The following is a 56,385-nucleotide window of genomic DNA, read 5'->3' as shown; positions in this document are numbered from 1 at the left end:
GTGTATGATTTGAATGTTAACCTTGAAAGATTCAAATTAGTCAATATCAAAGATGTAAATAGCATCAGAAATAATGGTGATCATTTAAAAAATTATGTTATCGATTTAAATACACAACCTCAAGAAACAGCAGAAAAACCTAATACAAAAAGAATAGTAATTGAAGATGCAATTTTTGAAAACTGTGATTTCAGAGGAAATAATAAAGACCAAAAAATAACATTTAAGAATTGCGAGTTTAAAAAAATATATTTTGGTCACTCTGAATTACATTATGTCAATTTTGATAATTGTATGTTTAATGAAAGTTCATTCTCACTAGCCAAATTCTATACCTGTGCTTTTAATGATTCGTGTAAATTTAGAAAAATATCCATTTCTGGTGGGAAAACTAATTTTGAAAACTGTATAATATCATCTGGAAACTTACTTCTTAACTCTTTCAAATACGCTACTTCAGAATATTGTAAAGAGCATAATTTGAATAAAGAAGACCAAGTCTATAGAATGTATCTATCTCAAGTGAAACTTGCACGGAACATACTTAATTCGGTTTCTATTATTGGAGATGACGATATTTATTACAATGCAACAAAAACATTATTTAAACTACGATTAAAAGAAAGAGAATCAAAGATCAAATTAGCCGCCAGCCATTATTTCGATGCAGCCAAGAAAGGAAATAAAATCAAAAACATTTCTTTCTATTTATATAAAAAAGCACGTTCATTATTATTTCCGATCGAGAAAACAATGCTGAATTGCTTTGGCTTAATTAATGGGTGGGGTAGTAACTTTCTAAGATGTGTCTTTTTCGGCGGGATAATTTTCACAATTTTTACAGCTGTTTACTATTTCCAACTACCAATTATTCCAACATCAGATAGTCCATGGACTCAAAATCTTCTTAAAAGTATGATCCAAAGTCTAGATATTACATTTCTTGCTGGATACACAAAATATTCTCTTGCCACTGACCCACCAAATCAACAGCTTATATTATTATCAAATATGATTCTTGGTTTATTTTGGTATGGTGTCAGCTTGCCCACATTAATCAATAAAATTAGCGTAGCTCGGTTATGATATTTGAAGATGAAAATCTAAAATGCCTAATTCTCTTCGGCAGCCATGCCAGAGGAGATCAGACTATTGAATCCGACATAGATTTATTAGGCATTAACGAATCCAAAAAATTTACCGTAAGAAATATCGATAGTGTGAATTTTTCATTTTACTCCCCAACAAAAGCATTAGATATGTCATGTAATGGTGATTTATTCTTTTTACATATAATAAAAGAGGGGAAATGTTTATTTAATGAAGTATTTTTCACACAACTGAAGTCATCCTTTAGATTTAAAAATAGTTATATAGATGAGGCATCGGTTGCATTTTACTTAGCGCTAAAAATATTTGAAAATAAAGATAAAATTATTAACTGGCCAGTGGCAAATAAAAGAATATCATGGTGTGTAAGGACAATACTTATTGCTTTGAGCGCTGAAAATAAGACCCCATACTTTTCTAAATCACAGTTATCACTAGCATTGATTAATAATGGATTCTCTTTTGAAGACTCTATTTTATTGATAGATGCAAAAAATAAGAAAGAAAAAAGTGATTACATACTAAATTTACTTTTATATTTCACAGTTAAATACAGTTTTTTGAAAAGCAAAATCAAAAAAAAGGATTTCTATTCAAGTAGTATAGTCCACGTTACTCTTGATACTATCATAAACAGTATTCCAGTTAACTACGAATAATAGGATTATTTTTTTTCAAATAATTTAAGGCGTGCCAGGCACGCCTCTTTCACCCACTTACTAAAATTTCCTTTCCCCGCAGCTTTCTCGATTTGTTCCAACAGCTCATCCTCAAAACGGATGTTCTTCATGGTGCTTTTAGTGCGGTCAAAATTTGGTTTCTTTTTTTCTTGCATGGTAGGTACCAGTTAGGTTAATTTACACACATGTGGTACCTACCACATGGAATCTAAAATTAAGCAACGCCCAACAGTGCTGTCACACCAAAGGGCGTCTAACCTCACCAACTATCAAGGAGTTGATTATGGCTGATTCGCATTCTACCCCAGACACCGACCAATCCGGAACCGAACGTTCGGTAATTGTGGGATATCGCCCGAATGTTTTCGACAAATCCACACCCAAAATTATTCTTTCCGGCAAGTGGCTACGCGAAGCGGGGTTTGATACCGGCCAACAGATTACCGTAAAAGTGATGAACGGTTGTATCGTCCTGATGGTCTATGGCGAGCAGGAACAACGGTTGCTGGATGAGTTGAAAGAGGCACATCAAAAGTTGAACAGAATTGAGAGTACGCTGGCGACACTCCAGTGAAGTACGGCTGAACCTGCAAGCGGTACTTACAGGTTCACCTAGTGCCGGATGGCGCTGACGCGTATCCGGCCTACTCTCCTGGAAAATGAAGCCAAAGTGTAACGGAAACCCAAACAAATGAATCACCATGAAAAACCAGACTCAATCTTTTCGATTGACGACGATGAAAAAGTCGAAGAAATAAAAATTCAGTTACTAAAAGCCAAGATTCAATGTGCAAAATGTGACATTTATTCTGACAATATTGTTAATGGAGACAATTTCTTTGATGAATTATTGGCTCCAAATAAATAAAAATTTATTATAAACTCATGGAGAAGAACAATAATTATGATATTTGAAATTTTAGTTTATTATCCATGAATCGGCAACGCATCAGGGATTGTTCAATCACTACACGAAAAACCATAATGATAATACTATCCTGATGGCCTATGCCAAACGATAAACATGACAGCACAATAAACACCATATTATAATCCCGCTAAAAATACACGGGCATTTTTTCTTTAATCAGGAAGGGACAGCCTCATTTCTAATAAATTAATTATTGGGTTACATATGAAAAATTTATTCATGGCAATGGTTATAGCTTTCGTCACAATCACCACCTCATCCGCCGCTTTTGCATGTCCAAAAGGCGAACATCCGCATGGTGGTACAGGTTCACATCATAAGGGTGGTTGGTGCTCGTATGATCAATAAAATTTCCATTCCTGTCGTGTTATTGTTCTGCCTTTCAACATCAGCACTGGCAAAATCGACCTTGAATATCGACGGCAACTCGCTTTATCACGGCTATCAATTGTATGAAAAAGGTTTTGATTATTTGAATGTTCAGGATGAACAGATTGCTGTGATGTATATGTCTTTTGTCGCAGGAGTGGCAGGCACATTATCACAAGAGAATATCATCTGCGGTGAGAGTATAACCATTGGGCAGGAGGCCGATATTGTCGGGAATTACCTCCAAACTCATTCTAAGGAACGAACAAAATACACACCTTCAGCCCTGGCTATGATTGCGTTAGGCAAAGAACTCTCTTGTAGTAAAAAAAGTAATAGTTAGCATAATTTCCAGCTTTTGGTGCCGGATGGCGCTAACGCTTATCCGGCCTACGATTCCCCCAAAAAATAAAGCCGCTGATCGGTTAATCAGCGGCTTTCTGTTACCTGCAGTTACGTCAGAAGTTATATTTCACACCGAGCATACCGCGGGTATCGCTGTAGCCTTTATCGCCGACCTGTTGGGCCACGTTGCTCCATACGTTAAGACGCGGAGTAATTTGACCTTCAACACCGATTTTCAGCTCGCCGATGTTTTTGGTGCCGCGCATGTCGTTGCTTACATCATCCATTTTCACGCTGGTTGTCTGCGTGTTGTGGATCCAGTTGGCTTCAACAAACGGCTGGAACTCGCGAGATTTACCGTCGTCGATGGCGTTGTGACCGTTGATAAAGGCTTTCACACCCAGACGGGTCATCAGGTTGCCATCGGTATTATCCTTCACGCGGGTACCGTTCGCTTCGCGGTGACTGTCGGCTTGCACGTCCATCCATACCACCTGCGCTTTTGGTTGCAGCCAGTAGCTGTTGCGCTCGCTTTCACCCAGTTTAAAACTGTAACCGGCTTCAACCGAAGCGGTTATCCCGCTGGATTTGTATTTCTCTGCTGCCTGCTCCTGGCCCATCACTTTGTTATCAAACCAGTTGTACAGCGCCCAGGTATCCACGTAGGTACCGGTCTTGTCGGCGTCATTGGCATACCATGTGCCGTACAGACCCACGCTGTAACCAGTGACCTGGCCACGTGAATGGTAGCCGGTCAGGCTGGACTGCGTGCGGTTCTGGCTGTTGGCATAACCTGCCATCGCGCCGAGGTGCCAGCGGTCGAGACCGTCGCTACTCCACTGCGCCAGGTCGCCGCCTAACTGCATCACATAACTGTTGCTTTGGGTTTTCAACTGCCCGCTACCGTCTTTGAAGCGGGTATGTGCCCCAACGTTACGCATCCACAGGCTGGTAACTTTCTTCTCACCTGTCAGCATATCGACGTACTGCGTTTCACCCAGACGATCGTGCAGTCGGGTCATAAACAGCGTGTTAGCCGCGTAGTTGTTCGCCAGATAACTGCCTGCTTCCGGACGGTATTGCTGCTCAGTGACAGGAGGCGCAACGGGTTCTTCCGGCTCAGGGATAATCGGGTCTACAGGATCGACCGGGTCTGGATCAATAGGGTCAACCGGGTCCGGATCAACAGGGTCAGGGTCTTCCGGATCCGGCGGAGCAGGAATAAAGCTGGTCAGATACCAGTTGCTGCCCTTCTGCACAACGTTATAGTCGTACGCTCCGGCAACAATACGGCCCGCTTTCTCAAAAGTACCGTCAGAATTACCGGCCACTTCGATGATCTCAATACCTTCAATGGTCTGCGCCCCGGTTCCACCAATGTTATTCACCGCCACGAACGCATTACCCGCGGTGTTGCCGAGCACTTTCAGCTTGTCGGTTTCCGAGGTATCGTCATTCAGGACGGTATTGAAAACCAGTTTGCCGCCGTTCCCGGTAAAATCCTCATTGATGGTAAGCGTCTGCCACGGTTCACCGTCAGCATGCCCAAAGTTCACCACTGACCCGCCGTTCAGCGTCAGGTCGGTGAGCGTTGAGCTGTTGGTCATGTTCCAGGTCGCGTCGCTCATTTGCAGCGAGATAACGCCCGTCCCGGCAGTGGCGCTGGTGATGTATGACGCCCCGCTCCACAACGAGTTGTCGGTCATGTTGAGCTTAATGGTACTGTTTTGCTGCGGCAGACTGCTGGTTGCGGCAGTCGCGCCTGCGGCATGAAGATCGCCATCGATGAGGAAGCGCCCGCCAGTAGAACCGTCTACGATGCCACCCGTTTCGGTGCTGATGGCATAACTTTCGTTGCTGTGATCGCCCGCCATGGTAATGGCGGCCCCACCTGCCAGGTTTATCGCCCCGCGTGAAGTCGCATACAGGGCGCGTGGCGCTTTGCTGTATGATGCCGCTTTCGCCGAACTGTTCACGTTGATCGTTGCGTTTTCACCGAGATTCACGGTTGCGTTGGTGGAGTAAACCGCATGTGCACTGACGCCGTTGACCGTAATCGTCGCGTTGTTGCCTAGTTCCGTTTTGGACGATGAGGCGGCATAAATCCCTGTTGAAGAAGCACCCGAAGTCTCGATGGTGGCGTCATTGCCAAGCAGGATTGAGGAACCGCTCTGCCCGGTGCGAAGACCTTCTGAGCTATCACCGATCGTCACAATGTGTGCCCGGTCGCCGACCACAATTGTATTTTTGGCCTGCGTGGCGTCTTTCATCGCGTTGGCTGTGATACCACGTCCCTGGGAACCGGTGGTTTGAATATACAGATCGTCGCCGACGTAAATGCTGGCCGAGCCCTTCCAACCCTGGCTATAGGAGTTGTAACCGGCGTTAATACCGTCACCATCCTGACCGTCCACATAAATACTGGTGCGATCCCCGGTGATGATAAAGACCGGGTTATCCGGCGTATTGGCCCCGTGCGTGCGGATACCGTCAACATCTTTACCATTATTGGCGGCATTCTTCGACTGCGTGCGAATCGTCAGGTCGTCCCCAAAAATAACGCCCGGACTACCCGTTGTACTGTTCTGAATAACGGTAACAGAGTGCTCAAAGGCTTCAGCACCGGGTCCATTAATCGTTAATCCATTGCCATAAACAGGAATCGTGCCCGCACTCCATTGATAAACATAATTCGGCATGGCGCTGGTTTTAGCGAAACTGGCATTTGCCTGCGCTGGAATTATTGCCTGCAATTCCGGAGGCAGACTGCTAACCAGTCCGCTGGAAGGTAGACTATCAACGTCAACCCATGCCGCATGAGCTGAAAATACCATAGAGGTTAATGCGGCTGAAACCGCTATGGCAATACGAGAATAAGATTTGGGATTTGGCATATTAGCCTCCTGCTTTCAGGCGTAGAGCGTCCACCACATCGCAAGGATGTGAAAATAATAAAACTCAAAAATACGTTATAAAATGTTCGACAATATTTGATGAATACTATGGCCTAACTTATCTTCAAGTCTGAGCTTGTAGACATATATTTTCTTAATATCGATATTATCTATTTTGGTAATTTGCTGAATACTTTTCCCTGACACAAAACGCTTCAGTAATATCATTTCAGTATAGTTAAGTGAGCGTCCACGTTTGCTGTTGGCGAGATGGCCAGTAAAGAGTCGCCTGATTTTCTGATGTTGAACTTCGTCATCATCATCGGAATATATAATCCCTTGTATTTTATTGCTTTTGGACAGCCAGTAGTTGGCTAATGGCGCCAGATTCCTGTCAGCTATCAACACAATATGCATACCGCTGTAGGCCAGCCGGTCAACCCATTGCGGGTCGGAAAACAGGCGTAGATTAGGGAAAGAAAAATCCACAAAAATAAACCCACGCGACAAATGGTTCTGATTATTAAGCAGAAGCTTTTCAATAATTCCTTTTTGCAGAAAGCCATTCCCCTCAGGCCAGATAGCAAAAGCGGCACGGTGACAGTAACTGGCGCGAACCGCAGTATCTGGAAATAATTGACAGGATAATTCACAGCTTATGCAACGAACAGTCTGTGACGGTGATCTCTTCATCAAAAATGACTCCTGTTATTTTTCCATAAATATTTCATTGGTAAATAAATGTGTCAATCCAACACGTAGTACGTTCCTTGTCAGTTAATAACAGTGGCGCTAATAAAATGTAATAAACTCCTGATGCACTAATATGTATGGGCTGTGAGTAATACGATTGCGCTAAGCTTATTTACGCTTTATCTCAGAATAACAACCTATGCTTTAGGAATTTTATGCATAAATTCAGATTCTAAGATAAACAGTAAAAAAGCACTATTTGCTAAAAAATAACCTGCATAAAGGTTGCTTACTAATTACGTAATTCTGATAACTCAATCACCCTTGTCATGTTGTGGACAAATATAAAGATAATTCAGATAAAACTGTAATGAATTCTCATTATTTAACCTTAGGTAATTTTAACCTAAGAAATAAGATTGTTAACATGTTGTATTTAAAGGATTTTTAATAATTAAGCAAAATTCTTATCTTCAATCATGAACAAAGAGTGAGGCGCATTATCGATTTGGATGTAAAATTTAAAGGATGCGTTAGCACACGCTGTGATTCGTTTTGGTTACTGAGGGCTGGGCAATTGTACCTTATCAATCAGTTGGTCGAATTTAATCCTGATAGCAAAAGTCTGGTCAATCGTCAGACCGGGCGAGCAATTCAGCTCCAGCTCCCTGCCTCGCTCTGTTTTCTCTATTTAATTACTCACGCAAGTGACATTGTTTCCCAGAACACGTTGATGACAATTGGTTGGGGTGAAAGAAATAATGTGACCACCACCAACACATTTTACCAGGCTATTCTGACACTACGTAACGCGCTGGCGGACGTGGGGTTGCCTCGTGATACGGTGAAAACTATTTCCCGACGCGGGCTCAGATTAAATGAGAATACGCAAGTAGAGACAATAACGCTTCAACAGAGTGAAGTTTCCCCGCCGCCGGTTATTGAAGAAATCACCCCCGCAAAGATAATTCCTTCGGCACCACAACAAACTACGCAGATACCCTGGTTTGAGGTTTTATTTAGCGCCAGTGTCGTGATTGCCACGTTGATCATCTGGTTGGTGTGGTATCAAACGCGCCCTGTTATGCCGTTTAGTAAATTTGTCCCGGTCTCCATGCAGACCCCATCGCGACAAAATTGCAAAATCTATTACTCACCAAATGAACACGACCAGCAAGGCTATTTCAATCTGATGCAGTTACATCCCTATCTCTGTGAAAACAACAAGCACGTGTTTCTTACCGGTTACAGCAAAGCGGAAAGGATCGTGGCATTTGTCTGTGATAAAGATGCACGGGTGGATGCTAACGCATTTTGTACTACTCATTATTACTGGATGCGCGGGCAATGAAAAAAACACGCCACCTTATAGTGCTCGTGGCCGGGCTGGTTACTGTGCTCGGTTCAGGGGGATGGTTATGGCATTCACGCTATGCCGACAAACCGCTGAATTGCATCGGTAACATGGAATGGAATATTGGCAGCAACCGCTTTACCGGTACGTTATCGTTTCGGATGTACAACAGTGAAGGCCTGGCCACTATTACCGGCAAACTGTACGGGCGTAATACCTCCGACATTAGCAGGAACATCTATTTTAACTACACCCAAAAGCGCGATGCCCGAGTGCTACAGGCGATGCAGGTCGTCAAAACCTTCGCTGACACCGCTGATGAAGCGGATATTAACGACACGTTACCTGGATTTTACCGCCAAAGCGGACGAAGCCTGAGCCTGGTCATGGAGGAGTATAAAGGTGCATGGATATTTGCCAGCTCCAATGTGCCCTCGCTGTATTGCCGCAAAAGGTAACGTCATATCCGGAAACAAAAAGTACGGCCCCTCAATGAAATTCACATTTGTCATCATTAACTTACGCGACATGGGTCACTGAATCCACACATAACCCATTGCTATTCTTCATCGCGAATCAGGAAACATCCTGAATATCATAATATCCGTTGCGTAATAATTAAGCGAAATGGGCGTTATATTTTGCCCAGAAGACTTCAACCTACGGATGGATATTTGGAGAAGACGTGGGCAGGGGCGTTTATCTCTCTCGCGAGCAATGTCTGAGCATTCAGGCGTTATCGCATTTCAGGAAACGGTGTGTTTCCGGTGTATTTTTGGCGTACATATGAGGGATACGTAATGTTTACTTTTAAAAAGTGCCTGATTGCACTTTCTATAAATTTGGCCGTTGTTTCATCAGGTTTTGCTTGTACGACCCTTCTGGTCGGCAACGAAGCATCAGCGGACGGCTCCATGCTTGTCGCCCGTAGCGCAGACAGCGATGCTCTGAAAGCACAGCATTTTGTCATTCATCCGGCAAAGCAAAATCAGACCGGGGTATACAGCACCAAAGCACATAATGGTGCGAATGATTTTACCTGGCCACTGCCGAAAAACTCTCTGCGTTATACCACTGTCCCAAACTGGAAAACCCAACTGCACGGCGCGACCGGGTTTAACGAGCTGGGTGTCGGCGTGAGCGGTACAGAATCCATTTTTGCCTCACCGAAAGCACTGGCCGCCGACCCGTACGTTGAGGATAAAGGGATCACCGAAGACGATATCCCGGATATTCTGCTGTCACAAAGTAAAACCGCACGTGAAGCTGTGGCGCTGTTGGGCCATATCGTTGAGACCGTCGGCGCAGGCGAAGGTTTTGGCGTTGCCGTCGTCGACGATAACGAGATCTGGTACCTGGAAACCGGTAGCGGCCACCAGTGGATGGCGCAGCGTCTGCCGAATAACCAGTATTTTGCCACCGGTAATCAGGGCCGCTTACAGGATTACGATCCTAAAAATCCGGACATGATGGCGTCAAAAAACCTGATTCAATTTGCGACTGAAAAAGGACTGTACGATCCGGCGAAAGACGGTAAATTCAACTTCTCCAAAGCCTATACCCGTGATGACGAGCGTGACCGCACGTATAACGACCCTCGTGTATGGACCATCCAGAAAGAGTTCAATCCTTCCGTAAATCAGGATATGGCCAAAGGGCGCGAATTCCCGGTCTTCATGACGCCAGAGAAGAAAATGACGCTGGACGATGTGAAGGCCGTGTTGCGTAGTCACTATGAAGGGACCAGCCATGACCCGTACACCAACGGTCTGAACGGCAAAGAGCCATGGCGTCCGGTAAGCGTTTTCCGTACCTATGAAGCGCACGTCATGCAGGTCCGTCCGTGGTTGCCAAAAGAGATTGGTGAAACGACCTACATTGGCCTGGGCATGGCTGACCTCACCGCCTTTGTTCCGTACTACAGCGGCCTGAAAGCGTATCCGGCTAACTACACGATGGGTACCGATAAAGCGGACGATCAGTCTATCTACTGGAAATATCGTAAATTACAAACGCTGACGATGACCGATTATCCGAAGCTCGCGCCAATCGTCAAAAAAGCCTACAAAGCGTGGGAAGACAAAGTGGCGAAGGAGCAAAAAGAGGTCGAAGCAGAGTATCTGAAGATGGCGAAAACCGATAAACCCGCCGCGGATAAGATGCTGAATGACTTCAACCTGCGCATCATGGCTGACGCCGAGAAGCTGACGGAAGATCTAACCAATCAGCTATTTACCATCCGCACTAAAGACATTCAGTCTGATATTTTCTTTGCGAATGCAACGAAAAAAGACTGAGTAACGACGCGATAGTATTCTGGCGTAAAGCGCTTATTAGCTTTGCGCCAGCATTTCACACCGCGCCTTCACCGCCTCGTGCAGAAGGCGTACCGCGGTTGAAAGCTGCTTCCGATGCGGGCAAATCATATTCAGCGGGACTTTCTCTCCCTGATAATCCGACATCAGCAGTTGTAATCGACCGTCACGCACATCCTCGCTGACATCCAGCCAAGACTTGTACGCCACACCTTCTCCGGCAATCGCCAGGCGCCGGATCACTTCCGCATCGTCACTCATAATGGTGCCGTTAACCTGCACACTACTGACCTCGCCGTTGCGCGTAAATGTCCAGCGATCGTGCAGGCGGCCGCGTAATACGAAAGTCATGGCGTTGAGCTGTGTTAAATCATCCAGTTTTTGCGGCGCGCCGTTTTGCTCAACCCATTCCGGTGATGCCACCAGCACGCGTCGGTTACCCGGTGCAACCGGCAGCGCAATGTAAGACGCGTCTTCGGTGTTGCCATAGCGAAACGCAACATCGACGGGGTCTTTAAAGACATCCGTTACCTGGTCGGAGAAAAAAATCCGCAGGCGCAGCGCGGGATAGCGGCGTCGAAACGACTGAAAGACCGGTAGCAGCAGGTTACGACCGAGATCGGAAGGCACGGCGATTTGCAGCGTGCCTGATACTTCATCTTCCGGGGTCTGAATTTTTTGCAACCCGGCATGCATTACATCCAGCATCTGGCGGGCATAGGGTAACCAGACTTCACCTTCTGGCGTCAGGCGCAGGCTGCGCGTGGAGCGGGCGAACAAGCGGATAGCCAACGTAGACTCCAGGCGCTTGATAGCTGAACTGACCTGAGCAGGCTGAACGCCGACTTCGCGCGCGGCATCGCTAAAACTATTCAGCGCCGCGGCGCGGACAAACAACGTGAGATCTTCAAGCCGGAACATTTTCACTCCCCGAGTATAAGTCCTGTCGCCATAGGGCTATTTTTCCCGTTCTGTTACCGGTTTACCATCGAATTATTCAACTGATTCCTGTAACCGGAGAGACCATGAAAGCCATCGCCATTACTCGCGCCGCGACCGACGGCAATAACATTGAATTTTTACAAGAGATTGACCTGCCCATGCCAGTCGCTACCGGGCACGATCTGCTGGTTGAAGTGAAAGCCATTTCCGTCAACCCCGTCGATACCAAGGTCCGCGAAGGTTTTAACGCTGATGTGCCGCGCGTACTGGGCTGGGACGCCGTTGGCGTGGTGAAGTCCGTGGGTGAAGCCGTCACCCTATTTTCACCCGGCGATGAAGTCTGGTACGCCGGTGCGCTCGGCCGCGCTGGCAGTAATAGTGAATTTCAGCTGGTTGATGAACGTATTACCGCGCTGAAGCCAAAAACACTGGATAATGCTTCTGCTGCGGCGCTGCCACTAACCGCTATCACAGCCTGGGAAATGCTGTTCGACCGTCTGGGCGTTGAGGAAAATGGCAATGAAGATGATGTGTTATTGATTGTTGGCGCAGCTGGCGGCGTCGGTTCTATTCTGACGCAACTGGCCAGTAAGCTGACCAAAATGATCGTCATCGGTACCGCATCACGTCCGCAGAGCCAGAAATGGGTACGTGAAGCGGGCGCTCATCATGTGATTGACCACAGCAAGCCGTTGACGGAAGAGCTGGCACGGATAGGCATTAAAGAGGTGACGCACGTTGCCAGCCTGAACAATACCGAGCAGCACTATTCGCAAATTATTGCCGCACTGGCGCCGCAGGGCAAACTGGCGCTGATTGACGATCCGCAAACTCTCGATGCGCGCCCGCTGAAGGCCAAAAGCATTTCGCTGCACTGGGAGTTTATGTTTACCCGTTCGATGTTTACCACCCACGACATCATTGCGCAGCATCAGTTACTGACCCGTGTGGCGCAGCTGATCGACAACAGCACCCTCCGTACCACGCTGGGCGAACATTTTGGCGCGATTACCGCGGCAAATCTGCAAAAAGCCCACACACAAATTGAAACCGGTCGCTCGGTCGGCAAGATTGTGCTGGAGGGGTTTTAACATGTCTGATTCTGACGTGATTTCAATTATTGCGGTACTGAAAGCCAAACCGGGGAAAAACGACGCACTGAAACAGGCGCTACAAGCACTGCTGCTGCCCACGCGCCGGGAGCCGGGCAATATTGAATATGCCCTGTTCCAGTTACGCGACACGCCGGATGTGTTCTACGTACGCGAATCCTGGCGCGGTCAGGCCGGTCTGGATGAGCATATCGCTCTGCCACATTTCCAGGCGTTCATTCTACAAATGAACGATCTGCTAGCCGAACCGCTACGGCTGGATTATCTGACGCCGATTGAGGCGTAATATTAATACCGTGCTCCTCTGATGTTCGGGGAGCATAACAAATATCAACATGAGAATTTACCTAACTCAATAATAACTTGGACAATAAAATAGATATGATCATTATCCTCTAGAAAACCGTAGTATTAGTCACAAAATTAACATTGAAGATATATCGTTAATATTCATTATATTTCACAATAATAATAACAATATAAAAATAAGTCAGTCAGAAACATCAACTGAATTTTTACCCCTTACTTCCAGTACATACCATAAAATAATATGAATGCAGAAATATAATTTCATAATAACAGGCATTGTTATTTTAATGCGGTGGGAAGAAACTAAGCTCACTAAGGAAATTCTTATAAGAATAACTTTAGTCTCCCCCTGAAATTAACCATGATGATGTCAATAATGGTTAATTAGCTGTAGCTCAAAAATGGATATCGCCCAAGCGATTATAGACTTTACTGCGGGTTAGATAACCCGCAAAAAGCAACAACAAGGAATGGATCATGTCTACACCCGCTAATTTTAATGGCCAACGCCCAGTGATTGATGTCAATGACGCAGTTATGTTGCTTATCGATCATCAAAGCGGCCTGTTCCAGACCGTTGGCGATATGCCAATGACTGAACTGCGTGCAAGAGCAACAGCGCTGGCAAAAATCGCCACCTTATGCAAAATGCCGGTGATTACCACCGCCTCTGTGCCGCAGGGGCCAAACGGTCCGCTTATCCCGGAAATTCATGAAAATGCCCCTCATGCACATTATGTCGCGCGCAAAGGTGAAATTAACGCCTGGGATAACAAAGAGTTTGTTGCTGCGGTAAAAGCGACAGGCCGTAAGACGCTGATTATTGCTGGTACCATCACCAGTGTATGCATGGCATTCCCGGCCATCAGCGCGGTAGCAGAAGGATTTAAAGTCTTTGCCGTCATCGATGCTTCCGGTACTTACAGCAAAATGGCACAGGAGATCACCATGGCCCGCGTCGTACAGGCTGGTGTCGTGCCGATGGATACTGCCGCGGTTGCGTCTGAACTGCAGAAAACCTGGAATCGGGAAGACGCAGCGGAATGGGCTGAAGTCTATACCAAAATCTTCCCGACTTATCAGTTACTGATTGAAAGCTATACCAAAGCCCAGGATGTTGTGAAAAATAACGAGCAGTTGGACTCTCAGCGCGCTTAACTTTTCCAATCTTTCACAAACGCCTGTTTAGTATAAGCAGGCGTTTTGTAATACGCAGCATCAGCCTCTGTCAGCCATTACGTCCGGCCATTACACCGCCATCCACATCCCAGATGGCGCCAGTTACCCATTGCGCTTTATCTGACAACAGGAACGCGACGGATTCAGCCACATCACACGGCGTACCGACCCGACCAATCGGATGGAAGCTGTCAAAGCTGCTCATCACACCTTGTACGTCTTCTTTCGGGATAAATCCTTCGTAGATAGGTGTATGCACGACTGCTGGCGAAACGGCGTTGACGCGAATCCCATTCGCCCCCAGCTCAATGGCCAGATTTTTAGTTAATGCATGCAGGCCCGCTTTTGCCATTGAGTACGCTGAAGAAGGTGTTGCGCCAATTGCCTGTTGTGCCCACATCGAACCAATATTCACGATGGCACCCTGGATGTTAGCCGCCACCATATTACGCACGACATCGCGAGTGATAAAAAACGTCGCGCGGTTGAGGCTCATGTACAGTTCATAATCTTCAACTTCATGATCAGTGAAAGGTTTTGGGAAGAAAACCCCAGCTGCATTTACTAACAGGTTGATGTCTTTATGCTCAGCATTCACCGTTGCCATCACCTGCTTAACGCCCGCTTCTGACATCAGATCCGCCGCAATGACGGAGACGTCACCCAGCTCCGCCAATGCCTGACGGGCCCGTTCTGCTTTCTCGGCAAGATTGCCAACCAGCACCACTCGACCACCACCCTGGAGGATCAGTTTTGCGGTTTCAAATCCGATACCACTGGTGCCGCCCACCACTAACAGTTTTTTGCCGACAAATAATGTGTTCATCGCTAGCCTCGTTTCACGTATTCGTTAATGTGCTAACAATGCCACTCCCCTGAGGCGCTGACGAATGAGAAGAAATAGCGAACCGAGAAAGAAAATCTATCTCGATGGCATATACTGAAGATATTCACAAAACGGGAAATGACCTGATGCGCTCGCTTAATCGGCTTAAATGGTTACACGCTTTTGAGGCCACAGCCCGCCACGGCAGTTTTACTGGTGCGGCGCAAGAACTGGGGGTCACTCCGGCTGCCGTTGGGCAATTGGTTCGTGCGCTAGAAGACTGGGTTGGCCACCCGCTGCTGCATCGTACCCGTTCAGGCAAAGAGCGTCTCACGCTGGTCAGCGAAGCACAGGACGCGTTGCGCGAGATAACCCAGGGACTGGATAGTCTGGAATCTGGGCTGAACAAGTTACGCGGTCGGCGAGCACGCTCGGTGGTGATTATCACGGCCTCTCAGGTACTGGTGATGAACTGGCTGATGAGCCGCCTCAATCGTTTCTCACAAGCGCATGAAAACATAGAATTACGCCTGAACGTGACGGAAAAGCTGATGGATGTTGCTCATGGCGAAGCGGATTTGGGCGTGCGTTGCGGCAAAGGCGACTGGCCTGGGGTAAATAAAACCTGGCTGATGGATGAAGAAGCGGTTCTGGTTTGTAGCCCACGTATTGTGCCAGTAGATAAAATATCCTGTAGAGAATGGTTGGCCGCACAGAAGCTTATCCATGATGACACTCCCCACCCCGGCGCCAATTTCCCGGACTGGAATGATGTCCTGACCGCCACCCAGGCACCTGTCGTTCGCGACAGTGGATTGCACATCAACTCTACCTCTGCGGTGATTCTGGCGGCGCTCAGTGGTCAAGGTGTCGCCATTGTGCGTAGGGCATTGGTGCAGCAGCTACTGACAGACGGACAACTCGTTCAGCTTCATCCCAACACCCGCTGGCCTCTGGCGTGGTCTTACTACATTGTTACGCCACAGCACGCGGTAATGCGTCCGGAGGTAAAAGTCTTTAATGACTGGCTGATTGCGGATGTGCTGGCAGAAATCACAACCATCTCTGCTATGATGCCTGCACACAAATAAAACAAAACAACATGCCGAGGGAAAGATGAGTTCCACCAGAAGAGGGATGATGAACGTCCTGATTGCCGCCGTATTGTGGGGAAGTTCAGGCGTTTGCGCGCAATACATCATGGAGCAAAGCCAGATGTCGTCGCAGTTTCTGACCATGACGCGCCTGATTTTCGCCGGGCTCATTCTGCTGATGCTCTCTTTCGTTCACGGCGACAAAGTGTTCTCCATTATCAAAAACCGCAAAGACGCCATCAGCCTGCTGATTTTTTCCGTGGTTGGGGCGCTCACCGTACAGCTAACCTTTCTGCTGACTATTGAAAAATCCAACGCCGCCACCGCGACGGTGCTGCAATTTTTGTCACCGACCATAATCGTGGCGTGGTTTTCCGTGGTGCGCAAAGCACGACCGGGGATTTTAGTACTGACTGCGATCTTCACATCGCTTATCGGCACCTTCTTGCTGGTCACCCACGGTAACCCGACGTCGCTGTCTATCTCACCTGCCGCGCTGTTCTGGGGAATTGCCTCGGCGTTTGCCGCCGCGTTCTACACCACCTACCCCTCAACGCTTATCGCGCGCTACGGCACGCTGCCGGTCGTCGGCTGGAGTATGTTGATCGGCGGCATGATCCTGCTGCCGTTTTATGCCGGACAGGGCACTAATTTCGTGGTGAATGGCAGTTTGATTCTGGCGTTTTTCTATCTGGTGGTCATCGGCACATCGCTGACGTTTAGCCTGTACCTGAAAGGCGCGCAGATGATTGGCGGACCGAAAGCGAGCATTTTAAGCTGCGCGGAACCGTTGAGCAGCGCGTTGCTGTCCCTGCTGCTGTTAGGTATTACCTTTACCCTGCCAGACTGGCTGGGCACGCTTTTGATCCTCTCTTCGGTAATACTTATCTCAATGGACTCACGTCGCCGCGCCAGAGCGGTTTAACACCAACCGGCGCGGCAAAAGGTCATCATTACCAGCCCGGAACCGCGCCACCGTTAAAGATAGTTTCGGCCGCCTTCGCCACTTCAGGTGACTGATAAGATTGCAGGAACTCTTTCACATTCTCGGCATCTTTGTTGTCTTCTCGCGCCACCAGAATGTTCACGTACGGTGAGTTTTTGTCTTCAATAAATACGCTGTCATGTACCGGGGAAAGCCCGGTTTGCTGGATGTAGGTGGTACTGATAATCGCCACATCCACTTTCTGATCGTCCAATACGCGCGGCAACTGTGCGCCTTCCAGTTCCATAATTTTCAGATGCCGCGGATTATCAGTGATATCCAACGCTGTTGGCAGCAGGCCGGTATCCGCTTTCAACGTAATTAACTTCTCTTTTTGCAGCAGCAACAGCGCCCGACCCAGGTTGGTCGGGTCGTTAGGTATCGCAATCGTTGCACCGTCTTTTAGTTCAGCAACAGTTTTGATTTTCTTCGAATACCCTGCCATCGGGAACACAAAGGTATTGCCCACCGCAACCAGCTTATAGCCGTGTGCTTTATTATCTTGTTCGAGGAACGGACGATGCTGGAAGACGTTGGCATCCAGCTCACCATGATTGGTGGCATCGTTGGGCAGCAGAGAACCGCTAAAACCCACCAGTTCCACCTCCAGACCATATTTTTCTTTAGCGACTTTCTTCGCGACCTCCGCTACATCCTGCTCAGCACCGTTAATTACACCCACTTTGATATGCTTTGCATCACTGCTCTGTTGATCGCATCCTGCCAGCAATAATCCCGCCAGTAATACCGCCGCCCCGGCCCCGAAATAAGGTATCTTCAGCTTCACGTTTTATCCTTTTGCAATAACCGCCTGATGAGTAATGAAATGACTATAGCGGGAAGGCCGCTGCGGTTTAAAAAACGAAAAAGCATCAGCAAGAAGAAAAAAGCATAATGGGGCTAAGATAAATTAGTCGGAAGATACCGTTAGTTCATCAATTGCAAGCCCGGTAATAATTAGCACCAGTTCACGATCGATCCCCTTCTCAAGCATGGCATGGGCTATCCGCAACGCTTCGTCCTTTTTGCCTTCTAGCAAACCCTTTTGCAGTCCCTCCTGCAGGCCACTGCGATGACCCGACTCACGTAAGCATTCTGCAATCGTCATTAATCTCTCCTTATGTTGGGGAACGCGCAGGGCAACCTGTCGAATAAACGCCTCAAAACGCGGTGCGCTGCCAGACTGCACCAGGTAATTAAATAGCGTTTCTACCTGACTGTCATTAGCGTATCCCTTAATCAACAGGGCAACCAGTTTATCGACCAACACCATCAAATCACGCTCGCGTATATGCTTCTGGACAAGTTCCAGGAGCGCCACTCGCCGGTGCTGCATAATCTCATCATCAGAGACCACCGTGATATCGACCAGCGGGAAGGCAGCGCCATAAAGCTGCCGCGCAGTTTCTGGATCGTCAAATTCATCCAGCCAGCACAGTGAAAAAGGGTACGGGCTGGCGATGCCATGATAAAAAAGTATCGGAACCACCAGTGGCAGTGTTTTGTGGCCGGCATCAAGGTGATTCTGCATCGCGGCAATGGCATAACGCATCATCCGAAATGCCATATGGGCATCCGGTGAACTCTGGTGTTCAATCAACGCGTAGATATAGCCTTTACCGGTTCTCGTTTTTAGCGACCACAGAATATCGGAATAACTGGCACGCAGGTCTTCCTCAATAAAACTCCCTGGCTCCAGCTTCAGTGTGTTCAGATCGCAAAGTTCACGTAATGGTGCGGGGAGATAGCTATCAAGAAAATCTCGTGCCGTTTCTGGGTGGCTTAAGAATTTTTTAAATACCGCATCATGCGGCGTAGAAGTTGTTGGTTTTTTCATGGCGGTCCGTCACCAGAAGAACAAGATGACGGAACCTTACCCGCCAGTCGCACACACAACATCTGGGAACTTTTCTATCTGCGAGGCGGCTTGGCGGATAAATACATACTTTTGCAATGTATTCATTTTCAGGGAATAGCGTTCGCAAAAATGCCCGGTAGGCGCACTCACCTCCGGGCATTTTTTATGGGCCATCCGGCGATAGCAACATCACACCAGGGCTTTGACTATCTCCATCAGCCTGATGACATCTGCAGGCCGGGTTTTGCCGGTCTGTGAGTCGATAATCGAGCTGTAAACATGCGGCATGACGCGCGGTACTCCCGCCTCCAGACAGGATTGCAGGATAACGCCGAAGTTATCGAGATCGATACCGCCGGTCGGCTCAATCAATGTCATGCCGTTTCGTGCCGCTGTCGTCGCCAGTGCGTACAGCTCAGGCAGTGACTGCTCACCGCCCATTGGGAAGAACTTCGCCGCATGGGCTCCTGAATCCAACATCATACGGACCGCTGCATCGCAGGAAACGCGGGCTGGCGTGCCCTGGCTGCTGCTGACGCCGGTCGAGATCAACACGTCCCCCGGCGTGCCAGTGGGACTGACTAACGCGTTGATATGGGTCTGTTCACCGCCCGTTGCCGCCAAGGCGCCTGCCGCAAACCCGCAACCGGTAAAGGTCTGGTTGACGTGTGCTGGATGTACCTGCGAGGCAATCATCGCCGCTTTGTAATACTGCGCCGGGTCACCGGCCCCCAACCCCACAGAAATCGACGGCACGTCGTTCATCCAACGTTTTACTTCCAGAACCCCTTCCTCAACCGAGGAAAACTGCGCAGAAAGAATGCCAATCACCGCGTGGCCTTCGGCAGCATCATAGATTTCCCGCGCATTGGCGATATCCTTCGCCAGCACGTTAATAGCCACTTTATTACGATAAAAATTAATGTGCTGCATGTTCTGCAATCTCCTTTAATCGGGCCACGATCAGCGCCATTTCCCCTTCTGCGACCGTGCGCGGGTCAAGGCTAAAGACACCCTGATGAAGGTTGTAACGGCGAGCATAGATCGCGATATCACCCTCTCGCAGTTGCGCTTCTACGGCGTAGGCATCCATTCCCAGCACCTGCGCATTCACCCGAATTCGAATCCGCCAGATGGCGCGTCCGGCCTCATCCTGCTCGATATCCGCATCCAGTCCGCGAATCTCTGAAATCGCCTGCGCCACGGGGCGGAGCGCTTCGGCAGTGACTACGGTTTGTCCCTGATGGTAGTTTTCCAGGGCATAAACCAACCCAACCATATTCTCTTTGCCGATTTTCATCGCCCGGGCAATGCCGTAGTGCTGCGCTTTACACGCGGCAATCCACTGTTTCTTCCCGGTGATAAATCCGGAGGTCGGCGCGTTAAAAGCTTTTGCCCCGCTGTAGACCACCATATCCGCTCCGCTTGCTACCCAGGCGTGCAAATCTTCCTCGGCGGCGGCATCGACAATCAGCGGCAGGTTGTGAACCTGCGCGACCTGCACAAAATCCGCGATGCTCAACATGCCTTTCTGCACGCAGTGGTGCGATTTCACGTACAGCAGCGCGGCGGTGCTATCGGTAATCGCGCTCTCCAGCTGCCAGCGGGCCGCCAGATTACTTGAGCCAACCTCCACCACCCGCCCGCCGCCCAAACGGATGGCGCTGGTGATGGGCGCACCGTAGTCAACGTTATGCCCGCGCAGCATGACCACTTCATTGGCCATTCCTGCGCTGTCCGGCATCAGCGTGACTCGCGCCTGGTCACCACGGGTAATGGCGGCGGCAACAGCGATAGCAATGCCCGCCGATGCACAGGAGGTGACGTAGCTGTCTTCAGCCCCGGTGTAGCGGGAAACCAGTTCTCCGGTGCGGTCCACCAGCCGATCAATTTCAACAAAGGCTGAAGCAGCCCGCGCGGTGGCCTGCATTACTTCCGGCGCTACGCTGGAAACACCCAGAATCGTCATCTTGCCGCAGGCGTTAATGACCTGTTTTAGCCCCAATTGTTGGTAGATATTCTGTGTCATGGCTTACAACACTCCCAGCAGTGAACAGACCACGCTGAGCGCGACAATCGACAGTAAAATCGTTGTGTAACGCGGCCCTTTCTTCACCAGATAGAAATAGATGGCGAACACCGCCGCCAGCGGCAACAGGCCGGGTGCAATAGAGTCGAGGATTTGCTGGACCACCACTTCAGAGCCTTTCAGGGCGCTAAGTTTTAACGGCGTGGTGATCTTGACGTAGCTTGCAGAAAGCGCGCCCATCATGATCAAACCCAGCACGTTAGCGCCGTAGATAAGTTCCTTTATTCGCCCTCCCTGCAGCAGGCCAATTATCGAGTCACGCCCCAGCGTATAGCCTTTGTGAACCATGCCATAGCTGATTGCCAGCGTAATAGCAGGATAGAGAATTAACGGTACAATTCCGCCCATCGCGCTGCCATTCGCCGCAAACGGGATGAATATAGCAATTAACAGCGGCATCACGGCGGCCCAGATGATGGAGTCCCCCATCCCGGCCAGTGGTCCCATCAACCCGGTTTTAATCCCGGTAATTGAGGCGTCGCTGATCGGCTCGCCGCGGGTTTTCTGTTCCTCCATCGCAATGGAGATCCCCTGAATCACCGCCCCGAACGTCTGCTCCGAGTTGAAGAAGTTCAAATGGCGTTTCAGCGCTTCAACCTGCTCCTCTTTTTGCGGGTAGAGTTTTTTGATGATCGGCGTCATTGAGGCGCAGAAAATAAGGCTTTGCAAACGCTCATAGGAGCTGGAAACTTCCGCGCCTAGCCAGTAGATAAACCATGCTTTGGTGATGTCTGCTTTGGTCAACGTGCCGCTTTCACGCGCGCGCTCCACCAGTTCATGCTGCATTACGTCGCTGCTCATCATGCTGCTCCTTCATTTTTCGCCAGACCTTTAATGAGGAAGGCCACGCAGGTACCAAAGATTGCCATCGCCATGATGTCTACCTTCAGGTACAGCACCGCAAAGAAACCGCCGATAAACCATGGCAGCAGGCTCTTTTTACCGATCACCATAATGGTGATGGCGAAGCCCAGAGCCGGCAGAATGCCGCCCATAATTTCAAAGGAGTGCGTCAGCCAGTGCGGCATCAGCTTAAGGAAGCTTTCCACAACGTCCTGACCAAAATAGTTGGCGGCGAAGACCACCGGGAAACGCAGTACCAGTCCGAGCAACGCCGGGTAGAGGAACGCACAGCGCATAATGCCCGCCATGTTTGCCGTTTCCGCATGCTTGTCGGCCATATGTACCCACGCTGCGTTTAGCGTGCGGCGCAACTGGTCGAGGAACACGCCGATAACGCCAAAAGGGATTGCCAGTGCGATAGCCAGGTTCGGGTCCATTCCGGCCTTCACGGCGATCGGAATTGAAATGCAGGCAGCCAGCGCCGGATCCGACGGGACGTTGCCGCCTGGCGTGGAGGTCACGCCGAGATAAACCAGTTGCATACCTGCGCCGATGATCATCGCCGTTTCCATGTTGCCTAACAGCAGGCCAACGAATACGGCAATCACGACGGGTTGTAGCAGCATGGCGGAGAAAGTGTAGCCAAGGCGTAATCGGGCAAACCAGTAATACAACCCCATCAGGCTTGCGAAGACTAAAGTATCCATAATTAAGTACCCTGTTATCAAAGAATTAGAATTTTTTCAGGATATCGTCCAGCGACTGCGGCTTATCTTCCGGGATAGTCTGGAAGAACACCTGAATCCCACGATTTTTCAGGTCGCTCAGAATGCCGACGTCTTTTTCATCCAGCGTAATGTTCTGGAATACCGCTTTGCGGTTTGGCCCACCGCCCAGCCCACCGACCTGAATGGTGGTGACATCAAAACCCAACTGGACCGCTTCCTGAACCGCCGCCAGAGAGGGGAACAGCACCAGCACTTTGCCGTCACCAAGCTGGTTTTCTTTCCAGGCAGCCGCAAAACTTTGGTTACCGAAACAATCCACTTTGATGTTCGGCGGCGCGGCCATCAGGTAGATATTTTTCATAAACGGATCGGCATCCAGCTCATCGCTGACCACTGCAATCCGATTTGCCTGAGATTGCCCAACCCATTTGGTCACCACTTGTCCATGAATCAGACGGCTATCGATACGACATAAAACGATGTTTGCCATGATGTTTATTCCTTATTGTGATTGTTGTAATTGACGTACGTGGGCAACAACGTCCAGGCAGCTACTACGCCCGGCCTCGACCAGATCGGCCACGCAGGTGGTCAGTTGGCCATGCTCGCGTTTGTCGAGCGCCTCCAGTAACAAAGAGGCGTTGAGCCCGGAAATCACTGCCACCGGGTAATCGGCGCTCAGCCGTGCCGCCACGTTAGACGTGGTGCCGCCAATAAAATCAGTCAGGATCAGTGAGCCTTCCGGCATAGCTTTCACTACGGCTTCGACGCGCTGATAAAATTCGCCGAGCGTATCAACGGGCATTAGCGGAATTTCCGTCACGCCTTTGATTTCACCCATCACCATGCGCAGGCTGTTGCAAAGCTGTTGCCCCCAGCCGCCATGGGTCAGCAGCAGGATCTGGGGCAAGGATTCAGTGGTAGTCAAAATGGCCTCCTGGCTCGATTACATAGACATAGGTAAACAGAGCAAAGGCTGTGCCAGAATTTGTGTCACGCGGGGGAATTGTGGGTGTTGGCGGGGCGCAAAGCCCCACCAGACAAGGGATTAGCTATACAACAGTTCGTAGATATAAAAATATTCCGCGTCCGATAACCGAATGGCATAGGCCTCTTCGATCGGCAGGAAAGCCGATTTAATGACACTAAACGCACGAATATCCAGATCCGGCTTGTTCTCCAGCGCCATCTGTAACGGTTTGCGGTTAATCACGATACGCTCGACCATACAGCAGCAGTGGATCAGGAAGCGCAGTGTCACCTGGCGGCTCGGTTTCAGCGAAAGCGCAGTGGTCAGATGATTCAACACACCTTCCATCTCTTTCAGAATACGCTGTGGGTTGAGCACCGAAATATGGTTAATGATGCTCTCCATGGTCAACGCGCTGATAAAGCGCATCGCGCTGCGCTCCATCTCCAGTCGGCGTTCGCTGCTGGAGAGATCTGGCGTCAGCAGGCTGAGCACCAGCTCGGGGCCTTGCTCAGAGAACAACTCTTCGAGCGAGATAAACGGAATATCCGGCAGTCCCGGCTGGAAAGTACCCACGATTCCCGCCAGACGTTCACTGGCGTTAATCGCCTGCTGAACACGTTCCAGGCTGCGAACTTCGTTGTAATCGAGGATCACCATCCGCGTATCCTGCGACATCAGTTCGCCGAAGCTCTCTTCCAGCACCTTTTTGATTTTTTCTGCTGTTCCCATCCCGGTGATGCAAGAAATGACCAGCACTTTACCGCTGTTTTCCTGCTGCGGCGTACAGAGCTGACAGGGAATATTTTTGCTCTGCATCAACGCCGCCAGCTGCGGTAAGTCACTGGTTTCGTAGCTTAAATCCAGCCCTATCTCCAGCAGACTGGTGAGCGTGATATTGGGCATCAGCAGAACGTCTATCTGGAATAATTTGCTGATCGTACTGCCAAAATGGACCAGTGAGCCAATATCCACCATCAGGATCAATCGGCGATATTGCCGGGTCTGGATCATCTGCGTCAGGGCTTCCAGCGTGTCATGCACCGACTGCTCGAAAGGCATATCAATAGCGCTGAACACCTCGCGCTCCAGCACGCGATTCACGTACTGCGCCTGGCTTGTGGCGGTCGTCGCGCCGTGGGCAATCAAAATCACCCCGCAGTCAGGACTGGCGTCAATCCGTTGGCGGTAATGGCGACACTCTTTTAGGAACAGGCACAGCCAGACCACCTCCGTCGCCGGACACTGAATATGCAGCAGTTCATTGATTTTTCGGCATAACAGCGTGGCGTTTTCATATTCATCTTTGCAGCGATCGAGGATCAGGCTGGAAGAATAAAGTTGCGGAATAAGGCCGCGCTGCACGTAGCCAATCAGCGCCAGAAAGTGTTTGCGCAGCGGGTTAACCAGATTTTCCGGCAGCGTGAAGCCAAGCACCTGCTCAACGCAACCGATCAGCAGCGTGACCCGCTCTTCAATCTGATCGCCATAGCGCGGGGGATGCGCCACGCTGTCGCGGCTGTAGAGACCATATTCAAAAATCGAGCTGAGCTTGTTTTTGAGGATTGCCAGCGTTTCGGCCGGCGGTACGTTGCTGTTACGCAGGTTGATGTATTCCCGGGTCAGGAAGCTGTAAAAGAGATCGCTCTCTTCAATTTCGGCTCCGGTGGCCAGCGAATTTTTCAGTGCCGGCAACGTGCGGGCATCGATGCTCAGGTGTTCTTTGCCTTCGAACAGCGCCCCAACCAGCAGACGTTGTTCCGGCGTGGCGTTAAAGGGGATCTCGGTCAGACGTTTATCCAACTGTAGCGTATCGCTGTGCTCCGTCATCCCCGAGGCCCAGGCCTGGGCGCAGAGAAACTGAATGTCGCTCTTGAGCTGACCAATATTGCCTTCCAGCGGCTTGTTCAGCAGCCAGAGCAGCAGGGTACGGTCGATGCTTATCGTACGCTCGATTTTGCGGCTCTCACGCTGTAAGAAACCAACGATCAGCTCAACCTGCTCTTCCACCGAACGCTGGCGAATGCCGGGGAGATCGATACATACCTGAATACGTCGCTGGAAAGTGCGCAGCAACGCCGAACTTACCGGTTCGGTGGTCGCACATATCAGGCGAACCGAGATTGAACGCGCCACGGCGCTGGAACCCAGCGGCCGGTATTCACCTTTGTCGAGAATAGAGAACAGCTTTTCCTGACCTTCATACGGGAGACGATGCACTTCATCGAGCAGGAGATAGCCGCCATCAGCCTGTTCGACCAGACCGGGTTTATTCTCGTTTGCACCGGTAAACGCTCCCTGTCGATGACCAAACAGGTGCGATGAGAGCAGCTCCGGGTTATGCGCGTATTCCGCGCAGTTGAAATAGACCAGCGGTGGAGGCGTTCCCGCTGCACGTTCGCAGGCGAAACGGTGCATCAGTTCGGCAAAAAAGGTTTTACCCACGCCGGAGGGACCGGTCAGCAGAACATGTAGCCCGTGGGGATACAACACCGCCGCGCGGCCTTTTTCCACCGCATCGCGCAGGCTGCGATCGTAACCAATCAGGCTGGAAAAGGGATCGCCTGTCGCCTGGTTTTCCTGAACAGGCAACAGGTCGGCAACGGTTTGCACTTCACGCTCGGACTCATCCAGTTTGCGCCCCAGCAGCGTTTCAATCGCCTGACGATGCAGAAAGAATACCGGGCGCCCGCGGCTTTTAATCGCCAGGCCGTCGTTCCAGAGCTGATTGAGATCTTTACTGACTGAGTTGCGCGCCAGCCCGAGGTTAAAGCCGATGGCCTCCGCTGTGAACGCGGTTTCCTGCGCCAGATGGGCAAGATTCAGGCCTCGCGTCAGCCGTTCCAGCTCTCCCAGTATTATCTCAATCCGTCTCATCTCTTTACCGCTTAAGAAATAAATGATTGTTCAGAACATACACTATTCTGCTGCGCAAGAAAGTGAGGCGGCATCCAGACCTTCCGGTCATCAAAACGTTTTCGACAAATAATGGCGCGCGGAACCGGTTTCCGGGAAGTTATCGAGGGTCATTTGCAGCTGATAGCCGTTTTTCTGATAAAACGGCAGCGCCTGGAAACTCATGGTATCCACCAGCGCATGCAGGCATCCTCTCTCACGCGCCGTCTGTTCTGCGGCCTGCATCAATTTTGTGCCGTAACCGCCTTTGCGCAGCGAGTCATGCATCCACAGAAAATCAATGCACAGCCATTCGCCTTTGATTTTGCCGATCAGCCCACCCAGAATGTCATTGCGCTCATCGCGCCAGTAGACCGCCAGGTCACCAAAATTGGTGGTTCTCAGAAACTGCCGGTTGTAAGCGCGCAATCCGGCAAGTAGGGCATTTTGATCGTCTTCGGTAATCGTATCTGTAATCTGTATTTGCATCCTATCCTCCTGAAATAACTACAACTTCTGGCTGATTTATTTTTAGACATTAACACAGGGTGATGAGTGAGTCGTATGCCGTCTACACTTACTCTTGAGATGATGCGCATAGACAACAAGGATTATTATCATGAAACGAGTCATTTTTCCGATTATTGCCGTCCTTTTCACGCTACCCGGTCTGGCGCAAGCCGACTCGGCTTATGGCAGTCTGCAGGCTGTACACGAAAAGAATACCGTTATGAAGGATTTACGTAAGATTTGCACCCCGCAAGGGTCACCATCTGATGAGGTGTGGGAAAAAACGATTATGGCTGATACGCGTAATCAGCAGCACATCCGCGAAGCCATTCTGGCAATTCAAAGAAACAATCAAAACAACTACTGGGAAGCGCTTGGCAAAGTTGAATGCCCGGATTTATAGGCATTTGGTTGAGAAATGAGTACTGTAACCGGTTTCTGTATCGCAAAAACACGTATTGTTGCCAGACGTATAAATAGCAATGGAGCAACAACAATGCGATACCGTTTTCCAGAAAACTTCTGGTGGGGCAGTGCCTGCTCGGCACTGCAAACCGAAGGGGATAGCCTGAACGGCGGCAAAAGCCAGACCACGTGGGACGTGTGGTTCGATCGTCAGCCAGGTCGTTTCCATCAGGGAGTTGGCCCGGCAACTACCTCGACCTTTTATCAGCACTGGAAACAGGACATCGCACTGCTCAAACAGCTGAAGCACAACAGCTTCCGTACGTCTCTGAGCTGGTCGCGCCTGATCCCGGACGGTACCGGTGAGGTTAATCCTGAAGCCGTCGAGTTCTATAACAACGTCATCGACGAGCTGCTGGCACAAGGCATTACGCCATTTATCACCCTGTTCCACTTCGACATGCCGATGGTGATGCAGGAGAAAGGCGGCTGGGAAAACCGTGAAGTGGTCGAGGCGTTTGGCCGCTATGCACAAACGTGTTTTACATTGTTCGGCAACCGGGTTAAGCACTGGTTTACCTTTAACGAGCCCATTGTCCCGGTTGAAGGCGGCTATCTGTATGACTTCCATTACCCTAATGTGGTGGATTTCAAACGTGCAGCTACCGTGGCCTATCACACCATACTGGCGCATTCGACGGCGGTTCGGGCATATCGTGCCGCAAACCATGACGGTGAAATCGGCGTGGTGCTGAATTTAACGCCTTCCTACCCGCGCTCACAAAATCCGGCGGATGTGAAAGCCGCACACTATGCGGATCTGCTGTTTAACCGCAGTTTCCTTGACCCGGTGCTGAAGGGTGAATATCCGGCGGATCTGGTTGAACTGCTGAAAGAGTACGATCAATTACCGGCATGCCAGCCAGGCGACAGCCAGTTAATCGCCGAGGGAAAAATCGACCTGCTCGGCATCAACTACTATCAGCCGCGTCGCGTGAAATGCCGCGATAGCGCCGTCAACCCGGATGCACCGTTTATGCCGGAGTGGCTGTTTGATTATTACGAAATGCCGGGGCGGAAAATGAACCCCTACCGTGGCTGGGAAATTTATGAGCCGGGTATTTACGATATTATTACCAATCTGCGTGATAATTATGGCAACCCGCGCTGTTTTATTTCTGAAAACGGTATGGGTGTCGAGAATGAGCAGCGTTTTATTCAGCAAGAGCAAATCAACGACAGCTACCGTATTGAATTTGTTTCTGAGCATCTTAAATGGCTACATAAAGGCATTAGCGAAGGCTGTAATTGTCTTGGCTACCATATGTGGACCTTTATTGATAACTGGTCATGGCTCAACGGATATAAAAACCGCTACGGTTTTGTTCAGTTAGATTTAGCAACGCAAAAACGCACGGTGAAAAAGAGCGGCGAATGGTTTGCCCAGACCACCGAAAATAATGGTTTTAATTAAAACCTACCAGGATGCCGGATAGCGATCCGGCATACCGTGTTTTAGTTTATTGCATATCTTTTATGCGAACTTTTGCTGCCACCAGAAGCGCCGTCAGCAGCATCAGGCTGCCGGAAATCATCAGAGGTGACAGCAGTCCGAGGGTATCGAGCGCATAGCCTCCCACCGCAGCCCCGCAGGTATTGGCAAGCTGGATCACGGCGACCTGGACGGATCCGGCTTTTTCTGCCTGATCGGCAAGCGAACGGGTGATCCACGTCGACCAGCCCACCGGTACCAGCGCAAACAACAGTCCCCAGATAATCGCAATACCCGCCGCCACCACTTTGTCGCTGCCCCACAGGATCAGGACCAGCGCACTGAGCGCCAGCACCAGTGGCGCACCGGCTAACGCCAGTTTGACCGAACGCTTCAGAATCATCGACGAGAACGACGTACCAACAAAACTGGCAATGCCGAAGCTCAGCAGCACCAGCGTCAAGCCATCAACGTCAAAGCCCGCCAGATTCATATAGATCGGGCGAATATAGGTAAAGAAGGCGAACTGCCCGGCAAAGGACATGAAGATGGCAATCATCCCGGCCATCACCCCTGGACGCTGCAACAGGCTGAACATGTTTTGTTTCTGATGTGAAGGTTCACCAGGCAGCGAAGGCAACGCTCTCACCACCCAAATCGTGCACAGCACGCCCATTACCGCCGCCGCATTAAACACGTTACGCCAGCCGATAATACCGCCCAAAAAGCTCCCCAGCGGCGCGGCAATTACCAGCGCAATAGAGACCGCGCCAAAAATAACCGACAGCGCTTTCGGCACCGTACGTGCAGGAACCAGACGCATGGTCAGCGACGCCGACATCGCCCAGAAGCCGCCAAGCGCCAGACCGAGGCAGGCGCGGCCAACGAGCAGCAGCGAAAAAGAATTGGCAAAGGAAACCAGCAGACAGGAAAGCGTCAGTAGCACCGAAAACAGGATCACCACATAGCGACGATCGGTCGCCTGAATAATTTGCGTCACAAACAGGCTGGCGAACATGGCGACAAATGCCGTCACGGTCACCGATTGTCCGGCCACGCCTTCAGAAATCCACAAATCCTGCGCCATCGGCGTTAACAGGCTAACGGGGAGAAATTCAACGGTTATCAGGCAGGCAACGCAGAACGCCACGGCAAATACCGCCGACCAGTTCGGGCGGGAATTTGCCTCAGCGCGGGATTTTTGTTCAACAGCTTCACTCATTTTGTTACCTGCGTGGGGTTATTGTAGAAAAGTTACGCAGTGTAACATTAAATTTGTGACGTAATTAACGTTTTGACAACTATTCACCAGAGATCGGCTGCGCCTTATCCGGCCCAGGACAGAGTGCCCTTTCTGGCTCAATTAAGCGTCACGCGCAGCCCGGGCCAGGCCGGTTATCCACTCCTGGTGACCGTTGATCATCGGATTGGGCAGCGTACGTGCCAGTTCTTGTGCCGGAACGCCAATTTGTGATTCCTGGGTCAGAATACGTACGCGCCCGCCGGGTAAATCCTCAAAGAGCCAGGCGTGGATCACATCCAGACGTGTAGTGGCGTCGCCTTCCGCCCAGCCATGCCAGGCAACACGCGCGGCCTGGCCGTCAACCGGCGGCACATACTCGGTGATTTGCGCTTCGATGGGGAAACCAAAAGTCGTAAAACGAAAACGGGAATCCATGCTTAACAATGGACCGGAACCGTCGTGAAAACGGATATCCGCCACGTTGCTGTAATACGTCGGCCAGCGCGTTGTGTCATTAAGCTGTGCCCAGACGGCACGGGCGCTCAGTCCGGCAACGATAATTTCATTTGAGGCAAAGTTATCAGTCGTCCCCGGCAGATACGCTGCAGGCCAGATAATTGCACGTTGTTGAGTCGCTTGATTCATGATGTACCTCGTCGTGTGAGTTAACGAGGTACATCATGCTTTCGCGTAACATATAAAGATAATGACGATTCAAAATAGTCGTCATCATAAATTTTGATATCAGTGCAGCCAGTGCACGCCATCCTCGGGCTGGAAAAAGGCGTTATAGCGCATCTGGAACGCATTAAGCTCCTGCATATCCGGCTCCATCTCGCGCAGAAAACCGAGCGCCAGACGCACCTGCGCGTCGGTAATCGGTGCAGCCAGCCGGGCTTTTTGCAGCCAGCGGTGCCATTGCAACAAGTTCTGCTCACTGCCGTCGACAATAACGATTTGCCAGATCAACAGCACCTGGGCAGCATTTTGTAGATGCGATTCATCAGGACGATGGAGGTACTGTAAAAAAGCCTCACCCTGTACTTTTCCCATCTGATCGATCATCGATTCTACCGGCACGACATCAATGTTCAGCCGCTCGCTCAGACGGCGAATTGCCCGCCGCGACCCGGACGTTAGCACCCGAAATCCCACCACAAAAACAACCACCAGCGTGGCCAGCATTATCCAAATCATGCGCACATCCATTACCAGACAGGACGCCCATCATAGCGGCAAATTCACCTCTGTCGACGACTGAACGTGTCATAATGTGACTTATCGAACTCGCAGGCAGACATCATGAAATCTGATATCAGAACGCTCGATCTCAATCTGTTAAAAACGCTGGATGCCCTGCTGGATGAACGCAGCGTAACTCGGGCGGCACAGCGGCTGTCGCTCACTCAGCCTGCGGTGAGCGGTATGCTCAACCGCCTACGCGACTATTTTGACGATCCGCTATTTAGTCGTACGCCGCACGGCATTGTCCCGACGCTGCGCGCCCAACAGTTGGCCGCCCCGGTCAAACAGATCCTCAGCGACATCGATATCCTGCTTAAACCGACACAGTTTGACCCGCTCACCGCAGCGCTCACCTTTACCGTCGCCGCTACGGATTACGCGCTCAAAGCGGTTATCGTGCCATTTATTGCCGCGCTTCGCGTGCGCGCACCGGGCATTCGTGTACGAGTGATCCCGGTTGAGCCAGTGCTGCTCACCACACAGTTTGAGCAGGGGAAAATCGACCTGGCGTTGCTGACGCCGGATTCCACGCCCGACAACCTGCATAGCCGGGCGTTATATGATGAAGAGTACGTTTGTCTCATGCGTCATGCGCATCCTGATGCGGGGCAACCGCTGACGCTCGATCGCTTCTGCGCGCTGGAGCATGTGCTGGTTTCTTATGAGGGTGAAAGTTTCTGGGGCGTCACCGATGAGGCACTGGCAAGCGTCGGACGCCAACGGCAGATTGGTTTGTCGGTTAGCAGCTTCCTGGTATTGCCGGACATCCTCGCTATCAGCGATATGATTGCCGTTGTTCCTGCCCGTCTGGCGTATGACGACACCCGTATGCACGTTTTACCGCCCCCGCTGCCCATAACCGGTTTTACAAAAAGCATGGCCTGGCATGAACGCACGCACCGCGATGCCGCTCATCAGTGGCTGCGCAATCTGGTACATGAAACCAGCCAGTTTAGAGTATAAAAAAGCCCGCCATTAAGGCGGGCAAAAGTTACCAATGCACACTTAACTTAAGCTACTTTCAATTGTTGAATCTTTTTCTCGCGGCGAATTTTACGTTCTTCAAACACGGCCACGATGGCCATCAGACAGATACAACCGATGGCGGCAGCATCCAGCGCGGCGAAAGTGCCCGCCCAGCCGGTCAGCCCGAAAATCGGCGTGCCGTCGGCAATCATCCCCAGACCGAGCTTGGCGAAGCTGTCACCAATCAGATAAGCGAAAGTGCCTTTAATCCCATCGGCTGCGCCGATCGCTTTTTTCGGCACAAATCCGACTGCCGCAACGCCGATTAACAGCTGTGGACCAAACACCAGGAAGCCCAGCGCAAACAGCGAAGCCAGATAAACGTACTGGTTGCTGGCGTGCTGATAAATGCCCAGGGTGGCGATAATCAACGCCAGCGCTACACAGGCCACCAGCGCACGACGACCGTTTGCCAGGTCGGAGAGCCAACCCCACATCAGCGTGCCAACCAGCGCGCCCACTTCAAACAGGGTAAAGCCCTGAATCGCCACTTCTTTGGAGAGCTTCAGCTCCTGGAAAGCGTAGACGGTGGACCACTGGTCGATACCGATACGCACTACGTACAGGAAGATGTTCGAGAAACATAACAGCCAGATCACTTTGTTTTTCAGCACGTACTCAACAAAGATCTGCCATTTGGTCATCTCATTTTCTTCGGTTTCTTTGTCTTCTTCGCTGATCTCCTCACCGAACAGCTCTTCGGCTTTACCGAGGCCATAAGATTCCGGGGAGTCGCTGCCGTAGCGCAGGCCGATAAAGCCAACAATCAGAGCAATAATCGACGGGAAGATAAACATACCGATGACGTGACCGTCGAACAGATAGTTAGCGCCAAACAGCGCCACGCCCGCTGCACCCGCACCGCCGAGGTTGTGGGAGATATTCCACATGCCGAGGTAAGAACCCCGCTTGCGACGCGGCGTCCATTTAGTAATGGTGGAATAGCTACATGAGCCGCCGGTACTCTGGAAGAAACCGCTCAGCGCGTAGAAAGCGATCATCAAAAACAGGCTGGTTGAACCCGCGCCCATGCTGGCGCTGAAGCCAAGCATACAGATGGCGGAGAGGATCAGCATAAACGGCAGGAACTGCTTGGTGTTTTTTCCATCCGCGTAGTAGGAAACCAGCGTTTTACCCACGCCGTAGGTGATGGAGAAGCCCAGGCCAATCATCCCCAGCTGCGTCATGCTCAGCCCGTAGGTGGAGATCATGTCGTTCTGCGCGATGTTGAAGTTTTTGCGGATCAGGTACATGGTCAGGTAGCCGATAAAGACCACCAGATAGGACTGCATGAACGGTTTGAACCACATTTTGCGCCGCACATCGAGCGGCAGATCCAGGGTCGGCTTGCGCACCTGGTTTAGAAAGGCCAGCATTTGACACTCCCGAGCTAATTTTTATACCTGCGAATGGCAGGCATTGTAAAAATCAGCCGGAAGACGCGCCTGAGACAGCGTCCAGGTGAAACCGGGAAAATTTCTTAGTTTTGCTCCACTCGGGGCAAAAAGGTGAGGTACATCACGCTTCGTTGAGTTCGCGCGGAGCCTGGGCGTTTAAAAACGGCAGCAGCAGCAGCGCGGAAATTCCCGCCGCAATAGCGATCACCACAAAGAATCCGGTCCAGTGCCAGACCTCCATCACCTTCGCCAGCGGCCAGCCGGAGAGCGATGCCCCCAGATAAGCAAACAGCCCGACAAATCCGGTTGCCGCGCCCGCCGCCTCTTTGTGCGAACACTCCGCCGCCGCCATGCCGATCAGCATCTGCGGGCCGAAGACGAAGAATCCGGTGGTGAAGAAGCACGCGGCCTGCATCACATAGCTGGCGAACGGCATTAGCCACAGCGAGCCAACGGAGAGCAAAATTCCGGCGGCGAAAATCAGGTTCATTGGACCGCGGTTGCCGTTAAACAGCTTGTCCGAGCCCCAGCCCGCGACCAACGCGCCGATGAAGCCGCCCAGTTCGAACATGGTCACGGCGGTATTGGCGGTCACCAGATCCACGCCGAGCGTCTCCGACATGTACAGATTGCCCCAGTCGTTAATCGCGGCACGGACCACGTACACCAGCACATAACACAGTGACAGCAGCCAGATATAAGGATTCAGCAGCACATAGCGGGTGAGGATCTCTTTGCGGCTCAGCCCAGCACCTTCCTGCTGTTGGGCAATTTCCAGTTCGTCATGCCGCCAGTCGCCAATCGGCGGCAGACCAATCGCCTGCGGCCTGTCTCGCAGCCGCCAGCAGAGAAAAATCCCCACCACAATCGCCAGCAGCCCAGCGATCATCATCCCGGCGCGCCAGCCGTAGTGCAGCGCTGTTGCCGCCATCACGATAGGGATCAGCGCCCCGCCGACGTTGTGCGCGGTGTTCCACAGCGCCCACCAGCCGCCGCGTTCAGTACGCGAATACCACGCGGTCAGTAAACGCGCGCAGACCGGCGATCCCCAGCCCTGGAAAAAGGCGTTCAGCGCCCACAGCACCGCAAAGGCCCATAGCGAGGTGGAGAATCCAAAAAGAATGTTTACCACGCCGGTGGCAATCAGTCCGATGCCCATAAAATAGCGAGCGTTGGATCGGTCGCTGACGATACCGGAAACAAACTTCGACAGGCCGTAGGTAATGTAAAACAGCGTCGCCAGCAGCCCAATGTCGCTGCGGGTCAGTACACCGCTGGTCAGAATATCCGGCACCGCAGCGTTGAAGCTTTTGCGTGTGAAATAGAACAGCGCGTAGCCGAGCCAGATGGTGGTCAGGATATGCCGCCGCCAGTAGCAGTAACGGGCATCCACTTCACGCTTATCAGTAATGAGCGGCGCACTGGCCGGAGCTTTTAAAAACGAAAACATGACCGCGCCTTACACATATCGCTGGGGTAACGACACGCTGACCCGCGTGCCATGCGTACAGGAAATCGAGAGCGACCCACCGAGGGCGCTAATCCGTTCACGCATCCCCGTAAGGCCAAATCCCTGTTGATTCGACCCCGGCGGCAGGCCGCTGCCGTCGTCCTCAATCACCAGCATTAGCCGTTCATCATGTTGCCAGCCCTGAAGCGTCACCGCGCTGGCGTTGGCGTGCTTAACGATGTTGTTCAGCCCTTCCTGACAGACGCGAAACAGCGTCACCCGCTGGCTTTCGCTAAGTGCAGATTCGTCAATTCGCCAGTCGAGATGGCTGACGATGCCACGGCTTTCCAGCTCCATTTCGCGCATCAATGAGCGGATGGCCTGCTCCAGCGTGAGATCGTCCAGCTGGCGCGGTCGCAGGCGGCCTAACAGGCGACGCACCGAATCGTACACACCGAGAGAAAGTTGTTCGATGTGCGCCCCGCTGCGCTTCACTCCTGCGTTTTCCGGCGCCAGCCGCTGGACAATACCCGCCTGGGTGCGAATGGCGGTGATGGTCTGGCCGATATCATCGTGCAGTTCGCGCGCCACATCCCGGCGCACGCTCTCCTCGGTCTCCAGCAGGCGTTCCGCCAGACGATGGTTGCGCGCTAATTCATTTTGCAGCGACTGGTTAAGTTCGCGCAGACGCTGAATACCCGCGCCGAGCAGCAGCCCGGTCAGGCTTTGCACCAGCAGCGAGAGCAACAGATCGACGGGATGATCGTGCCAGGTCTGGCTGGCAATCAGCGCGATGGCGTTCATTAACGTCGCAATCAACGCCCCCTGCCAGCCGTAATGCCAGGCCAGTGCAATGATCGGCAACGCGAGGCAAAACGGCGTGAAGCGCGAAAGCTCGGCGGGTAAACCGAGCTGTAGCCACAGGCTGACGCTAAACAGCAGCAGGTACCAGACCAGATGCCGCCCGCGCCAGTTCACCGGCTGCGACACCACCGCCGGGCCCAGCGGCAGCCAGGTCGTGCTGGTCAGATAGTGCCAGAACACCAGGCAGATCGGCGCCAGCGTTAATCCGCCGGTGAGCGTCAGCAGCAGCGCGTTCCACGCCTCTTCGCCTTGCCCAAGCCAGGGCAGCGATTGCAGCAACGCCGCCGCCGTAAGCGCCGCGCCCTGCAACAGCAGCGTGCGCCAGTCGCGCTGATGGCGGTATCGCGAAATCAACATCACCGGGAGTAACGTGAGGAAGCTGCCGATCATCAAAAGTGGTAAATGGGCCAGCGCCACTTCCTGCGCCAGCCAGAAAAGAAGCAGCCATTCCGCGCCCAGCAGCACCGGCCAGTAGCCGCGCGGACATTGCAGCATCAACCCCAGACGCAGACCAAACGGAAACAGCAGTACCGCCAGCTCCGGGCGCTCAACCAGATGCAGGCTGATGCTCCACAGGCAAAACCACGCGGCAGAGAAGATAAAGAAGCAGGCAACAACGGTGATTAACCGGGAACAGAGCGTGTTCATTGCCAGCCGTCAAACATCCGGCGGGCCAGTTCGACGTCGTTGCTGACCCCCAGCTTTTCCATCAGGTTGGCGCGATGCACGTGCACCGTTTTCGGCGACAGACCCAGTTCAGCGGCAATCTCTTTGACCGCCATACCTTGCGCCAGTTTTTCCGCCACCTGACGTTCGCGTTTGGTGAGCGGATCCTGACGACCGGCCGCCAGTTTGACGGCGATGTCCGGCGTCAGGTAACAGCCGCCGGTCGCTACGGTATGCACCGCCGCGATCAGCTCATCCGGGCTACAACGTTTAGAAAGGAAACCACGCGCGCCCGCGTTGAGCGCCTGCTCCACCAGTGCCGGGCTGTCGTGGACAGAGAGCATGATAATCGCCATTCCTTTTGGCAACTGGCTTAACAGTTCAAGACCGGAGATATCAGGCATAGAGATGTCGCAGATACACACCTGCACGCCGCGTCCCGGTAATCCCGCCAGCGCCTCACTGCCTGAGCCAAACTCAGCGACCACCTGCAAATCAGGTTCCAGCCCCAGCAGTTGGGCAAAGCCGGAGCGGACGATGAGGTGGTCGTCAATAAGGGCAACGGTAATCATGGGTTCATCCTGGCGCTAAGGCATGCCTGATGGCGCTACGCTTATCAGGCCTACGGGCGAGTGCCGTTGTAGGCCGGATAAGGCATTAATGCCGCCACCCAGCAAAAGCGCTTACCTTAACGATAAGTGCTTTGGTGTTCAAGCCTTGAGCGATCAGGCTATGCCAGTTGTGACTGTAAATGTCCGGGTGTGCTGCGGTTCTATTTCAATCAAGGTGCCATTGCGTTGTGCTGCCAGGAATCCTTCAGGTCGACAGGTTGCAGGCAAGGCGAATGCCGCAACCTGCTGATCGCCGTTGTAGAGGATCCAACGCGTCACATAATTCAGCTCCGTGCTGGAGAAACGCGTAACGAATGTGGTGCCATCAGGCGCGATCATGCTAAATTCTGGCTTATCGGTGTACCTGTCCAATTGGTCAGCAAAGAAGACAATTTCCGGATCGTAAAAATGGGGTTCATTGAGCCGCGCCAGAGAAGCCTCGCCCTGTACAATCCGCTGATTAAACGCCAGCCACTGCTCAGTCGGTTTAACATGCGCGGGTATCGACTCACGCAGCTTCATGGCCTCATCCGGAATATTCTGGCTGAAGGTGGCTTCCGGTACGTAGGCATAGTTCATATGGCACATGTACTGCAACGGCATTGCCACTGAGGCAAGGTTGGTAACCGCCATCTGAATATCAAACAGCGCGCTCGCTTTGTGCATTACCACCGCAGGATGTGCCTGATAATGATGACCGAACCCCATCACATACTCATAGCGTCCGCCCACGCGCAAATTCTCACCCTCCAGCTCCAGCCAGGCTTCATCCATCGCGGCACAAGCCATTTCACCGTGCAAAGGATGTGAATCCTCTGGTGATGGGCAGCCATTTGCCAACAGACCTGAGTGGAAGGCAAAACAGCCGTAGGTCGCCACCACTTCCGCCGCCGGTTTCGGCTGACTGAACATGTTACGCATGGTCAGGTCATGGCCATCAAACTGAGCATCCCAGATCATCTGCCCCATCCAGGGCAGAATAACCAGATGTCCACGACTGTTTTCTACCTTCAGCCCTTCCACTCCACTGGCGTAACGAAATGCGGTAACCGTGAAGTCGCTATTCTTCAGTAAGATTCGCGGATGCTCTGCAAAGAGTTCCCGCCACAGCGTTAAACGTGTTGTCATGATCGCTCTCCTCAGGAAACTGTCGCTTCAGCCAGGTTGTTGCGCACTTTGCTTTCACGCCAGAAGTAGATACCGACGTACACGAAGCACAGCATGGAGACCAGGAACGAAAGTTGCAATGAATGGAACATATCGGCCACATAGCCCTGAATCGCCGGAACCACCGCCGCACCGACAATCGCCATGACAATGACGGCACCTGCCATTTCGGTATGCTCGTTATCCACGGTATCAAGCGTACCCGCATAGATTGTCGCCCAGCAGGGTCCAAACAGGACACTCACCAGCACTGCGACATACACAGCGCTGAAACTTGGCGCCAGTGCAACATAGACGAGGAACAGCGCACCAATAATGGAATAGAGAATCAGCACTTTTTCCGGATTGAAGCGCGTCATCAAAATGTTGGCGATAAACTTGCCGATAAAGAAGCAGGCGAAGCTATAGACCATGAAGGTTGAGGCGTCGCGCTCGTTGATATCACCTAATTCCAGTGCCAGACGGATGGTGAATGACCACACCGCGACCTGCATCCCCACATAAAGAAATTGCGCCACAATTCCACGACGGAAACGGGCATTGCTGGCCAGATAACGCAGTGTATCCATCGCTGACGGGCGTTTATGACTCGTGGTTTGCGCGACTTTACATGTAGGGAAGCGAGTCAGGAGGAATAACACCATCACCACAACCAGTACCATAATCATGTACTTGTATGGCTCAAGGGTATTTTCCAGCATCAACACTTTAAAGTTATGGATCTGCTCAGCGTTCATCCCGGCCATCTGTTTTTCCAGGCTTTCGCCCTCAGAGAAGACCAGATATTTACCTAGCAGAATGCCAGCAGCCGCACCAATAGGATAAAAAGTCTGACTGATGTTCAGGCGTAAAGTGGCATACGCTTTTGGGCCGATCATTGAGCTGTAGGTATTGGCTGCTGTTTCCAGGAAGCTCAGACCAATCGCAATCGCGAAAATCGCCGCAAGGAACATGGTGTAGGTGGCCATGTGCGATGCCGGGAAGAAGAGCGTACACCCAACGATATAAAGGGTCAGCCCCATTAAGATGGCGACTTTATAACTGGTCTTTTTAATCACCAGAGATGCTGGAATCGCAATTAAAAAATAACCGCCATAAAAGGCACTCTGAACTAATGCCGAGGCAAAGTTGCTGAGTGAAAATACGCTTTTGAATTGCGTAATCAGAATATCATTTAATGCGGCTGCGCATCCCCATAACGGGAATAAACAGGATAACAAAATAAACTGGAACAGAGGGGTCTTATTCAAATAGCCGTCAGGCATCTGAATGATGTTTTTATCGTTCATAGTGCTACCTTTTACAGTGCAGGAGTATTATTCGTTTAAGGTAAGAAACTCATTAAATTGTTCGATGCTTGGATAAGATGATTGAGTGCCTTTCCCGGTAACGCTGAAAGCAGCGAAGAGAGCGGCTTTTTTCATGGCGGCTTCCACATCACCGCTTTGAACGTAATAGTGAGCAAAACAACCGATGAAAGCGTCGCCTGCGCCACTGGTATCGACAGCGTTCACTTTAAACGCTGGAACATGGACTTCCTGGTCACGTGTCATCCACAGCGCACCTTTCTCACCCATGGTGACGATAATATTGTTCAGACCTTTATCAACCAGAGAACGTGCCGCTGCGCGAATATGGTCATAAGTATCCACTGGCATACCGGTTAATATTTCCAACTCGGTTTCATTCGGCACAAAAAAATCACATTTACAGGCATAAGACATATCTAATTCCCGTAATGCAGGGGCGGGATTTAGTAACACTTCAATACCGTGTTTTTTGCCAAATTCAATCGCGTGATAAACGGTTTCCAGCTGCACTTCCAGTTGCAGGACAATAAGCTGACATTTTTTCAGATCTTCCGCCGCACGATCGATATCTTCCGGGGAGAGAAATTTGTTCGCTCCTTTAATAATCAGAATACTGTTGCTGGAGTTCGCATTAACAAAGATCGGTGCGACACCGCTGCTGGTGCAGGGTACCTTTTCGACATAGGTGGTATTAATTCCCCAGGATTCAAGATTGCGAATAGTGTTATCCGCAAAAATATCATCACCGACTTTTGTCAGCATCAGCACTTTAGAATTGAGCTTAGCGGCCGCAACGGCCTGATTTGCGCCTTTGCCCCCGCAGCCAATTTTGAACGCCGGTGCTTCCAGCGTTTCCCCTTCTTTGGGCATCTGGTTGATGTAGGTGATGAGATCCACCATGTTGGAGCCAATAACCGCGATATCCATTTTACTACCTCTCAGAAACAATCACACAACAATGATATTAAAATAACATTATCATGTTACTTTCGTATCATTTGTGACTAGGATCGCGATTGGAAGATCATTTTATTGTTTATTTATTGCGCTAAATGTTGCATCCACATCACACTAAAAATGATGAAGTTGCTTACAATTGACTGAAAGTTAACTGGATATAATCAATAAAACGTGAAAAAACACGCTTTTATTTCCGAATAGTCAGACGTATAGTAATGCGGCAATGCCATGTTCTTAGAAACACAAAAATGTTACTGAAGGAACATGGGAACATGATTCGTGGAGAAGCACATGGAAACTAAGCAAAAAGAACGTATTCGACGTCTGATGGAATTGTTGAAGAAGACCGACCGAATCCATCTGAAAGAGGCGGCACGAATGCTGGAAGTTTCCGTGATGACTATTCGTCGGGATCTCAGTCAGGATGACGAACCGTTACCACTCACTCTGCTAGGTGGTTACATTGTGATGGTGAACAAACCTGCCACCATCGTTAACGCGCCACTCCCCGCGCAAAAACAGTATCACCGCGACGATTTACCGGTTGCCATTCTGGCTGCGGGACTGGTGAGTGAAAATGATCTGGTCTTTTTTGATAATGGTGCGGAAATGCCGTTGGTGGTCAGCATGATCCCGGACGATATTTCCTTTACCGGGATTTGCTACTCGCACCGGGTGTTCGTAGCGCTAAATGAAAAGCCCAACGCCACAGCGATTCTTTGCGGAGGGACCTACCGGGCGAAAAGTGACGCCTTTTACGACACCAGCAATCCCTCCCCGCTGGATGCACTCAACCCACGGAAAGTCTTTATCTCCGCCAGCGGAGTCCATGAGCATTTCGGCGTTAGCTGGTTCAATCCGGACGATCTGGCCACAAAACGCAAAGCGATGGAACGCGGATTACGCAAAATTCTGCTGACGCGCCACGCCCTGTTCGATGAGGTCGCCCCCGCCAGCATTGGTCCACTCTCCACCTTTGACGTACTGATAAGCGACCGTCCGTTACCGGCAGATTACGCAACCCACTGCCGGAACGGCTCTGTCAAAGTGATCACCCCGGATTCAGACGGCGACTAACTTACTCAAAGAACACGGTGATTTTGTTAAACATCGACGGATCGGACTGGTTGCGGGCCACTTTCACCACATCTTCCAGCTTGTCGATCTGGCTTATCATCTGCTCAAGACGTTGATCGTCGTTGACCAGTAGCCAGATGCGGCTCTTATCGCTGTCCTGAATCGGTAGACAGAGAATGCCTTCTACGTTGAACGCGCGGCGGGCGAACAGCCCGCAAACGTGAGTCATTACGCCCGGATGGTTGCGTACGGTGAGTTCCAGGATTACGTTGTCATGAGTCTGCTGTTGCATGGCTTATTCCCCCACCATTTCTGTGTTTGCCGCACCCGGCGGCACCATCGGGTACACTTTCTGTTCGGCATCGATGCGCACGTGAATCAGCGCAGGTCCAGGGCGATTAATAATCTCCTGCAACGCTGCCTGTGGGTCCGCTTCGTTATTCAGATCGCAGGTTTCGAGACCAAACCCGGCGGCTATCTGCATAAAGTTAATCATCCCCGGATAGGTCGCGGCAAAAACACCCTGCTTATAGAACAGACTCTGCTGCTGATATACAAGACCCAACGCTTCGTTATTCATCAGGATGATTTTAATATCCAGCTGATTTTCGCTGGCTGTCGCCATTTCCTGAATATTCATCATCAGGCTGCCGTCGCCGGAGAAGCACAGCACTTTTTTGTCTGGATTGGCCAGCGCTGCACCAATTGCCGCTGGCAGGCCAAAGCCCATGGTCCCCAGACCGCCGGAGGTCAGCCACTGACGCGGACGGTTCAGCGGATAAGCCTGTGCCGCCCACATCTGATGCTGGCCTACGTCGGTGGTGATAATGGCGCTGTCGTCTACGCAGGCAGCCACGGCGTTGATCAATCCATAATGGCTGAGCGGGTCGCTTTCCTGCGGAATAGTGCAAGGGAATTCACGTTGTAAATCGGCCACCGTCTGATGCCACGACTCTCGCGGCTGCGCGTCAATTAATGGGATCAATTGCGCCAGAACCTCATCGACATCCGCCTGAATCGCCACGTGCGGTTGTTTGATTTTACCCAGTTCCGCGCGGTCGATATCTACGTGAATGATTTTGGCGTTCGGGCAGAACTGCTCCGTTTTACCAATCGCCCGGTCATCAAAACGTGCGCCCAGAACAATCAATAAATCCGCTTCTTGCAGAATAAAGTTAGTGCTGCGAGCGCCGTGCATGCCCAGCATGCCTAACGACAGCGGATGCGCTTTCGGCAGCATACCGAGCGCCATTAAGGTCATGGTGGTGGGCAGCGTCGCTTTTTCTGCCAGTTCGCGCACGCGCTCAGGTGCGTTAATCACGCCGCCGCCGAGGTACAGCACCGGACGCTGTGCGGCGTTAATCATGGCTGCGGCATCGCGAATGCTGTCCTGGCTGAACGCTGGTGCCGCCATTTTCTGCGCGGGCTCCGGCATCTCTTCAATGTCAAAAACAGCGGTTTGAATATCCTTAGGAATGTCTATCCACACCGGGCCTGGACGTCCGGACTGCGCAATGCGGAACGCATCGCTCATGACCTGCGGTAATTCACTGATATGGCGGACCAGATAGTTGTGCTTAGTGATGGGGATAGAGATGCCGTAGGTGTCGACTTCCTGGAAGGCGTCGGTGCCGATCATTGAAGCCGGAACCTGCCCGGTGATACACACCAGCGGGATGGAATCCAGACGCGCATCGGCAATGGCGGTCACCAGATTGGTTGCACCCGGTCCGCTGCAGGCCATACAGACGGCGGGTTTGCCATCAGTTCTCGCCATTCCCTGCGCGATAAACCCTGCTCCTTGCTCGTGGCGCGCCAGGATATGACGGATTTGCGTGCTTTGACTTAAGGCGTCATAGACGGGAAGAATCGATCCGCCGGGAATACCGGTAACAACCTGAATACCCTGGCGTTCCAGGAAATGAACGATGAATTCTGCGCCCGTAAAACGCGTACGCTTGGATGTTATGCCCGAACTTGCCATGCTCCAGTCCTTTTATTCTGGGCCTTTGCTCCGGGCAGGTCTCTGAAACGAAAAACCCCGCCCGGTTTGCGCCGGCGGGGTTTTGGAATCGTGTGTTGATTCGGACCCTACGGCGCATTGCCGACGACCACCACCACACGCACGACGACCGCTGCGCGAGATGGCGCAGTTTTTAGTAGGGTCGCAGTCAGCATGGAAGGGTTCATTAGGGACCTGTCTGTTTGTTGATTAACTGGATTTATACAAACACAGGTTTTTCAGCGTGACAATGGAAAAATTTTCATCTGCATAAAAATGCGTCAATGATCACATTTCGTTGTGCATTGCTGAAAAACAAAAAACCCCGCCGGAGCGAGGTTTTTTTCAGTGCTGTGCGGTTGGTAGCCGCCGAACACACTGTGTTATGTCAACGAAAAAAGTATACGCGTTCTGCGAAGAACACGCAATTTCGGCACGAATTTTGATGGTTTTGAGTATGGAACATGAATAGCGTAACATCCATAAAATACTGTTAATTTATACAGCGTTTGTCTATAATGTCTCGGTACGCAAGGTGTTATGCGGGGGCCGCATCGTAAACCGGCGCATCAAAGTCCTGGCTGAAACGGGTGGTGCCGTCAGCGCCTTAACCCCCGTGTGAGCACACTGTGTTATGTCAACAAAGGTGCTGGCAACAGGCAGCGGCGAGGTACGTCAGCACCGTGCTCCTTGTACCAAAAGGAGAGCGTATGAGCCTCGTGGATATCGCTATTCTTATCCTCAAACTCATTGTTGCAGCACTGCAACTACTTGATGCCGTTCTGAAATACGTTAAGTAATTCAGATTCAAGTCGCACCTAAGGGGGGCGGGTAACACTCCGCTCCCCTTTCACCTTCTCCCTGGTGCTTGTGTCGCGCCAATATGTTACGTTTTTATGACATTCTCAGGGAAGAATTCCACCATGACGCTTTCTGTTTTCTGCATTTTGCTGTTCGCCGCGCTGTTGCATGCCAGCTGGAATGCCATTGTTAAAGCTGGAAACGATAAACTGTACTCAGCGATCGGTGTCAGCGGTTCTGCTGCAATTATGGCATTGATTTGCTTACCCTTTGCGCCGCAACCTTCCGCCGCCAGCCTGCCGTTTTTAGCCGTCTCAACTGTGTTGCAAATTGTATATACCGTCCTGGTCGCCAAAACCTATCAGGTTTCGGATATGAGCCAGACCTATCCGTTAATGCGCGGCACAGCGCCGCTGCTGGTCGCAATTATCAGCGTCCTGTTTCTTGGCGATAGCCTCTCTATTCTAGCCTGGGTGGGGATTGCCACGATCTGTCTGGCGATCCTCGGCATGGCGTTTAACGGACGCAGCAGCTCGCAACGCGGGATCGTGCTGGCGCTCATTAACGCCTGCTTTATCGCCGGATATACGCTGGTTGATGGCACCGGCGTACGTTTATCAGAAACCGCGCTGGGTTATACGCTGTGGACCTTCTTTCTGAACGGCTCCTGCCTGCTGGGCTGGGCGATGATTGCCCGACGCCGGGAAGCGTCACGCTATCTGGTACAGCAGTGGAAGAAAGGTATTCTTGGCGGAATTGGCACAATGGGTTCTTACGGTCTGGCGCTGTGGGCCATGACTCAGGCTCCGTTGGCGGTAGTCGCTGCGCTGCGTGAAACTTCCATCCTGTTTGGCGCGCTGCTCGCGTGGCTGCTACTGAAAGAGAAGGTTGCCGGAATACGTCTTGTTGCGGCTGGAGGCATTGCCATAGGCGCAGTTTTGCTACGCTTATCATGACCTCTGTAAACCCGATGCAATCCGGCAACATTTGTTGCCGCTTTTTGTTTACATTTCCTGCCGTTCATCGTTTAAACATTCCAGCCCACTATCTGGCCTTCTTTTTCTGTTGTGGTAGATTCCACGCACATTTACGGGAAAGTGCAGCACCTTATTCTTATTTTTTCACTTTTTGAAAAGTAATCAGCGAAATGAAAAGGCATAGAAGCGTCAATTTGTTGTTGATGTTGGTATTACTGGTGGCGGTAGGTCAGATGGCGCAAACCATTTATATCCCCGCGATTGCTGATATGGCACGTGAACTGAACGTTCGCGAAGGGGCGGTGCAAAGCGTGATGGCCGCCTATCTGTTGACCTACGGTCTGTCACAACTGATTTACGGCCCACTTTCCGATCGCGTTGGCCGCCGCCCGGTGATCCTCGCCGGGATGTCCATTTTTATGCTGGCTACGCTGGTCGCCATAACCACCCACAGCCTGACGGTATTGATTATCGCCAGCGCAATACAGGGGATGGGAACGGGCGTCGGCGGTGTGATGGCGCGAACGTTACCGCGCGACCTGTACGAAGGCACGCAGTTACGCCACGCTAATAGCCTGTTAAACATGGGGATTCTTGTCAGCCCACTGCTGGCACCATTGATTGGCGGTATGCTGGATACCCTGTGGAACTGGCGTGCCTGTTACATCTTCCTGCTGGTGCTGTGCGCAGGCGTCACGTTTAGCATGGCGCGCTGGATGCCGGAAACGCGCCCCGCAGGTGCTCCGCGTCCACGGCTTATCGCCAGCTACAAAACGCTGTTTGGCAACAGCTCTTTCACCTGTTACGTGCTGATGCTGATCGGCGGCCTGGCGGGCGTTGCGGTCTTCGAAGCCTGTTCCGGTGTGTTGTTAGGCGCGCGTCTCGGCTTAAGCAGCATGGTGGTCAGTATCCTGTTTATTCTACCCATTCCGGCGGCGTTTTTTGGTGCCTGGTTCGCCGGTCGCCCGAATAAGCGTTTCTCGACGCTAATGTGGCAGTCGGTTATCTGCTGTCTGGTCGCCGGTTTGATGATGTGGATCCCTGGTCTGTTCGACGTGATGAACGTCTGGACGCTGCTGGTTCCCGCCGCACTGTTTTTCTTCGGCGCCGGGATGCTGTTTCCGCTGGCAACCAGCGGAGCAATGGAGCCTTTTCCGTTCCTGGCCGGTACTGCTGGTGCGCTGGTTGGTGGATTACAAAACATTGGTTCCGGCGTGCTGGCGTGGTTCTCCGCCATGCTGCCGCAGACCGGGCAAGCCAGTCTGGGCCTGCTGATGACCCTTATGGGGATATTGATTTTTGTTTGCTGGCTTCCGCTGGCGTCACGCGTGTCGCATCAGGGACAGGCGGTTTAAGCGTATGATGGCCCGGCTTCTCGCCGGGCTTTTCACACTCAGGGGCAATCATGGTATTCAACAACGGCTCCAGCGCCGGACGCCATGCCCCTTCCTCACCATCATAGAACTGCGTATCCGCATTGATAGCATAGGGAATTTTCGCTTTCTTCAGCTCGCAAGCCATAAAGCGGGCAAACGCCATTTGCGAGGCAGAAGGCGCGTTCCTGATGGTTTCTCCCGGCGACCAGCCTCCTACCCAACTAACATGACCGGTTTTCTGCTGCCAGTGAATGGCGGTATTGATACGGGCGCGAATGGCGGCCTTTTCTGCCGCTGTCCCTGAGGTCCACGGGTATTTACCGTTATTTTTCAGCGGCCCCCACGGGAAGATATGCCATTGAGCCAACACGGTATTCTGACTTTGCGGCGGCAACTTTAGGTTGGGCAAATCTTCCGGAGCGGCATGCAGTTTCGGCGCGATAAATATCATTCGCTGTGGATCGATGGCATGGATGGTACGGATGGTTTTGTCATACACCCTATTGAGCGACGCCTGATTATGGTTGAGCTTATCAGAGGGTTCATATATCAGGTCGAAACCCAGCAACGGCGAACTTTGACCAAAGTAATGCGCCACCGCCACCCACCAGTTAACCACCTCTTTTTCGTTACTGGCACTGGGGTCTTTTTTATACTCGTCAGCCTGATAGGCGATTATCGGGATCACGCCATACTGCTCGCAGGCTTCCACCAGCTTGCGCAGATGAATAAGCCGCGCCTCCGTAGGCTCACCCGCCACGCGAATGCGCACGTGGGTCAACCCTTTCGCCTTATAATCCCTCACCACCAGCGGATCGAATTCACGGATGCCCCGATCGGTACGCGCCCAATCTACGTCCATCCCAACCCCAAGCTGCTGCACATACTGCGCCGCCGTCAACGCAGGTTGCGCGGCACACACGGTGGCGCTGGCCAACAGTAAAAGGGAAACAATCGGCTTTAACACGGTCGTCCTTACGCAAATCATCAGGTGTGATATCACGTATTTAGCACGCTTTTTCACTTTCCGTGTAGAGCGAAAGCGTAAAAAATATTCGCGACCCGCTTATTTAACCTGCTCCTGTAGCCAGCCAATAAACGCCTCGATTTTCGGCCACTGCCTGCCGGGCAGCGTAGTGATGTAGTAATGTTGATGGCATTTCAGCGCCATATCGCCAAAAGGCGCAATCAATTCTCCGCTGTCGAGGCGTTTTTGCACCAGCCGTTTTCGGCCCATCGCCACGCCGATATGGTTCATTGCCGCAATCACTGCTAAATCAGAACGATCAAAACCAATCCCCGACGATGTCGGCAAATTCGCCGCAAAATGCTGCGCCCAACTGTGCCACTCATCGGTCCCGGAATCGTTACTCCACGCCTGTCTGTCGTGCAGCAACGTACAGTGCGGCAAATTCACCAGCGAACCGGTAAGGTCATGGCGGCGGGCGTAGTCCGGGCTGCACACCGGCAGGATCTCTTCATCCATCAGGAAGTGATGCGTGAGTTGCGCGGAGGGTGCATCGTCAAAATAGATGGCGAGATCGATACCCGCACGCTGTAGATTGACGTTGTCGTTCCCGGTCAACATGGTTAGCGAAATTGACGGATAGCGACGGGTAAAGTCGCCGAGCGCCGGAACCAGCCAGCACTGGGCGATAGAAGGCCGTGAGTAGACGGTGAGCGTCCCCGAGAGCTCCTGATTCTTAATATCAAGAATCTCCTGGTTGAGCGTGTCCAGTGACGATTTCAGCGCCCAAAATACCCGCTTACCCTCATGAGTGAGTTCCACTTTGCGATGAGAACGAACAAATAATTGGATGCCAAGCTCATCTTCAAGCTGATTTATGCGATGGCTGACGGCGCTGGGACTCAATGACAGCTCGTCTGCTGCCAGCGCAAACGACTGATGCCGGGCCGCCACTTCAAAAGTATACAGCTTTGACAGCTGCCAGCCGTTGAGCAGCCGGTTTCTGACTTCGCGTAGGGGATCCATTCTCACCTCCTGTCCTCCTGATTCATGCGCTGGAGTGTAAAAAAGTTCGCTGTAAAAATCAGCACAAAGGTGATTCAGAGTGAACCATATCGCATAAACCAAGCGCAATTAGACATAAATCACTCATTTGATGCAATCTGGCTCATGTGAAGGGGGATTTATATCGTTTGTCAGACCATGCCTTATTTTTGTCCAATAACCCTATATTAATCACAGGGCAAGGTGAGTTATGCACTCTCAAATCTGGGTTGTGAGCACGCTGCTGATAAGCATCGTGTTAATCGTTTTGACCATCGTGAAGTTCAAATTCCACCCGTTTCTGGCGCTGCTGCTAGCCAGCTTCTTCGTGGGTACAATGATGGGCATGGGGCCGTTGGATATGGTCAATGCCATTGAGAGTGGCATCGGCGGTACGCTGGGCTTCCTCGCCGCGGTTATCGGCCTTGGGACCATTCTGGGCAAAATGATGGAAGTGTCCGGCGCGGCTGAACGCATTGGCCTGACGCTCCAGCGCTGCCGTTGGCTATCCGCCGACGTCATAATGGTACTGGTTGGGTTGATTTGCGGGATCACGCTGTTTGTGGAAGTCGGCGTGGTGCTGTTGATTCCGCTGGCTTTTTCGATTGCCAAAAAGACCAATACCTCACTGCTGAAGCTGGCGATCCCGCTGTGTACGGCGCTGATGGCGGTGCACTGCGTCGTCCCGCCGCATCCGGCTGCCCTGTTCGTGGCGAACAAGCTGGGCGCAGACATTGGCACCGTGATTGTCTACGGCTTACTGGTTGGTTTGATGGCTTCGCTGATCGGCGGTCCGCTGTACCTGAAATTCCTGGGTAACCGTCTGCCGTTTAAACCGGTTCCGGCTGAGTTTTCTGACCTTAAAGTGCGTGACGAAAGTACGCTACCGTCGCTGGGTGCTACGCTGTTTACCGTTCTGCTGCCGATTGGCCTGATGCTGGTAAAAACCGTCGCTGAGCTGAACATGGCGAAAGGCAGCACGGTGTATACGCTGCTGGAGTTTATTGGTAACCCGATCACCGCGATGTTTATTGCCGTTTTCGTGGCCTATTACATCCTCGGCCTGCGTCAGCACATCGGTATGGGTACGTTGCTGACTCACACTGAAAACGGTTTTGGCTCCATTGCTAACATTTTGCTGATTATCGGTGCAGGCGGCGCGTTCAACGCTATCCTCAAGAGCAGCGGGCTGGCGGATACTCTTGCACTGATCCTCTCGAACATGCATATGCACCCGATTCTGCTGGCGTGGCTGGTGGCGTTAATCCTGCATGCCGCGGTGGGTTCCGCCACGGTGGCAATGATGGGCGCCACGGCAATCGTGGCACCGATGCTGCCGCTCTATCCCAACGTCAGCCCGGAGATCATCGCCATTGCTATCGGTTCCGGCGCTATTGGCTGCACGATCGTTACCGATTCTCTCTTCTGGCTGGTGAAGCAATACTGCGGTGCCACCCTGAATGAAACGTTTAAATACTATACGACCGCGACATTTATCGCGTCCGTGATTGCACTGGCTTGCACATTCCTGCTTTCCTTTATTATCTAAGCGCAAAGAGACTGACTATGGAAAACATTCAAACACTTATCGCCCAGTATCCTTTAGTGGAAGATCTGGTTGCTCTCAAGGAGACAACCTGGTTTAACCCTGGCACCACCTCTCTTGCGGAAGGTTTACCGTATGTTGGCCTGACTGAACACGATGTTCAGGATGCTCACGCCCGTCTGACGCGCTTTGCACCGTACCTGGCAAAGGCATTCCCGGAAACCGCGGCCACCGGCGGTATTATTGAATCTGAGCTGGCCGCGATTCCGGCCATGCAAAAGCGGCTGGAGAAAGAGTATGGGCAGCGCATCAATGGCGAAATTCTGCTGAAGAAAGACAGTCACCTGCCAATTTCTGGCTCGATTAAAGCCCGTGGTGGCATTTATGAAGTACTTACCCACGCGGAAAAACTGGCGCTGGAAGCCGGTCTGCTGACCACACAAGACGATTACAGCGTTCTGCTTTCGCCCGAGTTCAAACAGTTCTTCAGCCAGTACAGCATCGCGGTAGGCTCCACCGGTAACCTCGGCATGTCGATTGGCATTATGAGCGCCCGTATCGGCTTTAAGGTGACGGTGCATATGTCTGCCGACGCTCGCGCATGGAAAAAAGCCAAACTGCGCAGCCACGGTGTGACGGTCGTGGAGTATGAAGAAGATTACGGCGTGGCGGTTGAACAGGGCCGTAAGGCGGCGGAGTCCGATCCAAACTGCTTCTTTATCGATGATGAAAACTCGCGCACGCTGTTTTTAGGCTATGCGGTGGCCGGACAGCGCTTAAAGGCGCAGTTTGCCCAGCAGGGGCGCGTGGTGGATGCAGACCATCCACTGTTTGTTTACCTGCCATGCGGCGTCGGCGGTGGCCCTGGCGGCGTGGCGTTTGGCCTGAAGCTGGCGTTTGGCGATAACGTGCACTGCTTCTTCGCCGAACCCACCCATTCACCGTGCATGCTACTGGGGATTTATACCGGGTTGCACGATACGATTTCCGTGCAGGACATTGGCATTGACAACCTGACGGCGGCGGATGGGCTGGCTGTCGGCCGTGCGTCTGGCTTTGTTGGCCGGGCAATGGAACGTTTGCTCGACGGTCTGTACACCCTGGACGATCAGACTATGTACGATATGCTGGGCTGGCTGGCGCAGGAAGAAGGTATTCGCCTCGAACCGTCAGCGCTGGCAGGGATGGCCGGTCCGCAACACGTTTGCGCCTCTGCTGACTATCAGCACATGCACGGCTTCAGCGCGGATCAGCTCAATAACGCTACCCATCTGGTGTGGGCGACCGGCGGCGGAATGGTCCCGGAAGATGAAATGGCGCAATATCTGGCCAAAGGACGTTAAATACCGCTGAGCTTAACGCAGCATCGCCATCAGCTCCATCGGTGAGCGATGCTGCTTAAGCAGATCACGCATCACGCGCATATGCGGTGCGGTATGGCTGAAGAAAGCCTGATAGCCTGCACACAGCACGCCCTTTCCATTTTCCTCGCAGTACGCAGGACAATCACCGTGGTAATACTGAAACAATGAGCATGTCTGGCAACGCGTATTCATTGATGACATGGTCTGTCGTTCAATCTGTGCCGTCAGACCACACCACTGGCGAAGCGTTTTATCGAAAAGCTGGATAGATATCTGATTAATATCTTCACGTACCCAGATATCAAATATCGTAATTAAAAATCGGCCCCACGCCTCAGACGTAACCGATTCGTCTGTCAGATGACCTGAACCATCGTGCTTAACCAGCGGAATAAATTGTACCAGGCGAACATTTCCTTGTTGCAAACCACGGTACACTTCAACCGGTTGTAAACACTTCTGATGGTCAATCACCACGTTTAAAACATCATCACTAACATCCATGTTCTCACATCCTGTCATGCAAAATTCCCGATAAATACGATAAGTTGGCGAACATGCGTTACAGCAAACAGCATTGCGAGGGATAACACCGCGAGGGAGATCATAAATTTGTCACGCACCGCGCGAGATTCAGAAAAATCGCTATGACTCACATCCATCAGATTACGGCTGCGGGTGTAGCGCCAGAGGATAATCGCCACTATCACCAGCACAACTACCGATATCCAGAACAGCACTCCCGCCTGGTGCCAGTTGTGCTTAATCGCCAGCGCCATTAACGCGCCATAGCCCAACAACGTGCGAAACCAGGCAAGTGAAGTCCGCTCCGGTTGTAACCCCGGGTCAGCGATGCGTCGCGATTTGCGGCTATCCGGCATACAGCACCAGCGTTATGACAATCACCGCCACAATAGTCAGCATGACGCTGATAATCAGCAGGCTGTGGGTGTAGGGCAAGTCCTCTTTCAGTCGCATCGCCTTTTCATTACGTAGCCAGCGCAGGTAGCCGTAGATCGCCAGACCGCCGGCAAACAGACACAGCAACAAGGCAAGCGCCTCACGGATGACCGGCGTGGCAAAATCCGGGGCCAGTTGATCAAGGCCAACCCCCGCCGCCAGAAATCCGAGCGCGGTGCGGATCCACGCCAGAAAAGTACGCTCATTTGCCAGTGAGAAGCGATAATCCGGTGCTTCTCCAAGGCGAGAAATCTTCATGACAGCTCCTTAAATATTGTTGTCTGGTCGTTATACCGGAACAGTTAAGGAGTATGAACCTGATTCTCAAACGAGAGGGCGAGTCGGGTGATGAGACAATGGGAAAGAGAGAGGGTGTTTGTAATGCCGGATGGTGAGTTGCGTTTTATCCGGCCTACAGGAGATGCAGGCCGGATAAGTCAGTTTTAACCTAATCCCCAGAAGATCACCGCCAGCAGCTGTGGCGTGATAATCCTCAGGAACATAACCAGCGGATAAACGGTGGCGTAGGAGAGCGCTGCCGCCCCGCTGGTAGCATGCAGGTTATTAGCAAACGCCAGAGCCGGGGGATCGGTCATTGAGCCAGCCAGCATGCCGCACAGCGTCAGATAGTTCATTTTGACAAATAGACGAGCTAACAAACCCACGGTAATCAGCGGAATCGCAGTAATGAAAATACCGTACCCCACCCAGCTCAGGCCATCGCCCTGCGTCAGAGTATCGACAAAATCACCGCCTGACTTCAGACCAACTACCGCGAGAAACAGCACGATACCCAACTCTCGCAGCGCCAGGTTAGCACTGGGAGGCATAAACCAGTACAGCTTACCAATGCTGCCAATACGCCCCAGGATCAAGGCCATAATCAGCGGCCCACCGGCCAGACCCAGTTTTAACGCCACCGGAAACCCTGGGATGAACAGCGGAATTGAACCCAGTAGAACACCCAGCCCGATACCGATAAATACCGGCAGCATCTGCACTTGCTGCAGTTTTTGCTGCGCGTTACCCACAACATTGGCAACGGCATCAATAGACGAAGGGCGCCCCACCAGATTGAGGATATCCCCGAATTGCAGGCTGGCGTCACTGCTGGCTACCAGCTCAACACCCGCACGGTTCAGGCGGGAAATCACCACGTCGTAACGTTCTTTAAAGTGCAGGTCACGGATACGTTTACCCAGCACCTGCTCGTTAGTCACCACCACGCGTTCGACGCGTAAATCGGTACCTCGCGTAGACAGCGATGTATCCACCTCCTGCCCAATCACCACCTGCGCGTTATGCAGGTCAGCAGGCTGCCCGACCAGGTGGAGCAGGTCGCCCAACTGGATAACTGTCCCTGGCGACGGCACCATCAATGTCTCGTCACGTTTCAGACGCGAGCAGATAATTTTGTCGCTGTTCAGAATCGGGACATCCTGAATCGCCATATTGTTGATGTTTGGGTTTTCCACGCGGATGTTCATCGTCTGAATCAGTGCGTGCCCATTGGTTAACGTGGATTCATGCTGCTGGGCTTCAGCATCGACGTTAACGCGGAAAATAAGGCGCATCAGCCACATGGTGAGTAAAATTCCGCAAATGCCGAAAGGATAAGCCATGGCATAGCTCATCCCCATCTGGTCAACCACATCGCCAGGCGTACCCAAATCGCGCAGAATTTGCTGCCCCGCACCTAACGCCGGGGTATTGGTGACCGCTCCAGAGAATATTCCCAGCACCACAGGGAGAGGAATGGCAAAAATCTTATGCAGGATCGCGGTGACCAGGCCACCCATGATGACAATCAGCACAGCAAACAGATTCAGCCGCAGGCCCGAAACGCGCAGAGAAGCAAAAAAGCCCGGCCCCACCTGAATACCGATGGTGTAGACGAAAAGAATCAGGCCAAATTCCTGAATAAAATGCAGCATGTCGCCGCTCAGGGTCATCCCTGCCTGATCGACAAAATGCCCGACAATAATGCCGCCGAACAGCACACCTCCAATGCCAAAACCCACACCACGTATTTTTATGTTGCCGATCCATAACCCGACAACTGCCACCAATGCCAGAACGCTGACCGTCAATGCTATATCACTCATATCCTGTTCCCTGTGAATAACATCATTAAGTAAATGGATTCTCGCAGAGTACAGTCGCAATGTATGGGTGGTAAAGCACAAAAAAGCCCCGTCATTTCTGGCGGGGCAAAGGCATGGAGCTATTTAACTATCTAATGCGGGACGTTCGCTGATGGCGATACGTTGTGGAGCAATGGTTTCAGGTTCATTCCGGGTCAAATCAATATGCAGCAAGCCGTTAGTGAAGCTTGCGCCGGAGACCTCCATATTTTCAGCCAGCGTAAAGCTCAGGCTGAACGGCTGAGTGACCAGTCCCTGATGCAACCATTTGGTCTCTTTTTCCGGCTGCTGCGGCGTACCTTTCACTGTCAGGCGCGTGCCTTCCAGTTGAATATCCAGATCTTCCTGGCGGAAACCGGCTAACGCAAGGGTAATGCGGTAGTGGTTATCATCGCTCTTTTCGATGTTATAAGGCGGGAAGCTCTGGCTTTCACCGGTGTTTTGCAAGGCATTGGCCAGTTTGTCAAAACCGATCCATTGACGCAGCAGCGGGGATAAATCGTAGTTACGCATAATAATCTCCTTCTAAGAAGCGAGTAGGTACCTTTCGGCTCCCTGACGGCAAGCCGATGACTTAGCAAGGCCGCCTGAAGCGGCCTACAGAATTAGTTGATTTCGATGCGGCGCGGTTTGTTCGCTTCAGGAATCACGCGCTCAAGATCGATATACAGCAGACCATTTACCAGGTTTGCGCCGCGAACATGAATGTTCTCCGCTAACTGGAACTTGCGTTCAAAGTTGCGCTCGGCAATACCCTGATACAGGTAAGTACGTTCTTTTTGATCGTCCGCATGGGCGCCTTTTACCACCAGCAGATTGTCCTGGGCAGTAATTTCCAGTTCGCTTTCAGCAAAACCGGCAACGGCAATTGCAATGCGGTAATGGTTTTCGTCTACCAGCTCAACGTTGTACGGAGGGTAGCCGCCATTGCTCTGGCCCTGATTGTTTTCCAGCAGGTTAAACAGACGGTCAAAACCAATAGCAGAACGGTACAGCGGGGATAAATCAAAGTTACGCATAATCAATAGCTCCTGAAATCAGCGAGAATATTGACCTTCCATCATGGACAGGTCAGGTAGCCAGGACACCCATCAGGCATGCCCTTCATTTGTCTACATACTAAAAATGGGTCTTAATACAAACTTTTCAAGCGTATTCATCTGACTTTTTTTGCAGTTTGTTGTCTATTGCATACACTGGGGGGAGCAGTTGTTCTCGTTAAATCGCGATGGCCGCCACAGTGCGACGAAATGGTGATGT

58 protein-coding genes and 1 other annotated feature (1 of these 59 cut by a window edge) are annotated in these 56,385 nt (G+C 51.7%); of the genes, 22 read left to right on the top strand and 36 right to left on the bottom strand.

Features of this window, described 5'->3' with window-relative positions; translation table 11 throughout:
• Both OGY06_RS15910 and OGY06_RS15905 read left to right on the top strand, forming a co-directional pair.
• Positions 1–1,086, top strand: the 3' portion of a protein-coding gene (locus OGY06_RS15910; RefSeq protein ID WP_286605691.1) for a pentapeptide repeat-containing protein. It extends 93 nt beyond the left edge of the window; the window shows 1,086 of its 1,179 coding nt (coding positions 94–1,179); its start codon lies off the left edge, out of view; its stop codon occupies positions 1,084–1,086.
• Complete coding sequence (locus OGY06_RS15905) at positions 1,083–1,769, top strand: nucleotidyltransferase domain-containing protein (RefSeq protein WP_286605689.1); 687 nt, start codon at positions 1,083–1,085, stop codon at positions 1,767–1,769. The genes OGY06_RS15910 and OGY06_RS15905 overlap by 4 nt, the downstream gene beginning before the upstream one ends.
• A 5-nt stretch (positions 1,770–1,774) precedes the next feature.
• Here the strand turns inward: OGY06_RS15905 and OGY06_RS15900 are convergent, their stop codons facing one another.
• Positions 1,775–1,945, bottom strand: a complete 171-nt coding sequence (locus OGY06_RS15900; protein ID WP_286605687.1) for a YlcI/YnfO family protein — start codon at positions 1,943–1,945, stop codon at positions 1,775–1,777.
• Between the two features lie 128 nt (positions 1,946–2,073).
• On the opposite strand from OGY06_RS15900, the gene OGY06_RS15895 reads away from it, so the two are divergent.
• The 3 genes from OGY06_RS15895 (at position 2,074) to OGY06_RS15885 (ending at position 3,433) form a co-directional block, all read left to right on the top strand.
• Positions 2,074–2,364, top strand: a complete 291-nt coding sequence (locus OGY06_RS15895) for a SymE family type I addiction module toxin (RefSeq protein WP_286605685.1) — start codon at positions 2,074–2,076, stop codon at positions 2,362–2,364.
• Between the two features lie 117 nt (positions 2,365–2,481).
• Positions 2,482–2,658, top strand: coding sequence for a prevent-host-death protein (locus tag OGY06_RS15890; RefSeq protein WP_286605683.1), 177 nt, complete (start codon positions 2,482–2,484; stop codon positions 2,656–2,658).
• A 358-nt stretch (positions 2,659–3,016) separates the two neighbouring features.
• Positions 3,017–3,433: a Rap1a family protein gene (locus tag OGY06_RS15885; protein WP_286605681.1), complete on the top strand. Its 417-nt coding sequence runs from the start codon at positions 3,017–3,019 to the stop codon at positions 3,431–3,433.
• A 115-nt stretch (positions 3,434–3,548) separates the two neighbouring features.
• On the opposite strand, the gene misL is transcribed toward OGY06_RS15885, so the two are convergent.
• Positions 3,549–6,329, bottom strand: coding sequence for an intestinal colonization autotransporter adhesin MisL (misL, locus tag OGY06_RS15880; protein WP_286605679.1), 2,781 nt, complete (start codon positions 6,327–6,329; stop codon positions 3,549–3,551).
• A 75-nt stretch (positions 6,330–6,404) separates the two neighbouring features.
• Positions 6,405–7,022 carry a helix-turn-helix transcriptional regulator gene (locus OGY06_RS15875; protein WP_003827187.1) on the bottom strand — a complete coding sequence of 206 codons (618 nt, stop codon included), beginning with the start codon at positions 7,020–7,022 and terminating at the stop codon, positions 6,405–6,407.
• 577 nt (positions 7,023–7,599) lie between these two features.
• Here OGY06_RS15875 and OGY06_RS15870 point away from each other — a divergent pair.
• The 3 genes from OGY06_RS15870 (at position 7,600) to OGY06_RS15860 (ending at position 10,673) form a co-directional block, all read left to right on the top strand.
• Entirely contained in the window at positions 7,600–8,373 is a 774-nt protein-coding gene (locus OGY06_RS15870) for a winged helix-turn-helix domain-containing protein (protein ID WP_257662228.1), read from the top strand.
• Positions 8,370–8,834, top strand: a complete 465-nt coding sequence (locus tag OGY06_RS15865; protein WP_003827183.1) for a YqeJ family protein — start codon at positions 8,370–8,372, stop codon at positions 8,832–8,834. The genes OGY06_RS15870 and OGY06_RS15865 overlap by 4 nt, the downstream gene beginning before the upstream one ends.
• Before the next feature lie 342 nt (positions 8,835–9,176).
• A complete protein-coding gene (locus tag OGY06_RS15860; protein ID WP_003827181.1) occupies positions 9,177–10,673 on the top strand; it encodes a C69 family dipeptidase in 1,497 nt (498 codons plus the stop codon).
• Between the two features lie 36 nt (positions 10,674–10,709).
• On the opposite strand, the gene OGY06_RS15855 is transcribed toward OGY06_RS15860, so the two are convergent.
• Positions 10,710–11,612 carry a LysR family transcriptional regulator gene (locus OGY06_RS15855; protein ID WP_148361308.1) on the bottom strand — a complete coding sequence of 301 codons (903 nt, stop codon included), beginning with the start codon at positions 11,610–11,612 and terminating at the stop codon, positions 10,710–10,712.
• A 104-nt stretch (positions 11,613–11,716) separates the two neighbouring features.
• Here OGY06_RS15855 and OGY06_RS15850 point away from each other — a divergent pair, with 104 nt between their 5' ends.
• From OGY06_RS15850 to OGY06_RS15840, 3 genes are all read left to right on the top strand, one after another.
• Positions 11,717–12,724, top strand: coding sequence for a zinc-binding alcohol dehydrogenase family protein (locus tag OGY06_RS15850; protein ID WP_149335677.1), 1,008 nt, complete (start codon positions 11,717–11,719; stop codon positions 12,722–12,724).
• Between the two features lie 16 nt (positions 12,725–12,740).
• Positions 12,741–13,031: a putative quinol monooxygenase gene (locus tag OGY06_RS15845; protein WP_231133702.1), complete on the top strand. Its 291-nt coding sequence runs from the start codon at positions 12,741–12,743 to the stop codon at positions 13,029–13,031.
• Positions 13,032–13,531: 500 nt separating this feature from the next.
• Positions 13,532–14,212 (top strand): hydrolase, encoded by a 681-nt coding sequence (locus OGY06_RS15840; protein ID WP_003827172.1) that lies wholly within the window; start codon positions 13,532–13,534, stop codon positions 14,210–14,212.
• A gap of 70 nt (positions 14,213–14,282) precedes the next feature.
• Here the strand turns inward: OGY06_RS15840 and OGY06_RS15835 are convergent, their stop codons facing one another.
• Positions 14,283–15,059, bottom strand: coding sequence for an SDR family NAD(P)-dependent oxidoreductase (locus OGY06_RS15835; protein WP_191222012.1), 777 nt, complete (start codon positions 15,057–15,059; stop codon positions 14,283–14,285).
• Positions 15,060–15,205: 146 nt separating this feature from the next.
• Between OGY06_RS15835 and OGY06_RS15830 the strand changes: the two genes are divergently transcribed.
• Positions 15,206–16,150, top strand: a complete 945-nt coding sequence (locus OGY06_RS15830) for a LysR substrate-binding domain-containing protein (protein WP_063941261.1) — start codon at positions 15,206–15,208, stop codon at positions 16,148–16,150.
• A 25-nt stretch (positions 16,151–16,175) separates the two neighbouring features.
• Positions 16,176–17,078: a carboxylate/amino acid/amine transporter gene (locus OGY06_RS15825; protein ID WP_003827166.1), complete on the top strand. Its 903-nt coding sequence runs from the start codon at positions 16,176–16,178 to the stop codon at positions 17,076–17,078.
• Between the two features lie 28 nt (positions 17,079–17,106).
• On the opposite strand, the gene nlpA is transcribed toward OGY06_RS15825, so the two are convergent.
• The 10 genes from nlpA to OGY06_RS15775 all read right to left on the bottom strand — a co-directional run bounded on the left by nlpA (position 17,107) and on the right by OGY06_RS15775 (position 27,010).
• Complete coding sequence (gene nlpA, locus OGY06_RS15820; protein WP_032945419.1) at positions 17,107–17,925, bottom strand: lipoprotein NlpA; 819 nt, start codon at positions 17,923–17,925, stop codon at positions 17,107–17,109.
• Positions 17,926–18,048: 123 nt separating this feature from the next.
• On the bottom strand, positions 18,049–18,975 hold the full coding sequence (locus OGY06_RS15815; protein WP_284962200.1) for an Rpn family recombination-promoting nuclease/putative transposase: 927 nt from the start codon (positions 18,973–18,975) through the stop codon (positions 18,049–18,051).
• 210 nt (positions 18,976–19,185) lie between these two features.
• Entirely contained in the window at positions 19,186–19,929 is a 744-nt protein-coding gene (dagF, locus tag OGY06_RS15810; RefSeq protein ID WP_286605676.1) for a 2-dehydro-3-deoxy-phosphogluconate aldolase, read from the bottom strand.
• The gene (dgaE, locus tag OGY06_RS15805) at positions 19,916–21,025 is read right to left on the bottom strand and encodes a D-glucosaminate-6-phosphate ammonia lyase (protein WP_267392408.1); all 1,110 of its coding nucleotides are present in this window, start codon (positions 21,023–21,025) and stop codon (positions 19,916–19,918) included. Before dgaE ends, dagF begins: the two co-directional genes overlap by 14 nt.
• 3 nt (positions 21,026–21,028) lie before the next feature.
• The gene (locus tag OGY06_RS15800) at positions 21,029–21,889 is read right to left on the bottom strand and encodes a PTS system mannose/fructose/sorbose family transporter subunit IID (protein ID WP_005121522.1); all 861 of its coding nucleotides are present in this window, start codon (positions 21,887–21,889) and stop codon (positions 21,029–21,031) included.
• Entirely contained in the window at positions 21,886–22,635 is a 750-nt protein-coding gene (locus OGY06_RS15795; protein WP_003023960.1) for a PTS mannose/fructose/sorbose/N-acetylgalactosamine transporter subunit IIC, read from the bottom strand. The genes OGY06_RS15800 and OGY06_RS15795 overlap by 4 nt, the downstream gene beginning before the upstream one ends.
• 25 nt (positions 22,636–22,660) lie before the next feature.
• Positions 22,661–23,146, bottom strand: a complete 486-nt coding sequence (locus tag OGY06_RS15790) for a PTS sugar transporter subunit IIB (RefSeq protein ID WP_003023959.1) — start codon at positions 23,144–23,146, stop codon at positions 22,661–22,663.
• A 12-nt stretch (positions 23,147–23,158) separates the two neighbouring features.
• On the bottom strand, positions 23,159–23,584 hold the full coding sequence (locus OGY06_RS15785; protein ID WP_003827155.1) for a PTS sugar transporter subunit IIA: 426 nt from the start codon (positions 23,582–23,584) through the stop codon (positions 23,159–23,161).
• Between the two features lie 120 nt (positions 23,585–23,704).
• Positions 23,705–26,503 (bottom strand): transcriptional regulator DagR, encoded by a 2,799-nt coding sequence (dagR, locus tag OGY06_RS15780; RefSeq protein WP_206160045.1) that lies wholly within the window; start codon positions 26,501–26,503, stop codon positions 23,705–23,707.
• Between the two features lie 90 nt (positions 26,504–26,593).
• Complete coding sequence (locus tag OGY06_RS15775; protein WP_003827152.1) at positions 26,594–27,010, bottom strand: GNAT family N-acetyltransferase; 417 nt, start codon at positions 27,008–27,010, stop codon at positions 26,594–26,596.
• Positions 27,011–27,140: 130 nt separating this feature from the next.
• Here OGY06_RS15775 and OGY06_RS15770 point away from each other — a divergent pair, with 130 nt between their 5' ends.
• Together OGY06_RS15770 and gmuD are read left to right on the top strand one after the other, a co-directional pair.
• Positions 27,141–27,434, top strand: a complete 294-nt coding sequence (locus OGY06_RS15770; RefSeq protein ID WP_003827149.1) for a YicS family protein — start codon at positions 27,141–27,143, stop codon at positions 27,432–27,434.
• Between the two features lie 93 nt (positions 27,435–27,527).
• Positions 27,528–28,910, top strand: a complete 1,383-nt coding sequence (gene gmuD, locus OGY06_RS15765; protein ID WP_149335685.1) for a 6-phospho-beta-glucosidase GmuD — start codon at positions 27,528–27,530, stop codon at positions 28,908–28,910.
• A gap of 46 nt (positions 28,911–28,956) precedes the next feature.
• Here the strand turns inward: gmuD and nepI are convergent, their stop codons facing one another.
• From nepI to OGY06_RS15750, 3 genes are all read right to left on the bottom strand, one after another.
• Complete coding sequence (gene nepI, locus OGY06_RS15760; protein WP_286605665.1) at positions 28,957–30,150, bottom strand: purine ribonucleoside efflux pump NepI; 1,194 nt, start codon at positions 30,148–30,150, stop codon at positions 28,957–28,959.
• 141 nt (positions 30,151–30,291) lie between these two features.
• On the bottom strand, positions 30,292–30,816 hold the full coding sequence (locus OGY06_RS15755; RefSeq protein ID WP_286605663.1) for an SRPBCC domain-containing protein: 525 nt from the start codon (positions 30,814–30,816) through the stop codon (positions 30,292–30,294).
• Between the two features lie 99 nt (positions 30,817–30,915).
• Positions 30,916–31,368 (bottom strand): DUF1198 family protein, encoded by a 453-nt coding sequence (locus OGY06_RS15750; RefSeq protein WP_003827141.1) that lies wholly within the window; start codon positions 31,366–31,368, stop codon positions 30,916–30,918.
• A gap of 105 nt (positions 31,369–31,473) precedes the next feature.
• On the opposite strand from OGY06_RS15750, the gene OGY06_RS15745 reads away from it, so the two are divergent.
• Complete coding sequence (locus OGY06_RS15745; protein WP_048215250.1) at positions 31,474–32,379, top strand: LysR family transcriptional regulator; 906 nt, start codon at positions 31,474–31,476, stop codon at positions 32,377–32,379.
• Between the two features lie 47 nt (positions 32,380–32,426).
• On the opposite strand, the gene uhpT is transcribed toward OGY06_RS15745, so the two are convergent.
• The 7 genes from uhpT to rbsK form a co-directional block, all read right to left on the bottom strand.
• Positions 32,427–33,818, bottom strand: a complete 1,392-nt coding sequence (gene uhpT, locus OGY06_RS15740) for a hexose-6-phosphate:phosphate antiporter UhpT (protein WP_003827137.1) — start codon at positions 33,816–33,818, stop codon at positions 32,427–32,429.
• Between the two features lie 142 nt (positions 33,819–33,960).
• A complete protein-coding gene (locus tag OGY06_RS15735; protein ID WP_286605661.1) occupies positions 33,961–35,289 on the bottom strand; it encodes an MFS transporter in 1,329 nt (442 codons plus the stop codon).
• A 9-nt stretch (positions 35,290–35,298) separates the two neighbouring features.
• Positions 35,299–36,801 carry a signal transduction histidine-protein kinase/phosphatase UhpB gene (uhpB, locus tag OGY06_RS15730; RefSeq protein WP_286605659.1) on the bottom strand — a complete coding sequence of 501 codons (1,503 nt, stop codon included), beginning with the start codon at positions 36,799–36,801 and terminating at the stop codon, positions 35,299–35,301.
• Positions 36,798–37,391: a response regulator transcription factor UhpA gene (gene uhpA, locus OGY06_RS15725; RefSeq protein ID WP_003023923.1), complete on the bottom strand. Its 594-nt coding sequence runs from the start codon at positions 37,389–37,391 to the stop codon at positions 36,798–36,800. The genes uhpB and uhpA overlap by 4 nt, the downstream gene beginning before the upstream one ends.
• Before the next feature lie 153 nt (positions 37,392–37,544).
• Positions 37,545–38,558: an aldose 1-epimerase family protein gene (locus OGY06_RS15720; RefSeq protein WP_003827128.1), complete on the bottom strand. Its 1,014-nt coding sequence runs from the start codon at positions 38,556–38,558 to the stop codon at positions 37,545–37,547.
• Positions 38,559–38,569: 11 nt separating this feature from the next.
• Positions 38,570–39,886 (bottom strand): L-fucose:H+ symporter permease, encoded by a 1,317-nt coding sequence (gene fucP / locus OGY06_RS15715; protein WP_003827126.1) that lies wholly within the window; start codon positions 39,884–39,886, stop codon positions 38,570–38,572.
• 27 nt (positions 39,887–39,913) lie between these two features.
• Positions 39,914–40,834 carry a ribokinase gene (rbsK, locus tag OGY06_RS15710; protein ID WP_003827124.1) on the bottom strand — a complete coding sequence of 307 codons (921 nt, stop codon included), beginning with the start codon at positions 40,832–40,834 and terminating at the stop codon, positions 39,914–39,916.
• 324 nt (positions 40,835–41,158) lie between these two features.
• Between rbsK and OGY06_RS15705 the strand changes: the two genes are divergently transcribed.
• Complete coding sequence (locus OGY06_RS15705) at positions 41,159–41,944, top strand: DeoR family transcriptional regulator (RefSeq protein ID WP_060682991.1); 786 nt, start codon at positions 41,159–41,161, stop codon at positions 41,942–41,944.
• A 1-nt stretch (position 41,945) separates the two neighbouring features.
• On the opposite strand, the gene ilvN is transcribed toward OGY06_RS15705, so the two are convergent.
• The 3 genes from ilvN to ivbL all read right to left on the bottom strand — a co-directional run bounded on the left by ilvN (position 41,946) and on the right by ivbL (position 44,134).
• Positions 41,946–42,236: an acetolactate synthase small subunit gene (gene ilvN / locus OGY06_RS15700; protein WP_003023914.1), complete on the bottom strand. Its 291-nt coding sequence runs from the start codon at positions 42,234–42,236 to the stop codon at positions 41,946–41,948.
• A gap of 3 nt (positions 42,237–42,239) precedes the next feature.
• A complete protein-coding gene (gene ilvB, locus OGY06_RS15695; protein ID WP_126956552.1) occupies positions 42,240–43,928 on the bottom strand; it encodes an acetolactate synthase large subunit in 1,689 nt (562 codons plus the stop codon).
• Between the two features lie 107 nt (positions 43,929–44,035).
• Entirely contained in the window at positions 44,036–44,134 is a 99-nt protein-coding gene (gene ivbL / locus OGY06_RS15690; protein WP_003827118.1) for an ilvB operon leader peptide IvbL, read from the bottom strand.
• A gap of 522 nt (positions 44,135–44,656) precedes the next feature.
• Between ivbL and tisB the strand changes: the two genes are divergently transcribed.
• The 3 genes from tisB to emrD all read left to right on the top strand — a co-directional run bounded on the left by tisB (position 44,657) and on the right by emrD (position 47,079).
• Positions 44,657–44,746, top strand: a complete 90-nt coding sequence (gene tisB / locus OGY06_RS15685) for a type I toxin-antitoxin system toxin TisB (RefSeq protein WP_003023909.1) — start codon at positions 44,657–44,659, stop codon at positions 44,744–44,746.
• Positions 44,747–44,869: 123 nt separating this feature from the next.
• Complete coding sequence (locus OGY06_RS15680; protein WP_063941191.1) at positions 44,870–45,703, top strand: EamA family transporter; 834 nt, start codon at positions 44,870–44,872, stop codon at positions 45,701–45,703.
• Between the two features lie 191 nt (positions 45,704–45,894).
• Positions 45,895–47,079, top strand: a complete 1,185-nt coding sequence (emrD, locus tag OGY06_RS15675) for a multidrug efflux MFS transporter EmrD (protein WP_286605657.1) — start codon at positions 45,895–45,897, stop codon at positions 47,077–47,079.
• On the opposite strand, the gene OGY06_RS15670 is transcribed toward emrD, so the two are convergent.
• A complete protein-coding gene (locus OGY06_RS15670) occupies positions 47,006–48,088 on the bottom strand; it encodes a cellulase family glycosylhydrolase (RefSeq protein WP_286605655.1) in 1,083 nt (360 codons plus the stop codon). The genes emrD and OGY06_RS15670 overlap by 74 nt on opposite strands.
• A 78-nt stretch (positions 48,089–48,166) precedes the next feature.
• Positions 48,167–49,093: a DNA-binding transcriptional regulator DsdC gene (dsdC, locus tag OGY06_RS15665; RefSeq protein WP_003827110.1), complete on the bottom strand. Its 927-nt coding sequence runs from the start codon at positions 49,091–49,093 to the stop codon at positions 48,167–48,169.
• A 229-nt stretch (positions 49,094–49,322) separates the two neighbouring features.
• Here dsdC and dsdX point away from each other — a divergent pair, with 229 nt between their 5' ends.
• Both dsdX and dsdA read left to right on the top strand, forming a co-directional pair.
• On the top strand, positions 49,323–50,660 hold the full coding sequence (gene dsdX / locus OGY06_RS15660) for a D-serine transporter DsdX (RefSeq protein ID WP_003827107.1): 1,338 nt from the start codon (positions 49,323–49,325) through the stop codon (positions 50,658–50,660).
• Positions 50,661–50,677: 17 nt separating this feature from the next.
• A complete protein-coding gene (gene dsdA, locus OGY06_RS15655) occupies positions 50,678–52,000 on the top strand; it encodes a D-serine ammonia-lyase (protein ID WP_003827105.1) in 1,323 nt (440 codons plus the stop codon).
• 12 nt (positions 52,001–52,012) lie between these two features.
• On the opposite strand, the gene OGY06_RS15650 is transcribed toward dsdA, so the two are convergent.
• From OGY06_RS15650 to ibpA, 6 genes are all read right to left on the bottom strand, one after another.
• Positions 52,013–52,525: a radical SAM protein gene (locus tag OGY06_RS15650; protein WP_003827104.1), complete on the bottom strand. Its 513-nt coding sequence runs from the start codon at positions 52,523–52,525 to the stop codon at positions 52,013–52,015.
• A 14-nt stretch (positions 52,526–52,539) separates the two neighbouring features.
• Positions 52,540–52,902: a DUF202 domain-containing protein gene (locus OGY06_RS15645; RefSeq protein ID WP_003827101.1), complete on the bottom strand. Its 363-nt coding sequence runs from the start codon at positions 52,900–52,902 to the stop codon at positions 52,540–52,542.
• A complete protein-coding gene (locus tag OGY06_RS15640) occupies positions 52,892–53,239 on the bottom strand; it encodes a YidH family protein (RefSeq protein WP_286586474.1) in 348 nt (115 codons plus the stop codon). The genes OGY06_RS15645 and OGY06_RS15640 overlap by 11 nt, the downstream gene beginning before the upstream one ends.
• A 185-nt stretch (positions 53,240–53,424) precedes the next feature.
• The gene (locus OGY06_RS15635; protein ID WP_003827099.1) at positions 53,425–55,086 is read right to left on the bottom strand and encodes a putative transporter; all 1,662 of its coding nucleotides are present in this window, start codon (positions 55,084–55,086) and stop codon (positions 53,425–53,427) included.
• Between the two features lie 123 nt (positions 55,087–55,209).
• Positions 55,210–55,638: a small heat shock chaperone IbpB gene (ibpB, locus tag OGY06_RS15630; protein WP_003827096.1), complete on the bottom strand. Its 429-nt coding sequence runs from the start codon at positions 55,636–55,638 to the stop codon at positions 55,210–55,212.
• Between the two features lie 92 nt (positions 55,639–55,730).
• Entirely contained in the window at positions 55,731–56,144 is a 414-nt protein-coding gene (ibpA, locus tag OGY06_RS15625; RefSeq protein WP_003023882.1) for a small heat shock chaperone IbpA, read from the bottom strand.
• Positions 56,138–56,209, bottom strand: a sequence feature (ROSE (Repression Of Heat Shock gene Expression) occurs in the 5'-region of heat shock genes and acts as an RNA thermometer to modulate expression.). Its footprint overlaps the gene before it by 7 nt.
• Between the last annotated feature and the right edge of the window lie 176 nt (positions 56,210–56,385).

It is taken from the genome of Citrobacter sp. Cpo147 (assembly GCF_030332405.1).
GTDB lineage: Bacteria > Pseudomonadota > Gammaproteobacteria > Enterobacterales > Enterobacteriaceae > Citrobacter > Citrobacter portucalensis.
Note: the sequence above shows the minus strand (reverse complement) of the source record. Positions and strands in the feature narration are given on the sequence as shown.

Bases quoted from the DNA above. Each gene is read 5' to 3' on its own strand.
- OGY06_RS15905 (WP_286605689.1), top strand. From the start codon at position 1,083: ATGATATTTGAAGATGAAAATCTAAAATGCCTAATTCTCTTCGGCAGC.
- OGY06_RS15900 (WP_286605687.1), bottom strand. From the start codon at position 1,945: ATGCAAGAAAAAAAGAAACCAAATTTTGACCGCACTAAAAGCACCATG.
- OGY06_RS15895 (WP_286605685.1), top strand. From the start codon at position 2,074: ATGGCTGATTCGCATTCTACCCCAGACACCGACCAATCCGGAACCGAA.
- OGY06_RS15890 (WP_286605683.1), top strand. From the start codon at position 2,482: ATGAATCACCATGAAAAACCAGACTCAATCTTTTCGATTGACGACGAT.
- OGY06_RS15885 (WP_286605681.1), top strand. From the start codon at position 3,017: ATGGTGGTACAGGTTCACATCATAAGGGTGGTTGGTGCTCGTATGATC.
- misL (WP_286605679.1), bottom strand. From the start codon at position 6,329: ATGCCAAATCCCAAATCTTATTCTCGTATTGCCATAGCGGTTTCAGCC.
- OGY06_RS15875 (WP_003827187.1), bottom strand. From the start codon at position 7,022: ATGAAGAGATCACCGTCACAGACTGTTCGTTGCATAAGCTGTGAATTA.
- OGY06_RS15865 (WP_003827183.1), top strand. From the start codon at position 8,370: ATGAAAAAAACACGCCACCTTATAGTGCTCGTGGCCGGGCTGGTTACT.
- OGY06_RS15860 (WP_003827181.1), top strand. From the start codon at position 9,177: ATGTTTACTTTTAAAAAGTGCCTGATTGCACTTTCTATAAATTTGGCC.
- OGY06_RS15855 (WP_148361308.1), bottom strand. From the start codon at position 11,612: ATGTTCCGGCTTGAAGATCTCACGTTGTTTGTCCGCGCCGCGGCGCTG.
- OGY06_RS15850 (WP_149335677.1), top strand. From the start codon at position 11,717: ATGAAAGCCATCGCCATTACTCGCGCCGCGACCGACGGCAATAACATT.
- OGY06_RS15840 (WP_003827172.1), top strand. From the start codon at position 13,532: ATGTCTACACCCGCTAATTTTAATGGCCAACGCCCAGTGATTGATGTC.
- OGY06_RS15835 (WP_191222012.1), bottom strand. From the start codon at position 15,059: ATGAACACATTATTTGTCGGCAAAAAACTGTTAGTGGTGGGCGGCACC.
- OGY06_RS15830 (WP_063941261.1), top strand. From the start codon at position 15,206: ATGCGCTCGCTTAATCGGCTTAAATGGTTACACGCTTTTGAGGCCACA.
- OGY06_RS15825 (WP_003827166.1), top strand. From the start codon at position 16,176: ATGAGTTCCACCAGAAGAGGGATGATGAACGTCCTGATTGCCGCCGTA.
- OGY06_RS15815 (WP_284962200.1), bottom strand. From the start codon at position 18,975: ATGAAAAAACCAACAACTTCTACGCCGCATGATGCGGTATTTAAAAAA.
- dagF (WP_286605676.1), bottom strand. From the start codon at position 19,929: ATGCAGCACATTAATTTTTATCGTAATAAAGTGGCTATTAACGTGCTG.
- dgaE (WP_267392408.1), bottom strand. From the start codon at position 21,025: ATGACACAGAATATCTACCAACAATTGGGGCTAAAACAGGTCATTAAC.
- OGY06_RS15800 (WP_005121522.1), bottom strand. From the start codon at position 21,889: ATGATGAGCAGCGACGTAATGCAGCATGAACTGGTGGAGCGCGCGCGT.
- OGY06_RS15795 (WP_003023960.1), bottom strand. From the start codon at position 22,635: ATGGATACTTTAGTCTTCGCAAGCCTGATGGGGTTGTATTACTGGTTT.
- OGY06_RS15790 (WP_003023959.1), bottom strand. From the start codon at position 23,146: ATGGCAAACATCGTTTTATGTCGTATCGATAGCCGTCTGATTCATGGA.
- dagR (WP_206160045.1), bottom strand. From the start codon at position 26,503: ATGAGACGGATTGAGATAATACTGGGAGAGCTGGAACGGCTGACGCGA.
- OGY06_RS15775 (WP_003827152.1), bottom strand. From the start codon at position 27,010: ATGCAAATACAGATTACAGATACGATTACCGAAGACGATCAAAATGCC.
- OGY06_RS15770 (WP_003827149.1), top strand. From the start codon at position 27,141: ATGAAACGAGTCATTTTTCCGATTATTGCCGTCCTTTTCACGCTACCC.
- gmuD (WP_149335685.1), top strand. From the start codon at position 27,528: ATGCGATACCGTTTTCCAGAAAACTTCTGGTGGGGCAGTGCCTGCTCG.
- nepI (WP_286605665.1), bottom strand. From the start codon at position 30,150: ATGAGTGAAGCTGTTGAACAAAAATCCCGCGCTGAGGCAAATTCCCGC.
- OGY06_RS15755 (WP_286605663.1), bottom strand. From the start codon at position 30,816: ATGAATCAAGCGACTCAACAACGTGCAATTATCTGGCCTGCAGCGTAT.
- OGY06_RS15750 (WP_003827141.1), bottom strand. From the start codon at position 31,368: ATGATTTGGATAATGCTGGCCACGCTGGTGGTTGTTTTTGTGGTGGGA.
- OGY06_RS15745 (WP_048215250.1), top strand. From the start codon at position 31,474: ATGAAATCTGATATCAGAACGCTCGATCTCAATCTGTTAAAAACGCTG.
- uhpT (WP_003827137.1), bottom strand. From the start codon at position 33,818: ATGCTGGCCTTTCTAAACCAGGTGCGCAAGCCGACCCTGGATCTGCCG.
- OGY06_RS15735 (WP_286605661.1), bottom strand. From the start codon at position 35,289: ATGTTTTCGTTTTTAAAAGCTCCGGCCAGTGCGCCGCTCATTACTGAT.
- uhpB (WP_286605659.1), bottom strand. From the start codon at position 36,801: ATGAACACGCTCTGTTCCCGGTTAATCACCGTTGTTGCCTGCTTCTTT.
- uhpA (WP_003023923.1), bottom strand. From the start codon at position 37,391: ATGATTACCGTTGCCCTTATTGACGACCACCTCATCGTCCGCTCCGGC.
- OGY06_RS15720 (WP_003827128.1), bottom strand. From the start codon at position 38,558: ATGACAACACGTTTAACGCTGTGGCGGGAACTCTTTGCAGAGCATCCG.
- fucP (WP_003827126.1), bottom strand. From the start codon at position 39,886: ATGAACGATAAAAACATCATTCAGATGCCTGACGGCTATTTGAATAAG.
- rbsK (WP_003827124.1), bottom strand. From the start codon at position 40,834: ATGGATATCGCGGTTATTGGCTCCAACATGGTGGATCTCATCACCTAC.
- OGY06_RS15705 (WP_060682991.1), top strand. From the start codon at position 41,159: ATGGAAACTAAGCAAAAAGAACGTATTCGACGTCTGATGGAATTGTTG.
- ilvN (WP_003023914.1), bottom strand. From the start codon at position 42,236: ATGCAACAGCAGACTCATGACAACGTAATCCTGGAACTCACCGTACGC.
- ilvB (WP_126956552.1), bottom strand. From the start codon at position 43,928: ATGGCAAGTTCGGGCATAACATCCAAGCGTACGCGTTTTACGGGCGCA.
- ivbL (WP_003827118.1), bottom strand. From the start codon at position 44,134: ATGAACCCTTCCATGCTGACTGCGACCCTACTAAAAACTGCGCCATCT.
- tisB (WP_003023909.1), top strand. From the start codon at position 44,657: ATGAGCCTCGTGGATATCGCTATTCTTATCCTCAAACTCATTGTTGCA.
- OGY06_RS15680 (WP_063941191.1), top strand. From the start codon at position 44,870: ATGACGCTTTCTGTTTTCTGCATTTTGCTGTTCGCCGCGCTGTTGCAT.
- emrD (WP_286605657.1), top strand. From the start codon at position 45,895: ATGAAAAGGCATAGAAGCGTCAATTTGTTGTTGATGTTGGTATTACTG.
- OGY06_RS15670 (WP_286605655.1), bottom strand. From the start codon at position 48,088: ATGATTTGCGTAAGGACGACCGTGTTAAAGCCGATTGTTTCCCTTTTA.
- dsdC (WP_003827110.1), bottom strand. From the start codon at position 49,093: ATGGATCCCCTACGCGAAGTCAGAAACCGGCTGCTCAACGGCTGGCAG.
- dsdX (WP_003827107.1), top strand. From the start codon at position 49,323: ATGCACTCTCAAATCTGGGTTGTGAGCACGCTGCTGATAAGCATCGTG.
- dsdA (WP_003827105.1), top strand. From the start codon at position 50,678: ATGGAAAACATTCAAACACTTATCGCCCAGTATCCTTTAGTGGAAGAT.
- OGY06_RS15650 (WP_003827104.1), bottom strand. From the start codon at position 52,525: ATGGATGTTAGTGATGATGTTTTAAACGTGGTGATTGACCATCAGAAG.
- OGY06_RS15645 (WP_003827101.1), bottom strand. From the start codon at position 52,902: ATGCCGGATAGCCGCAAATCGCGACGCATCGCTGACCCGGGGTTACAA.
- OGY06_RS15640 (WP_286586474.1), bottom strand. From the start codon at position 53,239: ATGAAGATTTCTCGCCTTGGAGAAGCACCGGATTATCGCTTCTCACTG.
- OGY06_RS15635 (WP_003827099.1), bottom strand. From the start codon at position 55,086: ATGAGTGATATAGCATTGACGGTCAGCGTTCTGGCATTGGTGGCAGTT.
- ibpB (WP_003827096.1), bottom strand. From the start codon at position 55,638: ATGCGTAACTACGATTTATCCCCGCTGCTGCGTCAATGGATCGGTTTT.
- ibpA (WP_003023882.1), bottom strand. From the start codon at position 56,144: ATGCGTAACTTTGATTTATCCCCGCTGTACCGTTCTGCTATTGGTTTT.